The sequence below is a fragment of the Plantactinospora sonchi genome, assembly GCF_036422035.1.
Taxonomy (GTDB): domain Bacteria; phylum Actinomycetota; class Actinomycetes; order Mycobacteriales; family Micromonosporaceae; genus Plantactinospora; species Plantactinospora sonchi.
Window position 1 is genome coordinate 1 of record NZ_JAZGQK010000020.1, and the last position, 57,671, is coordinate 57,671.

The following is a 57,671-nucleotide window of genomic DNA, read 5'->3' on the forward strand; positions in this document are numbered from 1 at the left end:
GGGCCCCGGCCCCCCCCCCCCCGGGCCGGGGGGGGGGGGGGGCGGGGGGCCCCCGGGGGGGGGGGGGGGGCCCCCCCCGGCGCGGTGACGATCAGCCGGCGTGGTACGCCCGGATGATCGTCTGCTCGATACCGCTGCCGCCGTTTCCGTCGGCCTTCACCCGCAGCGAGACGGCCTGCCCGGCGGTGACCTTCGGCAACTCGACCCGGTAGTTGTCACCGTCGCGGACGACCCGGGCGGTACGCCAGCTGGTGCCGTCGTCGGTCGACGTCCAGACCTGGAACGACGTCACCTTCTGGGTCGGTACACCCTTCGTCTGCCGGACGGTGAGGCTGGCCGTCCCGCCGGTCGCCCGGTTGCCGGTGCTCAACGGCAGTACGTAGTCGACCGCGAGCAGCGGCAGCGGCACACTTTCCACCCCGGTCGGCCCGGCGGACCGGAACGTCCAGTCGGTGCTGACCCGGGTCGAGACCGGCAGGATCAGACTCGTGTCGACGTCCAGGGTCAGCCGGTAGTCGGCGGCCGGCTGCGGCACGGTGAAATCAGCGCTGGAAGCGTCCCGCTCGTCGACCAGTTTCCCGTTCCGGCGCAGCGACAGGGTGCGCTTGACGCCGATCGTCCCGGGCTGCAGGCAGTCGGCCCGCTGGTGCCGGTCGGTGAGCATGACCAGGTCCACGTGCAGGTTGCCCCGGGTGCGGGACGGCGCGGTGGCGCAGGGAACTCCCGCGTTCTCGACGATGTCGTCGACCCAGTCGGAGTGCAGTGGCTGCCGGGCCCAGACCTCGGTCTGCCGGCTGCCGGGCCGGTAGCCGTGCGCCTGTTCCTGGGCGACCAGGCCGCCGTAGATCCCCTCGTGCACGTAGAGGTAGCCGGGCGAGACGAAGTCGGTCCGGGTCGCCGGCAGGTCGTACGTGCGGCCCAGGCCGACGAAGAGCCCGTCCTCGGCGTACGCGGTGCGGCGCAGCGAGGTGACCATCTCCGGCGAGTCCATCTGGTGGAAGCGTTCGTCGATCCGGGCGAGCCCGGCCCGCTCGGCGGCGGTCACCCGGTACGTCGGGTCGGCCGGCGCCCCGTGGGCGTACTCGTGGACCAGGTCGTAGCGGTACGGGGCGGCCGCCCCGGCCGGCGAGTCCAGCCCGAAATACCCGTACGTCCGCACCGAACCGATTCCCGGCTCCGGCAGGGCCGACACCGAGATCGTCGCCGACTCGCCGTAGCTGGAGATCTGGTCCCACCAGGAAAGGCCGTTGCGGCTGGTCTGCACATAGGTGAAGAAGGCGTCGGTCTGCTTCGTGGCGACCCCGTCGACCGTCGCGGTGACCGGTTTCGCCTTCGCCGGGTCGAGGGTCATGGTCCGGGCGCCGGTGACCGTCACGTCGGTCTCGCCGACGAGCGCCGCCTTCTGCCGATCGGCCTCGACGTCGTAGGCGGTGAACGCGCCGGTGACCGCGTACCGGCCGGCCGGCACCCGCAGGGTGACGGTGCCGGCGGCGGTCTGGAACGCGCCGCCCGCGTACAGCATCGGGTCGTCGAGGTTGGTGACCAGGACGTTGATCCAGGTCTCCACACCCTCGGCCGCGTCCGGCACCGGCTTCGTCCGGACCGTCAGGTCGTAGCTGCGCGGTTCGACGCGGAAGCTGACCGGAGTGGTCGAGACGAGGCGGTGCCCGGCGCCCCGGGCGGTGACGGTGGCGGTGTAGAAGCCGGGCTTCGCGGCCATCGCCGCGCGGTTCAGCCGCAGCGTCGTACCGGCCGGCGCACCTCGCTTGAGGGTCAGCCGGTTCGTGCTGAGCGACGCCGTGCCGGGTGGGGCCGGGGTGCCGTCGTACTTGGCGACCGTGACGTCGAGGTCCAGGTTGACCGTGGCCGGGGTGTTCTCGCCGGTCCAGCTCAGCTTCGTCTCGCTGGTGCCGGACTGCGGGTACCGGAACGTCCCGAGGTTGACCACGGACTGGTCGCTGACCGGGCCGGACAGCGCCCGGGCCGCGTTGAGTCGTCCCGCGCCGACCGTGTACGGGTCGGTGCCGGGCAGTGGGTCGCTGGCACCGACGAGCGCGGCCTTGAGCTGCTCCGGCGTCCACTCCGGGTGCCGTTGGACGAGCAGGGCGGCGGCACCGGCGGCGTGCGGGCTGGCCATCGAGGTGCCGGTGGAAGCCTCGTAGTACTCGTCGATCGGGTCCTGCAGGTCCGTGCCGGCGGCCCGTCCGGCGACGATGTCCACGCCGGGCGCGACCAGTTCCGGCTTGGCCGCGTAGCTGTCGACCAGCGGTCCGCGGCTGGAGAAGTAGGCCAGCCTGTCGTCGCGGTCGACCGCCCCGACGGTGAGTGCGGTGGCGGCCGAGCCGGGCGACGAGATGGGTCCACCGCTGTTGCCGGCGGCGACGACAAAGAGCGTGCCCTGCTGCCTGCTCAGGTTGTCGAGGGCGAGCGAGAGCGGGTCGCTGCCGTCGTCCGGCTCCTCGCCGCCGAGGCTCATGTTGATGACGTCGGCCCGCTCGGCGGCCCACTCCATGCCGGTGATGATCTGCGAGTCGCTGCCGTAGCCGTGGTCGTCCAGCACCTTGCCGATCACCAGCTGGGCGTCCGGCGCGACACCGCGCCGCTGACCGTGGGCGGCGGCGCCGGTTCCGGCGATGGTCGTCGCCACGTGCGTACCGTGTCCGTTGTGGTCGACGGCGTCACCGCCCTCGACGGTGAAGTCGGCGCGGTCGACGATCCGGCCGACCAGGTCCGGGTGGGTGAAGTCGGCACCGCTGTCGAGCACCGCGACCCGCGCGCCCTTGCCGGTGTAGCCGGCGTTCCAGGCCTGCGGCGCGCTGATCTGGTCCAGGTTGCGGTCCAGATCGCTCCCACCGTGCTGACCGCTGCCGTGCCGGTCCTCGGTCAGGGTCCTGCTCTGGACCGGGTTGCCGGTCCGGACCAGGTCGCTGGCCAGGCCGGTGGCCCGCACCCTGCGGTCGAGCCAGACCTTCGCGGCCCCGGCGAGCAGCGAGTCCGTCGCCAGCTTCGCCGTGGCCGGGCTCTTCTTGGGTACGTGGCCGGCCACCGAACCGATGCTCGGCAGCTGTCGTACGCCGGTCAGGGTGGTGACCCGGGCCGCCGTGTTGGCGGGCTGCACGATCACCGGCAGTTCGGTGGTGCTGGCGTCGTCGTAGCCGTCCGCGATCAGCGCGGTGACGTCGAAGAGGTCCGGGTCGAGGACCGGGCCGACCTGTGCCGCGATCCGGGCCGGCACGACGTGCAGGTGCCCGTCCGGGCCACAGTTCTGCCGGATCACCGCGTTGGTCTCGACCGGCTGCACCATCGCCTGTGGACATCCCGCCCCGGTGCTGCGTACGGTCACCACGTCCCCGGTGAGCAGGGTGACGGTGTACGTCCGCCCGCTGTCGTGGGCTTCCGACCCACTCCCGGTCGGGGCGTTCACGGGCCCGGCCGTGGCCGGGCCACCCGGCACGGCGGTCAGCGTCGTGGCCGTGACGGCGACGGCCAGCAGCCATCGCGTTCTTCTGAGCATCGTGCTCCCTACCTCAGCTGTATGCCGCGCTGCTGTGCGACACGAAGCAAGATCATATTTGTCCTGAGCTGGAGATATGTCTCGCCTGTACAACTGTTTGCAAGGTTCGGGAGCGGTACTGTTCGTTGAGTTGTGGCTCAGACGACGGTCAGTGTCGGAATGTGTCGTGGTCGGATCGGCCCGAAGTCCGGCCGGTTACGGCGTCGGCCGCCGCGCCGGTCGACCCTGCCCCGGTCGCTGTCGACGAGCGCCCTCCGGCAGCCGGAGGGGTACGCGCCGGGCGGCATGCCGGTCGACATCGGGCGGCCCGGCCCGCCGGCGTGGGGATAGCGTGCCGGGGCAACCGGCCGGCGGGCGGTGGGGCAGGGCCGGGTGCCGCCGGGTACGACGGACGGGAGTGGGGACGCGGTGGGTGGCTGCGAGGTGTGCGGGGATGCGCCGGTCACCTGCACGGTCGGCACCGACGACGGTGAACTGGAACTCTGCGCGGGTTGCGCCGACCTGCTCGGGGAGAGCGAGGGATGGCGGCTCACCGCGCCCCCGGACAACTCGACCCCGCAGTCCCCGCCACCGTCGGCGCCTGACTGAGCCGCACCGGCGGTACCGACAGGTCAGAGGTCGCCGGCCACGACGTGCCGCTCCGCCACCGACCCGCTGGACGACTGGTCCGGGACCAGCGCGCCGAAGCCGTCGTCCGGAACCTGGCGGGGGCCTCGGCAGGCGAGCACCGCGCCGATCAGCAGGGCGATCGCGGCGAGGTAGATCAGGGTGTTCAACCCGCCGATCGCCGTCGTGACGATCACAAGGTGGGACACCTCGAACGAATCGCGCCCGATGACAGTGGGCAGCAGCAGCCCCCACCCGAGGTGGAACAGAGGTGCGGTGAGTAGCAGCCCGCAACCGACGACAGCGAGGACAACCGCGACTTCGCGGTCAGCGGTGGTGCAGGGCCCGGGCCAGCGCCAACGCGGCCTGCGCGGTGACCGACTGCGCGGCCTGGGTGCCGGCCAGCGAGTCGAGCATCGCCATGTCGTGGATGATCCCCTGGTAACGCACCTGGGTGACCGGGACGCCCGCCTGGCGCAACTTCGACGCGTACGCCTCGCCCTCGTCGCGCAGCACGTCCGCCTCGTTCGTGGTGATCAGCGTGGGCGGCATGTCCCGGAGCTGCTCGGGGCTGGCGTTCAACGGGCTGGCCAGCGGATTCGACCGTTCCACCTGGTTCGGCAGGTACTGGTCCCAGAACCACATCATCGACTCGCGGCTCAGGTGGTAGCCGCTGGCGAACTCGCGGTAGGAGGCGGTGTCGAAGTTGGCGTCGGTCACCGGATAGAGCAGCACCTGCTGGCGGAAACGCGGTCCGTTGCGCTGCCTGGCCAGCATCGTCAACGCCGTCGCCAGGTTGCCGCCCGCCGAGTCGCCGGCGATCGCGATCCGGGTCGGGTCGAGGCCGTACTCGGCGCCCTGCGCGGCGATCCACTGCGCCACCGCGTAACACTCCTCGAGCGCGATCGGGTAGCGCGCCTCGGGTGCGCGGCTGTACTCCGGGAAGACGACGGCCGAGTCCGACTGCACGGCCAGTTCCCGGATCAGTCGGTCGTGGGTGAGGGAGTCGCCGAAGACCCATCCCGCGCCGTGCAGGTAGAGCACCACCGGAATCATCCCGCCGGTCCCCTTCGGCTGGATGATCTCCTGCGCGGCGGCCCGTACCCGGTCGCGCAGCGTTCCGCCGATTCCGCCGCCGGAGATCCCGGCGGCGCCCTTCGGTCGGACGATCCGGACCGGAACCTGCCCGGAGGGCCCGCCCGGGACGGTGATGTCCTCGATGTCGACCTCCGGACGCGCAATGTTGGTCGACTGCAGCTTGGCCAGGTTCTCCCGGCCCTTCTCCGGACCGAGTTGATACGGGAACGGCGGATTCGCGGTCATCCGGGCCACTTCCTGCGCTGCCGGTTCCAGGACCACCGTGCTCACGGACTGGGCCATGACGGCTCCTCCTCCCACAGCGTCCGCTGCGGTAGCGACTCGTTGCGTCGCTCGGGTACCCGGCCCCGGCCCGGATATGACGCGTGCCCGGCCGTACCGCTCCGGCTGGGCGGCCGGCCGACGGCCCGGTCCGAGCCGGTCGGACACACCGATGGCGGCCGTCGCCAGTGCCCGGTTTCCCCAGCAATGACCGACTTTTCATAGCAGATCAATACGGCTTCGGGAGGTTTTCCACAGCCGGGACGGTTATCCACAGCGCCGGATTCCGTGCACCCGGACGGACCGGCCCGGCGGCCAGGGTTGCGGGGTAACCGGAATCCACCGCAGGAGGACCTGATGTCACCCCGTACGCCGGTCCCGGCCGGGCCACGGCTGCCCCTGGTCATGACCTCGGACAACAACCTGCTCGACGATCTGCTCCGGCTCGCCGCCGCCGGCGGGACCGAGGTCGAGGTGGCCCCCGATCCGGCGGCGGCCCGCTCCCGGTGGGCGGCCGCACCGCTGGTGGCGGTCGGCACCGACCAGGCCCAGGCGTGCCTGCGGGCCAGGCTGCCGCGTCGCCCCCGGGTCGTCCTGGTTGGCCGGCACGACCAGGCAGACGCCGGTTGGGACGTCGCCGAACTGATCGGGGCCGAGCATGTCGCCCTGCTGCCGGCCGCCGAGCCGTGGCTGGTCGACCGGTTCGGCGAGGGCCTCGCGGCCGGCCTGAGCGGGGTGGGTGGTCCGGCCAGGATCGTCGCGGTGATCGGCGGCCGGGGCGGCGCCGGGGCCAGCGTGCTGGCCGGTGGACTCGCGGTCACCGCCGCCCGGCTCGGCCTCCGTACGCTGCTCGTCGACGCCGATCCGCTCGGCGGTGGCCTGGACCTGGTGCTCGGCTGGGAGCAGCTCGACGGGCTGCGCTGGCCGGCGCTGACCGAGGCGGACGGCCGGGTCGACGCCCCGGCGCTGGTCCGGGCCCTGCCGAGCCGGGGCGACCTGGTGATGCTCTCCTGGGACCGGGGTGACCCGCTCGCCCTGCCGGCCGAGGCGATGGCGGCCACCATGGACGCCGGCCGGCGTGGCCGGGACGTGGTCGTCGTCGACCTGCCCCGTCAGCTCGACGATCCGGCAGTGATCGCGCTGCAGTCCGCCGACCAGGCGTTCATTGTGGTGCCGGCCGAGTTGCGGGCGACCGCCGCGGCCGCCCGGGTGGCCGCGGTCGCCGGACTGCACTGCGCCAACCTCTCGGCCATCGTCCGTGGTCCGGCACCCGGTCGGCTCAAGCCCAGAGAGGTCGCCCAGGCGCTCGACCTGCCACTGGTCGGCACGCTCCGGCCGGAGCCGGGGCTGTGCCGGAACCTGGAGCGGGGCGAGGCGCCGACGAGCGACGGCCGAGGTCCCCTGGCGTCGCTGTGTCTGCGGATCATCACCGACCTCACCGGCGCCGCCCGGACCGGGACGGGGGCCCGATGACCGCCCGCCCGGGTGCCACCCGCCACCGGGACGACATCCCCGGATCCGGCAACGGCGGTGGGGCTGACGACGTGGGTGGTGCCGCCCGCCGGCCGGGCGTTCGTGGCGGTGCGACCCGCCGGCCCGGCGGTGCCCGGGGCGGGGCGCGGCGATGAGCAACGAACTCGCGGCCCGGGTCCGTCGACGGTTCGCCGCCGACGGTACGACCGTCACCCCCGCCGCCGTTGTCGCCGCGGTCCGCGCCGAGCCGACCGCCGCCGTGCTCGGCGACACCACCGTGCTGCGGATGGCCACCCGGGTGCACCACGATCTGGTCGGTGCCGGTCCACTGACCCCGCTACTGGCCGACACCGAGGTCACCGACGTGTTGGTGAACGGTGCGAAGGTCTGGGTCGACCGGGGAGCAGGGCTCTGCCCGGTACGGGTTCCGCTCGGCGGCCCGGACGACGTACGCCGGCTGGCGCAGCGGCTCGCCGCCGCCTGCGGTCGCCGGTTGGACGAGGCCAGCCCCTACGTCGACGCCCGCCTGCCGGACGGCACCCGACTGCACGCCGTCCTGCCGCCGGTCGCCACCACCGGGCCCTACCTGTCGTTGCGAACCTTCCGGCAGCGACCGTTCACCCTCGACGAGCTGGTCCGGCACGGCACGCTGCACCGCCCGGCCGCCGAGCTGTTGGGCGCGGTGGTCGCCGCCCGGCTGGCCTACCTGGTGACCGGCGGGACCGGCTCCGGTAAGACCACCCTGTTGAACACGCTGCTCGGGCTGGTGCCGCCGTCCGAACGGATCGTGCTGGTCGAGGACGCGGCCGAACTGCGTCCGGTCCACCCGCACGTGGTCGGCCTGCAGGCCCGCACCTCCAACGTGGAGGGCGCGGGTGCGGTCGGCCTGAGCGACCTGGTCCGACAGGCACTGCGGATGCGTCCCGACCGGCTGGTGATCGGAGAGTGTCGGGGGGCCGAGGTCGTCGACCTGCTCTGCGCCCTGAACACCGGACACGAGGGCGGGGCCGGCACCCTGCACGCCAACACCCCGGCGGACGTACCGGCCCGGCTGGAGGCGCTGGGCCTGCTCGGCGGACTGCCCCGGGCGGCTCTGCACGCCCAGGTCACCGCCGCGTTGCAGGTGCTGCTCCAGGTCCGGCGAGGTGTCGGCGGCCGGGTGCTGGAGGCGGTCTGCCTGCTGCTGCCGGCCGGTCCCGACCGGCTCGTCACCGTCGTACCGGCATGGAGCCGGGAGCGTGGACTCGGGCCGGCGGCGCCAGCGCTGGCGACCCTGATCGGCGAACGGGGCGTACCGGTTCCGCCGCTGCTCGCCAGCGCCGCCGACTCGGGGGCGGCAACGGGACGGCGAGGCATCACCCGAGGATCACCATGACCGACCGCTGGCTCGCCGCCGCCTGTGTGGCCGGCGTCGCGTTCCTGGTCGCCTGGTCGGGTGGACGGGTGAGAGCCCGGTACCGGACCCTTGTCGCCGCCGGTCGTCGGTCCGCTGCGGCCGTACCGTCCGGCGCTATCGCCGGGCGAGGTGACATCACCAGCGGTGCGGCAACCGGGCCCACCCGGTGGCGGGCGCTTGACGGCTGGTTCGCCGCGGTGGCGCCCTGGCGACTCATCCTGGTCGGGGTCGTCCTCGGCGGGACGACCGGAGCGCTGGTCGCCGGCCCGGTCGCCGCCGTGCTGCTCGCCGCCTACACCGGGCTGGCGGTACGTGCGGCGGTCCGGCGTCGGTCCAACCGCCGCGCCGAGCGGGCCCGTCGGGACCAGCTTGACGGGTTGTGCGCGCTCGCCGCAGACCTGCGGGCCGGGCTGGCCCCGTTTGTACTGCCGCCGCCGACCACCGCTCAGTCCAGGCTGAACTCCCGCTCGGAGTCGGCCCGGCCGGCGACCGGGCTGGCCGACCCGGCCTGGCCGGCGACGCGGTTGACCGAACTGGCCCGGTCCGCCGTGCGGCTGGCCGAGCAGACCGGTGCACCCCTTGCCGACCTGGTGGAACGGATCGAGGCTGACGCGCGGGCGATGGACCGGGGCCTGGCGGCGGCCCACGCGCAGGCCGCCGGGGCACGGGCGACCGGCTGGCTGCTCGCCGTGCTGCCACTCGGCGGGATCGCCCTGGGGTACGGCATCGGGGTCGACCCGTTGCGCATCCTGTTGCACACCCCGGTCGGTGCCGCCTGCGCGGTGGCCGCCGTCGTCCTGCAACTCGCCGGTCTGCTCTGGACGGACCGGCTCAGCAACTCGACCCGGGCGACACCATGACCACAATCCAGGCGTACGGGCTGCTGGCCCTGGCCGGCGTCGTCCTGCTGACCGCCGTAGTGGCGAAGCCGGCCCGCCGGTCGGCGCGGCATCGTCTCGGCGTACTCGGCCGGCCGACGCCGTCCACGGATCCGACGTCGTCCCGCCACGGTCGGCCCCGCCCGGTGGATCTGATCCGGCTCGTCAGCGGGCTGGCTGGACTGGCGGCCGGGGTGCTGCTGGGCGGATGGCCCGGCGTACCGGCCGGCGTGGTGACCGCCGTGCTGCTCGACCGGTCACTGCGCCGGCTCGAAACGGCGGCGACACGGCGACACCGGTTGCGGGAGGCTGCCGATCTTCCGCTCGCCGCAGACCTGCTGGCTGCGGCACTGCGGGCCGGCGCACCGGTCGACCGGGCGGTCTCGGCGGTCGCGGAGGCCCTCGACGGCCCACTGGGCGGGCGACTCACCCAGGTCGGGCGGACCCTGCGGCTCGGCGGCGACCCTGCGGAGGCCTGGTCGGAGCTTGTCGCCGTGCCCGGTGGTGAGCGGTTGACCAGGGCGGCCGTCCGTTCCGCCGCCAGCGGTGCGGCGCTGGCCGGGGCACTGACCCGGCTCGCCGACGACCTCCGGGCAGACCGGGCGACCGCGGCCGAGGCGGCGGCACGCCGAGCCGGCGTGCTGATCGTGCTGCCGCTCGGCCTCTGCTTCCTGCCCGCCTTCATTCTCGCCGGCCTGGTGCCGGTGATCGTCGCCGTGCTCGGTGACGTGCTGTGACCATCGTGGACAGAGAGGAAAGGCACCACATGCTGCGCAAGTTGAGAACCCGCCTGCGGGGAGACGCCGGGATGAACACCGCCGAGTACGCCGTGGGGACCCTGGCGGCGGTCGCCTTCGCCGGGCTGCTGCTCAAGGTCCTGACCTCGGGCAACGTCCAGGCAGCGTTGACCGCCGTGATCGACCGGGCGTTGAAGTGACCGGGCGCCGGCTGGTCGACCGCGACCGGGGCTCGTTCACCGCCGAGTTGGCGGCCGGCCTGCCGGCGCTGCTGTTGCTGCTGCTCGCCGGCCTCACCGCGGTCAACGCGGTGCTGACGAAGGGCCAGTGCGTGGACGCGGCCCGGGAGGCGGCGCTGGCCGCCTCCCGGGGCGCGCCCGGCACGCCCGCCGGGCTCGCCGCCGCACCGCCCGGTTCCGTCGTGTCGATCGCCGTCCAGGGCGACCGGGTGGTCGCGACCGTACGGGCTCCGGTCCGCACCCTCGGTGCCCGACTGCCCCGACTGACCGTCAGCGCCACAGCGGTGGCGGCGGTCGAACCCGGCGCACCGGAGCCGGTGTCATGACCGGTGTCGGTGCCACTCCGGGACACGGATCGGACAGACCGGCCGGCCGGAACCGGTCGAAGGACCCGGCCCGGTCGCGACGACCGCCCCGGGCCTCCGTCCGCCGGTCCGTTCCGTCCGGTGATCGTCGTGCCGGTCGGGGTTTCGACTGGAGCCGGCGTGCGAAGGTCGAGCGGGGTAGCGCCAGTCTGTGGTTGTTGGCGATCGGGTTGGTGCTGGTACTGGTCAGCCTCGGTGCGTCGGCGGTCGGCGCTGCCCGGGTGGCCCGGCACCAGGCCCGGGTCGCCGCCGACCTGGGCGCACTCGCCGGGGCCGCCCATGCGTTGGACGGGCAAGCCGCGGCCTGTGCCCGGGCCGCCACGATCGCCGCCGCGAACAGTGCCCGGATCGCCACATGTTCGCTCGACGGACTCGACCTGCGACTCGGTGTCGAAGTGCCGGTCGAACCGCTGCCCGGACTGCGACGGGTTGCCACCGCGACCGCACGCGCCGGCCCGGTCCAAGGCGCGGCGCCGTAACCCCGGCGGCAGCACCACAGACCCTGGGGGCACGGGCAGACTCGGGGGCACACGGCAGACCCGGATCACCCCGTGGGTGGCACCGGCGGCGATGCCGGGCAGCAGCCGGGGCCACCAGCGGATCAGCACCTCCCGCCACGGCTCCTCGGCCAGTTCCCGGACGAAGTAGTCCAGCCAGTCACCGGTACGCGTCGGATCGCCGAGCGGGTCACGCCACTGGTCGGAGGCGATCGGTGCGATGCCGCGCGGTCGCGTTTCCAACCAGTCCGCGTAGGAGTCGAGCCACCGGGGTACGTCGTCGGCGTGGCCGTGCCGGACCAACGCCTCCACCGCCATCGGCGCATGGTTGGACAGCCAGCCGTCCCGCTCCGGGCCGGTGTCCCGTAGTCGTTCGTAGGTCTCGTCGAGAATCGAATCCGCCATGCTCACGAGCTAACGACGTGAAGTTCACTTCAAGTCAAGCCGCGGCCGGAGCACGCGACCCTACTCCGGTCCAGCGCCTCGGCCACCGCCGGCCACGAATCGGGATCGGGGCAGTAGCCGGTCGACTGGTTGCCGACCTCGCTCACCGGACCGTGGACGGCAGCCTGACCCGTCCCCGACGGTCACCGGCCGGGCGGTGGTGCGGTGACGGTGGGCGGTGTCGGCGGAACCGTCGGCGGTAGGAGCGACACCGACGGACTGGAGCTGGAGTTCCAGGAGGCGTCGTACGCGACGACCCGGACCGTCTGGTGCCCGCCGCGCGGCACGATGATCGCGGAGTTGGTGGCGACCTTGGCCACCACCCGGACCTCGTCGAGATTGAACGTGTGCAGAACGTGGTATTCGCGCACGCCCTCGTCGTCTGTCGCCGGTTCCCAGCTGAGGACCAGGCCGCCGTCCGGCGCGGAGCCGGTCACCCTCGGTGTTCCTGGTGGACTGGGCGCAACGGTGTTGTCGCCGCTGCGGGGGAAGCTCGGCGGCTGGGGGACGAAGACCCGGACGGAGACCTGCGAGGTGTTGCCGGCCGCGTCGCGGGCGGCGACGGAGAAGTGGGTACGGGCCGCTGTCGGGTCGAGGCCCAGGGTGATCGGTGTGTTGTCCGGGACGGTCCGGGCCAGGTACTGCGAGTAGAACTGGTCGCCCTGGTAGACGTGGTACTGGGTCACTGCGACATTGTCGGTCGAGGCCGGCCAGGTGATGGTGGCCGTGCCCGGCGCCACGGCGAGCACCTGGGGTTGACCGGGGACGCTGGGCGGCTGGGTGTCCGGTGCCGGCGGCGCGGGCGGTTCGACGAGTACGTCGTCGAACGCCCCGGCCGCGTGACCGGTGACCAGCCCGATCCGTCCACGGGTGAACCGGGTGTCGGTGGCGGTGACCGATGTCGTACCGAGGCGTCCGACAAGATCGTCTCCGTGTACCGCCAGCCGTAGCGGGTGCCAGGTGTCGATGGTGGCGCTCGCCGCGACCGAGCCGAGGACGGTGGGTCGTCCGTTCACCACCTTGCCCAGTTCGAGTCGCCCCTCGGCGCGCAGCAGCAGGTAGTAGTGGTCGCTGTTCGACTGCATCCGGGCGAGGACTCCGACCGAGGCGCGGCCGGACCAGGAACCCGTCGGCCTGACCCGGACGCTGACCGTGTAGTCGGTCCAGCCCGGGTCCCCGGCCCGGGCTCGGGCACCGGCACCGTTGCCGCGCTGCCGGTACACACGCGACGTGTCGGTGCCGATCGACCACTGTCCGCCCGAGGTGGTCCAGCCCAGGGCGTCACCGTCCTCGAAGTCGTCCGCGAAGAGCGGCGCGAGCGCGATGGTGGGATCGGACCGGGTGGACGTGGCGGTGCCCTGGCCGACAGGACCGGGGGACTCCGCGACGGCCACCGTCGGGACCAGCCCGACGGTGGCGGCGGCGAGGACGACAGCGGTGACGAACCGGCCGTACGACACGGCGGGTCGGCGCCGGTCGTCGATCACGGGTACGGGTGTGGGCACGGCGACGACCTGCCTTCGGGAAGGCCATGGCGGCGGATGACCATGGCGGCGGCGCGGGAGCGGGCGGGGCCGAGGGGATCTCACCCTAGAAATCGACGTTCGGGCACGTCAATGGGATGTCGGCAGTCGCCGCTTCGGTCGAATCCGATCGGACTACATCTATTGACTTAGTTTGGCTACCAAACTAAATTACGAAGCGGAGTTTTCCCGCGCGCGCACTCGAATCAACCGAAGTCGGCGTCCCGGCCGTCCCGCCGTGGTCCGACGAAGGAGGTCATCGTGCCGCGTACCGTCCGCATGCCGTTCGGCGCCCTTGTGCTCGCGATCGTGCTGGTCCTCACCGCCGCCCCCGCCCCGGCCCAGGCCGCGGTCTGGAGTTCCAGCGACCGCTGGGGCACCTGGTCCAGCGGTGGATACACGCTCTACAACAACATCTGGGGATCCGGTTACGGGTCGCAGACCATCTGGGCCAACTCGCCGAGCAACTGGGGGGTCTGGGCCGACCATCCCAACACCGGGGGCATCAAGTCGTACCCCAACGCGACCCGGCACATCGGCCGACGGGTCAGTCAACTGGGGAACGTCACCACCAGGTTCAACGTCACCGTGCCGACCAGTGGCGTCGCCTTCACCACCTCGTACGACATCTGGTCGGCCGACCACGCCCACGAGATCATGCTCTGGGTGAACCGGTATGGCCCGGTCGGTCCGCTCGGCACCCTGCAGGTGACGGCGAGTGTCGGCGGCCACACCTGGAACGTCTACCGTGGCTCGAACGGGTCCAACCAGGTGTACTCGTTCATCCGTACCAGCAACACCAACGCCGGCACGATCGACATCCGGGCGGTCGTCACCTGGATCCGTGACCGTGGCTGGTTCGGCGACGTCACCATCGGCGACGTCCAACTCGGTTACGAGATCACCTCGTCGGCCGGTGGCCGGGAGTTCGTCACCAACAGCTTCTCGGTTTCCGGCTGACCTCCTGTCGCGCCGGGCCGGTCGTACCGCCGGTCCGGCGCGGCGTCACGCCATCGGCTCGGCACGGCGTCCCGCCGCTGGTCCGGCGCGGTCTCCAACTGCCGGCCCGGCACGGTTTCCGACCGCCCGGGGATCCGTCGCGCCGACTCAGCACTTGCCGCCCTCGGTCGCCCGTCTGACCACCCAGGTGTTCAGCACCTGGTGGATGCTGTGCAGCATCTGGTGGATCTGGTCCAGGCGTTCGGCCTGGGCCAGCGCCGCGTACGCCTGAGAGAGCGCGATCTGCTGATCGACCGTGAGACGGGTCTGGTCGATGGTGTACAGAATCTCGACGGTCTCGGCGATGGTGTCGGCCACGACGTCCTCCTCAGGCGGATCCGTGGAAGCGCTCCCAGCGTAACTTAACCAGATCCTCAGAGATTCATGCGTGCGAATACCGACTATCCGCGATCAGTGTTCGCCGGGGTCCCCGGCAGGCGTCGGGTCGGCCGTGTCCGCCGGTCCGACGGGCGTCGGTTCGGCGCCGTCCCCCGGGGCCCGGACCGCCGCGCCAGCGGCGGCGGCCAGGTTCCCCAACACCACGTCGAGCACCCGTACCGCGTCCGGCTTGGACAGTGGGTTGTTGCCGTTACCGCACTTCGGGGACTGTACGCAGGACGGGCAGCCGGTCTCGCAACCGCACTCGGCGATGGCGTCCCGGGTCGCGCCCAACCACTCCGACGCCACCCCGTACGCCCGCTCGGCGAAGCCCGCCCCACCCGGATGACCGTCGTAGACGAAGACCGTCGGCGCCTCGGTGTCCGGGTGGTTCGCGGTCGACAGGCCACCGATGTCCCACCGGTCGCAGGTGGCGATCAGCGGCAGCAGCCCGATGGCGGCGTGTTCGGCGGCGTGCAGTCCACCCGGTACGTCGGGGCCGTCCACCCCGGCCCCGGCCAGTGCCTCCGGCGAGACGGTGAACCAGACCGCGACGGTACGCAGCTCCCGGGTCGGCAGGTCCAGCGGCCGGGTGTCCAGCACCTCGCCGGAGGCGATCCGCCGCCGCTGGTACGACACCACCTGGCTGGTCACGTCGACCTCACCGAGGAACATCCCCACCGGCCCCGCGTCGACGTAGGAGCGGACCGAGACCACCGAGAGCGAGGTGACGTCCCGGGGATGGGTGGACCAGTCCGGCTCCTCGGCGTGCACCAGCGCGCAGCCGTCGGCCAGGTCCAACTCGTCCACCAGGTACGACACCCCCTGGTGCAGGTAGACCGCACCGGGGTGGACCAGGAAGTGCGACGATCCGGGGTCCACCGTGCCGAGCAGCCGGCCGGTCGCCGTCTCCACCACGTCGACCGGGCTGCCGCCGGTGCCCCGCAGGTCCACCTCGGGGCGTCCGGTGTGCCGCCAGTACCACCCGGTGGGGCGCTGCCGCAGCGCACCGGACGCCACCAGCGCCTCCACCGCCTCCTTCGACCCGGGACCGAACAGCGCCAGGTCCGCCGGGGTCAGCGGGGACTCGGCCGCCGCGCAGCACAGTTGCGGCCCCAGCACGTACGGGTTGGCGGGGTCCAGCACGGTCGCCTCGACGGGCCGGCCGAACAGCGCCTCGGGATGGTGCACCAGGTACGTGTCCAGCGGATCGTCCCGGGCCACCAGTACGGCCAGTGCCTCCCGACCGGAACGGCCGGCCCGGCCGGCCTGCTGCCACAGCGAGGCCCGGGTACCGGGGTAGCCGCAGATCAGCACCGCGTCCAGGCCGACCAGGTCGACGCCGAGTTCCAGGGCACTGGTCGAGGCGAGTCCGAGCAGGTCTCCGCTGAGCAACGCCTGCTCCAGGGCCCGCCGCTCCTCCCGCAGGTAGCCCGCCCGGTAGGCGGCGACCCGGGCGCCCAGGCCCGGCACCGCCTCGTCCAGGGCGCGCCGAGCGGTGGTGGCGATCACCTCCGCACCCCGTCGGGAGCGGACGAAGGCGAGGGTCCGTACGCCGGCCGCGACGGCGTCACTGAGCAGGTCGGCGGTTTCCCGCAGCGCCGAGCGGCGTACCGGTGCGGCGTCTCCGCCCCGGGCACCCCGGTCCACCGGGTCCTCCCGCCCCGGGAGATCTCCCGGCCCGGCGGTGGTGTCATCCGGCCCGCCGGTGGCGTCGACCGGCCCGCCGGTCCCGTCACCCGGTCCGGCGACGTCGACCTGTCCGTCGACCTCGACCGGGCCGCTGGCCGGGCCGCTGGCCGGGTCGTCCGGATCGGCGACGGTGCCGACCGGGCCGACCGGGGCCGGCATCAGGGGTGGCTCCCAGAGCGCGAAGGTCAGGCCGCCGCGCGGCGAGGCGTCCTCGGTGACGGCGATGACGGGCACGCCGGTCAGTCGCTCGGCCACCGTCGCCGGATCCCCCGAGGTCGCCGAGGCGAGGACGAACACCGGGCCACCGGCGCCCGGGTCCGGCAGGGCGGCGCGCTGGCCGGGCAGGCGCCGCGGGCCGGCCCCCGGAGACGACGACGTCGTACCGGGATAGCGGGCGACCTGGCGGCGCAGGCGGCGCAGTACGTGTGCCACGTGGGAGCCGAAGACCCCCCGGTAGGTGTGGCACTCGTCCACCACCACGAACGACAGTCGGCGCAGGAACGGACCCCATCTGGCGTGCCCCGGCAGGATGCCGTGGTGCAGCATGTCCGGATTCGTCAGGACGAACCGGGAGTGCTGCCGGATCCAGTCCCGTTCGGCACGGGGGGTGTCGCCGTCGTAACAGGCGGGGCGTACCCCGTCGAGGTCGAGGCTGGCGACGGCGCGCAGCTGGTCGGCGGCGAGCGCCTTGGTCGGTGCCAGGTAGAGCACCGTGGCCCGGGGGTCCGCGAGCAGGGTGGCGAGCGCGGGCAACTGGTACGCGAGCGACTTGCCGGAGGCGGTGCCGGTGGCGATCACCACATGCCGGCCCTGGTACGCGTGCTCGGCCGCCTCGGCCTGGTGACGCCAGGGCGCGCCGACTCCCTGCCGGGCGAGCGCGTCCCGCAGCGGCTCGGGCACCCAGGTCGGCCAGGGGGCCACCTCGCCGGCGCGGGCGGGGACCCGCTCGACGTGGGTGACCGGGTCGCCGTCGGCACCACCCGTGGTCCGGGCACGCAGCCGGCGCAACAGTTGGCCGGGGTCCCCGCTCCCGGCCGGGTGCGGGCGGGCGCCACCCGGACCTGCCGATACTGTTGCGGGGAACGTCACGCCCTGCACTCTCGCAAATGTGGGTGGGAACCGGAAAGCCGGGTGACGCTCGGCACGGCGGCCCGGAGAGCGGGGTGACGCGCGGCACGGTCGCGGCAGGTGGCCCGGCCCCGGCAAGCCAGGCCCGCGACGCGGGGAGTGTCGGTGGTCGATGGTGTGGCGTCACCGACGGCAGTGTCGGGTCTGGGACAGGTCGGGGATGGGTACCACGCGGGCGGGTCCGCCGCCGGTGCGCGACCCGCCTGTCGATGGTTAGATGCCCAGGAGCGTTCCTGGTGGTCAGAGGAGGACTGATGGAACTGTCGCTGACGACCCGCACCATCGGTGAGTACACGGTGTTGGATGTCGGCGGCGAGGTGGACGTCTACACCGCCCCCCGGCTGCGGGAACGTCTCGTCGAGCTGATCGACGGCGGGGCCCGCAGGGTCGTGGTGGATCTGGGGCGGGTGGATTTCCTTGACTCGACCGGCCTCGGCGTGCTGGTCGGCGCGTTGAAGCGGCTGCGGACCGTCAGCGGCAGCTTCGGGCTGGTCTGCGACAAGGAACCCCTCCTCAAGATCTTCCGGATCACCGCTCTCGACCAGGTGTTTCCGATACACCCCACGGTTGACGCCGCGCTGGCCGCGGACACGGGTTCCGGTGCGTGATGGCGACGGTCGCCGCGTGATGTCGAGAGTCAAGCTGTCGTTCACCCCGGCGCCGGTGCACGTCCGCACCGCCCGGCTGGTGGGGGTCGCGGTGGCCCGCCGGGCCGGGGTCGCGGAGGAACTTCTCGACGAGGTACGCCTGGCCATCGGTGAGGCGTGTGCCCGGGCGGTCGCCCTGCACCGCCAGTACGGGCTGGACGACCTGGTGCTGGTGGAGATGTCCGACGCTCCGGCGTACACGGTCCGGGTGATCGACCGTGCCCCGATCGAGGCCGGACTCGGGCTCGCCGCGTTGCCGCCGGACGAACTGGCCGACGAGTCGCTGACCGACGAGGCGCTGACCGTCGGCGTGGGCTTCGCCCTGCTCGCCGGCTTTGTCGAGGACCTGCAGGTCCGGCCGGTGGACGAGGGGATCGGCACCGAGGTCCGGATGGCCTGGCCCGTCGGTCGCTGACCGGGACCCCGGTCGCCGGGTGAACCGTGCCCGACTGATCCCCCGAGACCCGCCGGTCGCCGGCGGCCCCCACTGATCCCCGAGGCCCCCCGACGAAACCGTGCCCGGTTGATCCCTGAGCCGCCCGGTCGCCCGACGAGCCGCGCCCGTCGCCCGGTGAGCCGTGCCCCGTCTCCGGGTGAGCCCTGCCCCGTCTCCGGGTGAGCCGTGCCCCGTTTCCGGCTGAGCCGTGCCCCGTCCCCGGGGTGATGGCCGCCGGTCGCCGGACGAACCGTGCCGGTCGCGATCCGAACTTTGTCGACCACAGTCGATCGAGGGTGCCCTGCGCCCCTAGCAGACTTCTCCGGCTAACACAGCGATGAAGATCATCATAACCGGGTGGGTCCTCTGTGTGACCTCCAACACGGCAGGCGACTAGAGTACCCGGGGTTATCAGCATGTGCGCTGGTCCCGCCCGTGGGGGACAGGCCATCACCCGGCTCCGACCGTCCAGGGCCGACGGCGTATGTGCGAAGTCGCTCCACGCGTGGAGACGTCGGGCCGGTTCGTCCGCCGGCCCGGCGCGAGTGTTCGGTACAGGAGGACATAGATGTCCGTACTCTGGGCCGCCGACAACGGCGGGCTGTCCCTTGAAGGCGAAAACCTGTCGTACGTCGTCGTCGCCGCCGTGATCGCGTTGGTGGCGCTCGGCTTCGCCGGTGCCCTGACCAAGGCCGTGCTGTCGACCGACAGGGGCACCGCCAAAATGCAGCAGATCGCCGGTGCCGTCCAGGAGGGCGCCTCGGCATATCTGCTCCGCCAGTTCAGAACCCTCGGCATATTCGTGATCGTCGCCGTGGTGCTGCTCTTCCTGCTGCCGGTGCACGAGACCGACGGCAACGAGACGCTGGTGAAGATCGGCCGTTCCGCCTTCTTCGTGGTCGGTGCCGCGTTCAGCGCGTTCATCGGCGGCGCCGGCATGGCGCTGGCCACCCGGGCGAACCTGCGGGTCGCGGCGGCTGCCCGCGAGCATCAGGGAGGCCGGGAGACGGCGATGCAGATCGCCTTCCGTACCGGTGGCGTCGTCGGCTTCCTCACCGTGGGCCTCGGCCTGATCGGCGCGGCGGCGGTCGTACTCATCTACCGGGGCGACGCGCCGACCGTGCTGGAGGGCTTCGGCTTCGGTGCCGCGCTGCTCGCGATGTTCATGCGGGTCGGCGGCGGCATCTTCACCAAGGCCGCGGACGTCGGGGCCGACCTGGTCGGCAAGGTCGAGCAGGGCATCCCCGAGGACGACCCACGCAACGCGGCGACCATCGCCGACAACGTGGGCGACAACGTCGGTGACTGCGCCGGCATGGCGGCCGACCTCTTCGAGTCGTACGCCGTGACCCTGGTCGCCGCGCTGATCCTCGGTCGGGCCGCCTTCGGCGAGCAGGGCCTGGTCTTCCCGTTGATCGTCTCGACGATCGGCGTGCTGATCGCCATTTTGGGCGTCTTCATCACCCGGCTGCGGGCCAGCGACCGTTCGGGGATGAGCGCGATCAACCGTGCCTTCTACGCCTCGGCCGTGGTCTCGGCGATCCTGGTCGCGGTGATGTCCTTCCTCTACCTGCCGGCGACCTGGGCCGACCTGCTCGGCGCCGACTGGCGGGAACGGCTGGGCCTGGCGCCCGGTGCGGCCGAGCCGCTGAACCCGCAGGTCGTGGCGATCGGCGCGGTGGTGATCGGCATCGTGCTGGCCGCCGCCATCCAGGCGCTGACCGGCTACTTCACCGAGACCAACCGGCGACCGGTGCAGGACATCGGCAAGTCGTCGCTGACCGGCCCGGCCACCGTGGTCCTCGCCGGGATCAGCGTCGGCCTGGAGTCGGCGGTCTACTCCGCGCTGCTGATCGGTGCCGGCGTGTTCGGCGCGTTCCTGCTCGGCGGCAGTTCCCTGACGCTCGCGCTGTTCGCCGTCGCGCTCGCCGGTACGGGCCTGCTCACCACGGTCGGCGTGATCGTCGCGATGGACACCTTCGGCCCGATCTCCGACAACGCGCAGGGCATCGCCGAGATGTCCGGCGACATCGACGAGCAGGGCGCGCGGACCCTCACCGAACTGGACGCGGTCGGTAACACCACCAAGGCGATCACCAAGGGCATCGCGATCGCGACGGCGGTGCTCGCCGCGACCGCGCTGTTCGGGTCGTACACCGACACGCTCGGCACGGCGCTGCGGGACGCGGGTTCCACGCTCTCCATCGACGGGCTGCTCAACGTCGCCAACCCGCGCAACCTGGTCGGTCTGATCATCGGCGCGGCGGTGGTGTTCCTCTTCTCCGGTCTGGCCATCAACGCGGTCTCCCGCTCGGCCGGCGCCGTGGTGATGGAGGTACGCCGACAGTTCCGCGAACTGCCCGGGATCATGGACGGCACCCAGCGGCCGGAGTACGGCAAGGTCGTGGACATCTGCACCCGGGACGCACAGCGGGAGCTGATCACCCCCGGTCTGCTCGCCATCATGGCGCCGATCGCGGTCGGGTTCGGGCTCGGCCCGGGCGCGCTGGCCGCGTACCTGGCGGGTGCGATCGGCGCCGGCACCCTGATGGCGGTCTTCCTGGCCAACTCCGGTGGTGCCTGGGACAACGCCAAGAAGCTGGTCGAGGACGGCGCGTTCGGCGGCAAGGGCTCCGACGCGCACGCGGCCACGGTGATCGGTGACACCGTCGGTGACCCGTTCAAGGACACCGCCGGCCCGGCGATCAACCCGCTGCTCAAGGTGATGAACCTGGTTTCGCTGCTCATCGCGCCGGCCGTGGTCGCGTGGAGTGTGGGCGACAGCCAGAACGACCCGCTGCGGATCGCGGTCGCGGTGGGCGCGGCCCTGGTCATCGTCGTCGCGGTGGTGATCAGCAAGCGCAAGCCGGTGTCCGTTTCGGAGTCCGGATCGGACTCGGACGGGACCGCGGGTGGCAGCGCCGCGAAGGAACCGCAGACGGTCGAGGCCTGACCGACGGGCTCCGCCCGGCAACTCCGGACCTGGTCCGACACTCGCCGAGGGTGTCGGACCAGGTCCGTTCCGTGTCCGGGCGGCGGACCCGGCCCCGGCGGATGGCGCAGTGGACCCGGCCCGCCCCGTGTCGGGCAGTGGGCTCGGCCCGGGCGGTAGACCCGGCCCTGCGGGCGGTGGCAGACGGCAGCGGTCGGGTCCGTGCTGATTTGGCCGGCTTCGGGGGTACTCCGGAGCGCGGCCGGCGGACCGGGAGTACGGCGGCCGGCGGGGCCGGCGAACTGCCTCCGCACGAAGTCGGATGGAAGCCGTACGCTGCAACGCATGCGTACGCCCCGCGCGGCAGCCGCCGGACGCTTCACGGTGGTCCTGTGCACGATCGCCCTTCTTGTCGGGGCCTGCGGCGGCGGGCCGACCCCACAGGTCTGGGCGGCGGCGGTCTGCAAGGCACTGGCGCCGTGGCGGTCCGAGATCGGCTCCCTGACCCGGAGCACCCAGCAGCAGATGACCGCGAAGACCAGCCCGGCGCAGGCGAAGGAGAACCTCGTCCGGCTGCTGCGCGGCGCGGAGAAGGCGAGCGAGACCGCGCGGAAGAAGGTGGCGGAGGCCGGCGTACCGGACACGGACAAGGGTGAGGCGGTCTCCCGAGGGTTCCTCACGTCGCTGACCGCGGTCCGGGACGCCTACGGCAAGGCCAGTGTCTCCATCGCCGAGCTCGACACCGGGCAGCCCGCCGAGTTCTACCAGGGTGTCCGGGCCGCGGTCGACACGCTCAACAAGGAGTACGACGCCAGTTCGCTGGACACCACCGAACTGGACTCGGTGGAGTTGCAACAGGCCTTCGACGAGGTCCCGGAGTGTCGCTGACGCCGCCTGACGATCCGGACCAGCGGCCGGCTGGTGAACCGGACCCGCGTCCGGCTGACGGGCGTGCGGCTGACGGGGAGCTGGCCGGTGGGCATCCGGCTGACGGGCATCCGGTCGACGGGCATCTGGTCAACGGGCGTCCGGCCGGCGAGCCGCCGGATCAGCGACCCGCCCGACAGCTCTCCCTGTTCGGCGTCGAGGCGGCCGAGCCCTCGCCTGGTGACCTCGCCGGTCTGCTGGCCGGCCCGGGTGAGGTGGTCCGGATGGGCGGTACCGCGCGGGTGTCGATCGTGGTGGATGCGGCCTGGCGGGTGCACGTGCTGGTCGCGGAGCTGGCCCGGCGTGGCCTGGACGCCAGCTGGATCGGTCGGGTGGAGGAGCAGCACGGGGTGCGGACCTCCTACACCACCCGGCTCGCCCCGCTGGCCGCGAGCTGGTTGCGCGGCACGGTGAAGCGTCCACCGCCGGGCTTCTTCCTGACCGGTCCACGACTGCGGCTCTGGGCGGCGGCGGCCGGCCATCCTGACCAGGTCGGGTTCCGGCTCCGGCTCGGTGCCGCCGACGAGGTCTGTTGGGAGCCGGTCGGTGCCGCACTGGCGGCGGTCGGGCTGCCGGCGGTGCTGCTCGATCCGGGGGCGGGCGGCCCGGCGTACCGGATCACCGGGCGGCGCCGGCTGGCCCGGCTGGCGGAGCTGGTCGGTGACCGCCCGCCGGCCGCACCGCCGGACCGGTGGCCGGGCGTGGCCGGTTGACGCGTCCGGCGGGCCGTCCGGTGACCGGGTGGGTCCGGCCGGCGATACCGGTCGACCGGTCGGCGGAGTCGACGTAGGGTGGATCGACGGCTGTCGTATCCCGGACAAGGGATGTCGGATTTGTTCGCTTCCGCCTGCCGTGAGCGTGGTGTCTCGGGCTGGATCCATCCGGTTGGCCACGCGGGGATCAACCGTGGGTGTACGGTGTCGCCGTCCGGCATGACCGGGCACCCGGCGTTGTCGCACCCGACGTCACCGCAGCGTAGCGGGGCAGTTCGGCGCCCGCGCAACCCTGGAGTCGGGGAGCGCGTTACGTTGGACGTCTGGCCACCGGCGGGTGGATCCGGCGCCGGAGGCGAAGCGCGGACAGGGCGGTCTGCGGCGCGGAGATCGTGAGTGAGGGCAGGGGACGAAGTGCCGAGCAACGCCAGGAGTACCCGTCTGGTCATCGTCGAGTCACCGGCGAAGGCCAAGACGATCTCGGGCTATCTCGGCCCGGGGTACGTCGTCGAGGCGAGCCTGGGTCACGTCCGTGACCTGCCGCGCAACGCCGACGACGTGCCGGCGAAGTACAAGGGCGAGTCCTGGGCGCGACTGGGTGTCGACGTCGACAACGGCTTCGCCGCGCTCTACGTCGTCTCGCCCGACCGCAAGCAGCAGATCACCAAGCTGACCAAACTGGCCAAGGAGGTCGACGAGGTCTTCCTCGCGACCGACGAGGACCGCGAGGGCGAGGCGATCGCCTGGCACCTGGTCGAGACGCTCAAGCCCCGGGTGCCGGTCAAGCGGATGGTCTTCCACGAGATCACCCGGCAGGCCATCCAGGCGGCGGTGGCGAACCCCCGGGAGATCGACCGCGACCTGGTCGACGCCCAGGAGGCCCGGCGGATCCTGGACCGGCTCTACGGCTACGAGGTTTCCCCGGTGCTGTGGCGCAAGGTCCGTTCCGGCCTCTCCGCCGGCCGGGTCCAGTCGGTGGCGACCCGGATCGTCGTCGAACGCGAGCGGCAGCGGATGGCGTTCCGCACCGCCGAGTACTGGGACATCCTCGCCACGCTGGCGGTACGCGACGCCGGCGACGGGCCGCGTACCTTCGGCGCCACCCTGATCGCGTTGAACGGGGACCGGATCGCCGCCGGTCGCGACTTCGAGCCGACCACCGGCCGGGTACGACCCGAAGCCGGGGTCATGCACCTCGACGCGGACGGCGCGCGGGGACTGGCCGCCCGGCTCGACGGGCGGCCGTTCACCGTCACCCGGGTCGACGAGAAGCCGTACCGGCGCCGGCCGTACGCGCCGTTCATCACCTCCACGCTCCAGCAGGAGGCGGCCCGCAAGCTCCGCTTCTCGTCGCAGCAGACGATGCGTACCGCGCAGCGCCTGTACGAGAACGGCTACATCACCTATATGCGTACCGACTCGGTGAACCTCTCCGAGACGGCGATCGCCGCCGCCCGTCGCCAGATCGCCGAACTGTACGGCGAGCGCAACGTGCCGCCGGAGCCCCGCCGCTACACCGGCAAGGTCAAGAACGCCCAGGAGGCGCACGAGGCGATCCGGCCGGCCGGCGACAACTTCCGCACCCCGGGCGAGGTGGCGAACGAGCTCTCCGCCGAGGAGTTCAAGCTCTACGAGCTGATCTGGCGGCGGACCATCGCCTCCCAGATGACCGACGCGGTCGGTTCCAGCGTCTCGGTCCGGATCCGGGCGGTCTCCAGCGCCGGGGAGGAGGCCGACTTCGGCGCCACCGGCAAGACCATCACCGAGCCGGGCTTCCTGCGGGCGTACGTGGAGTCCTCCGACGACGAGAACGCCGAGGCCGAGGACGCCGAGCGGCGGCTGCCGAACCTGGTCAAGGACCAGCCGCTGACCGCCGACGAACTCGCCGCCCAGGAGCACCACACCCAGCCGCCGTCCCGCTACACGGAGGCGTCGCTGGTCAAGGCGCTGGAGGAACTCGGCATCGGCCGGCCGTCGACGTACGCGTCGATCATGCAGACCATCCAGGACCGGGGGTACGTCTCCAAGCGCGGACAGGCGCTGGTCCCGTCCTTCCTCGCCTTCGCCGTGGTCGGGCTGCTGGAACGGCACTATCCGAGGCTGGTCGACTACAACTTCACCGCGGCGATGGAGAACGAGCTGGACGAGATCGCCGGCGGTGACCACGCCGCGATCGACTTCCTCACCGCGTTCTACTTCGGCAGCGGCGACGGCGCCGGTGACCAGTCGATCGCCCGGGCCGGCGGTCTGAAGAAGATGGTCACCGAGAACCTCAGCGAGATCGACGCGCGCAGCGTCAACTCGATCCCGCTCTTCACCGACGAGGAGGGGCGCGAGGTCGTGGCCCGGGTCGGCCGGTACGGGCCGTACCTGGAGCGGCATCTGCCCGGCGCCGAGCCGGCCCAGCAGGCCGAGGGTGAGGACGGCGGCGCGCACGGCGAACGGGCCACCATCCCGGACGGGGTCGCCCCGGACGAACTGACCCCGGAGAAGGTGCACGAGCTCTTCCTCGGCGGCGGTGGGGAACGCAAACTCGGCGAGCACCCGGAGACCGGCGAGCCGATCGTGCTCAAGTCCGGCCGCTACGGCCCGTACGTCTCCAGTGGCGAGCGGACCTCGTCGCTGCTCCGGACCCAGTCGCCGGAGTCGCTGACCATGGCGGAGGCGTTGAAGCTGCTCTCCCTGCCCCGGGTGGTCGGTGCCGACCCGGAGGGCGCCGAGATCATCGCCAACAACGGCCGCTACGGCCCGTACGTCAAGCGTGGCGACGACTTCCGGTCGTTGGAGTCCGAGGACCAACTCTTCACGGTCACCCTCGACCAGGCGCTGGCCCTGCTGGCGGCACCGAAGACCCGGCAGCGCCGGGCCGCCGCCCCGCCGCTGCGGGAGATGGGCGCGGACCCGCTGACCGAGAAACCGCTGGTGATCAAGGACGGCCGGTTCGGCCCGTACGTCACCGACGGCGAGACCAACGCGTCACTGCGGCGCGGCCAGACTCCGGAGGCGCTGACCCTGGAGGAGGCGTCGGAGATGCTGGCCGAGAAGCGGGCCAAGGGGCCGGCGCCGCGCAAGAAGGCGACCAAGAAGGCGGCCGCGAAGAAGGCCGGCGCCGAGGCGGGCACGGCCGCCAAGAAGACGGCCGCCAAGAAGACGACGGCCGCGAAGAAGACCGCGGCGAAGAAGACGACGACCGCGGCGAAGAAGACGGCCGCGAAGGCTCCGGCGAAGAAGGCGGCGCCGAGGAAGGCGGCCGCGGGGACGGGGTCGGCGGACGGTTCAGCCTGACGCTTGCGGCTCGGGTGCGTCCGTTCGGGCTTTGGGGCCGTGCGGGGGCTTGGGCCGTGCGGGGTGGCGGGGGGGGGGGGGGGCGCCCCCCCCCCGGGGGGGGGCGGGGGCCCCCCCCCCGGGGGGGGGCCCCGGGTGGGGGGGGGGCCCGGGGGGGGGGGGCCCCCCCCCGACCGCTGACCTGGGCGCGGTGGGGTGCGGCAGGTTCCGGCGCCGTGGCTGAATCCAGATGCTGACCCTGGACGCGGCGGGGTCAGTTGTGGGCCGTGGGCCGGGGGCGGCGGAAGCCGTACGTCTGGTAGCGCTTCTGGAAGCCGATCGAGGCGTACAGGCGGTGCGCCGGCAGATTGTCTGCGTTGTAGTGGACGCTGACCGTGGTCATGCCGGCCGTCCGCATCCGGCGCATCGCCGCCAGCATCGCCGCCCGGGCCAGTCCCCGTCGCTGGAAGTCGGGGTGGGTGCCGACCGGCTCGAAGTGGCCGCGCCGGTTGCGTTCGTCGAGCCAGTAGACGGTGAAGGCGGCGATCCGGCCGTCCGGCGCCTCGACCACGATCTCCCGTGCCGGGTCGTAGCCGGGCTTGGTCATCACCGCCGACCGGTACAGCTCACCGGTCCAGTCGGTGTCGAAGGCGCGGTTGCGGGCCTCGGCGAGCTGGTCGGCGTCGGTGAGCCGGGCTGAGCGGAGCACGAACCCGTCCGGCGTCGTCGGCTCGGGGAGCGGGTCGCCGAGGTCGCGTTCGGTGACGTCGTCCCAGGTGCGGAACTGGGTGAAGCCGAGTTCGGTGAGGAGTCGGATCCGGGTGACGTCCCGGTCGAAGACGTCGGTGAGGACGTACTCCTCGGCGTCGGCGAGGTGTCGGGCGGTCGTCTCGTAGGCGACCCGGAGCATCTCGTGTTCGGTGGGGCCGCCGCGCAGGGCGGGCGCGGTGAACACGTCGAAGGCCGCGCCGAACCGCAGGTTGATCGCGAGGCCGACGGTCGTGTCGGCCAGTTCCCAGACGTGCACGAGGTCACCGACCGGGTGGTGGCCGCGCAGGTTCTCGTAGATGCGGTGCGGCAGTTCGCCGATGTGGTCGTATCCGCAGGACCCCGCCTCGGCGATCCAGGTCGCGACGGTGGCCTGGAGGTGGGGGAGGTCGGCGTCGGTGTAGGGGCGCATCCGCAGGGAACCAGGGGGCACGGTTCGGCAGCGTATGTCCGGCGCGCCCGACGCGCGATCGGTTAACCGGTCCGTTGTGGCCGGCGTGGGCCCGGGGTCAGCGGCCGAGGACCCGCTCGGTGTAGGAGTTGGCGAAGACCCGGTCCGGGTCGAGCCGGTCCCGGACCGCCAGGAAGTCGGCGAACCGGGGGTACGCCGGAGCGAGCGACTCCGCGTCCCGGTAGTGCAGTTTGCCCCAGTGCGGTCGACCGCCCAGTGCCGTCGCCACCTGCTCGAAGGCCCGGAAGTACGGCTCGGCGGGCACTCCGACGTACTGATGGACGGCGATGTACGCCGACTCGCGTCCGTAGCCGTGGGAGAGCCAGATGTCGTCCGGGGCGGTGAACCGGACCTCGACCGGGAAGAGCACCCGGGTCGGGAGGTTGTCGACGACGCGGCGCAGTCCGGCCAGCGCCTCGGGGAGGGCGGCCCGGGGCAGGGCGTACTCCATCTCCTCGAAGCGGACCCGGCGGGGGGTGCAGAAGACCCGGTCGGAGCGGGCGGTGTAGGTGCGGGCGGTGAGTGCCCGGGCGGAGACCGCGTGGATGGTCGGGACCAGGGCGGGTGCGGCCCGGCCGAGCCGGCAGGCGCCGGCGAAGACCGAGTTGGCGAGGAACTCGTCGTCCAGCCAGCCCCGGAAGCGGGGCAACGGCCGGTCGTCGGTCGGCACCCGATTGTTGATCTTCACCTGGACCCGGTCGGTGTACGGAAACCAGTAGAACTCGAAGTGGTCGTTCCCGGCGATCAGGGCGGGCAGGTCGGCGAGGGTCGCGGCGAGCGGGGCCGGACGTTCCTCGGCCCGGAGCACGAAGGCGTCGACGCAGCGGAGGGTGACCTCGACGATGACCCCGAGGGCGCCGAGTCCGACCCGCGCGGCGGCGAAGATTTCGGGTTCCACCTCCTCGGAGCAGGTCAGCAGCTCGCCGGTGCCGGTGACCAGGGTCAGCCCGGTGACGAAGGTACTCAGGCAGCCGTAGCCGGCGCCGGTCCCGTGGGTGCCGGTGGAGATCGCCCCCGCCACCGTCTGGACGTCGATGTCGCCGAGGTTGGCCAGTGCGAGCCCGTGTTCGGCGAGCAGGTCGTTGAGGGTGTGCAGGGCCATCCCGGCGGGGACCGTGACGAGTCGCCGCTCGGTGTCGACGTGGATCCGGCCGGTCAGGGCGGCGAGGTCGAGCCACTGGTCGTCGGCGCGGGCGATGTCGGTGAAGGAGTGTCCGCTGCCGACCGGTTTGAGTCGGCGGGCGGCCGTCCGGGCGGCCCGGACCGTGTCGACGACCTCGTCCACGGTCGACGGTCGCCGCGCCTCGCCGCTGGTGCGCTGGTTGCCCGCCCAGTTGGCCCAGACGGCCGGAGTAGTGCCGGAGGGGGTGGTACGCCCGCGCATCTGACCTCCCCGGTCATGGCAGCCGATGCCATGGACGAATATGAATTACTCTCGCATCATGCCGTGAGTGAGAGTGAGTAAATCAGGATCGTCACGGCGAGTAAATACCACATTTCGCCTGGCTCGTTAGTCCCGGTAGCGTTTCGAAAACCGCGACGCCTAGCAACCTTCATCCCGTCGAAAGGGAGTGGCGACGAGTGTCAACGTCAACCGCCACATCCGGTCCACTGCGCCGCGTACCGGTGCAGGGCCGTAGCGTCGCTCGGGTCCAGCGCATGCTCGACGCCTGCGCCGAGATAGTCGACGAGGTCGGCTACGAAGGGCTGACCACCACCCTGCTCGCCGAGCGGGCCGGAGTGGCCATCGGGTCGGTCTACCAGTTCTTCCCGGACAAGCGAGCGATCGTGCAGGCGCTGACCCTGCGTAACATGGAGGCGTACCTGGAGCGGTTGGCCGACCGGTTCTCCCGGGGCGACCTGACCCACTGGTGGGACGGTGTCGACGCCGCGATCGACGAATACATCACCATGCACCGCGAGGTGCCCGGGTTCCGTACCCTGCACTTCGGCGACGTGGTCGACGTCCATCTGCTGGACGAGGACCGCGACAACAACGGCGTCATCGCGGAACAGTTGGCCCGGGTGCTGGTCGAGCAGTTCGGTACCACCGACGCGCCCCGGCTGCGCTTCGCGCTGGAGATCGCGGTGGAGGCCGCCGACGCGCTGATCAAGCTGGCGTTCCGCCGTGCCTCGGACGGCGACGAGCGGGTACTGGCCGAGGCGACCGCCCTGATCCGGGAGTACCTGCACCGGCACGTCGACGCGGCGCCGTCGGCCGGCTGACCTCGGCCGGCGAGAGTCAGAGGAAGGTCCGGCTCTCGCCGCGGTACGTCGGCGCGCTGCCCACCACCTGGTCCCCCTCGACCAGGTGGAGTTCCCCGACCCGCTCGGCCAACTCGCCGGCCTTGGCGTGCCGGAACCAGACCCGGTCACCGACCCGCAGCCCATCCGCGCTGGTCCCGGTCACCGGGGTCTGCACCTCGCCGGCACCCTCGGTGCCGGTCAACCGCAACCCGGACGGCAGCCACGGCACGGGCAGCCGGCTGCGGTCGGCGGCTCCGGAGGCGATCCAACCGCCGCCGAGCAGGGTCGCCACCTTGTGGCCGGGGCGGCGGACCACGGAGAGCGCGAAGAAGGCGGCCGGGGTGGGTCGCCAGGCGCGGTAGGCGTCGAACAGTGTCGGCCCGTACAGGCCCGATCCGGCGGTGAGTTCGGTCACCGCCGGATCGGCCGTGGTCAACGCGATGCTGCCGGTGCCGCCGGCGTTCACGAACTCGAGATCGGCGTGCTGACGTACGGCGGCCACCGCTGCCGCCCGTCGGTTCAGCAGTTCCCGGTACGACCGACGCTGGAGCAGCCGGATCGTCGCCCCGCGTAACGCCTGCCCGGGTGGGGCGTCGCCGAGCCCGGCGATGTGCGCCTCGTACGACATCACGCCGACCAGGCGGAAGCCTGGCCGGTCGGCGATGGCGGCGGCGAGCGTGCCGGCGTCGGCGGCCGAGTGCACCGGTGACCGGCGGGTGCCGACGTGCACCCGGGCGCCGAGGTCGCCGGGGAGCGGGCGCCAGGAGGCGTCCAGTTCGAGGCAGATCCGTAGTTCGGCCCGCCGGCCCGGCGTGGCGACCGCGTCGATCAGGTCGAGCTGCTCGGTGCTGTCCACCATGAGGCAGATCGCGGCGGCGAGTTCCGCGTCGTCGGCGAGTTGGGCGAGGGCCGCCCGGTCGGCGGTGGGGTATCCGACCAGCGCGTCGGCGGTCACGCCGCTGCGGACCAGCCAGATCGCCTCGCCGAGCGTGTACGCCATCACGCCCTGCCAGCCGGGTCGGCCGAGTGCCCGGTCGAGCAGCGGACGGCAGCGCAGCGACTTGCTGGCGATCCGGATCGGCTTCCCGGCGGCCCGACCGGTGAGGGCGGCGGCGTTGGCGTCGAAGGCGGTGAGATCGACCACGGCGAAGGGCGGTTCGAGGTGCGCGGTCGCCCGGTCCAGGCGCTGGCGCAGCGTGTCGCGTTCGGTGGCCATTCGAGCACGCTAGCCCCCTTGACCGAAATGCGAAACTGTCTCGCGTATTTCGGGACTTCGGGAGGTCCCTGAGTCCGCCCGGGGCGACGGCTCCGGGGAATGTCGGGGTCAGCGCCGCCGCGCGCCGGGATTAGAGTGTGCTGCGGGGGAGCCCAGCGATGGGCCGGCACGCGAGGGGGACGGCCATCGACACCAATCACAGCGGCGCCGAGCGCGGAGCGGCCGAGTCGTCGGCCGGTACGCCCGCCACGGCCACCCCGTCGGGCAAGTCCGGAGGCAGCAACCCGGTCGACCGGACCGGTTACCAGGCGCTCCGCTCCGTTCTGCGGATCCGCCCGTTCCGCCGGCTCTGGCTGGTGCTCGGTGCGGCGTCGTTCGGCGACTGGCTCGGTCTGCTGGCCACCTCGCTCTTCGCCGCCTCCCAGGTCACCGGCGACACCGCCAAGGGGCTGGCCTTCGGTGGGGTGATCGCGGTCCGGCTTCTGCCGGCCCTGGTGCTCGGCCCGATCGCCGGAGTGCTGGCCGACCGGTTCGACCGGCGCTACACGATGGTCATCTGCGACCTGCTGCGCTTCGTGCTCTTCGCCTCGATCCCGCTGGCCGCGCTCCTGAACGTCGGCGGCGGCCTGGTGGTCGGCTGGGCGGCGGTCGCCACCTTCCTGATCGAGGCGATCACCCTGATCTGGATCCCGGCCAAGGAGGCCGCGGTCCCGAACCTGATCCCGCGCAGCAAGCTGGAGACCGCCAACCAGCTCACGCTGATCACCACCTACGGGGTCACCCCGATCCTGGCCGCGGTGGTCGCCGCCGGGCTCGACCGGAGCATCCGGGCGGCTGCCGGCGGGCCGCCGCCCGGCTGGGCCGAGCCGGCCCAGCTCGCCCTCTACTTCAACTCGCTCACCCGGCTCGCCACCGCGCTGGTGGTGCTCTTCGGAATCCGGGAGATCAGCGGCCGGAGCGGCGTCCGGGACCGGGCCGGGCAGGCCGAGCAGAGCGCGCTGCGCCAGTTCGTCGACGGCTGGAAGTTCATCGGCAAGACCCCGCTGGTCCGGGGCCTGGTGCTGGGCATCTTCGGCGCGTTCGCCGGCGGCGGCGTGGTGATCGGCACCGCGAACTTCTTCACCAAGTCGCTGGCCGCCGGTGAGGCGGCGTTCTCGCTGCTCTTCGGCTCGATCTTCCTCGGCCTGTCGCTCGGCATCGGGCTCGGTCCGATGGTCGTCCGGGAGATGTCCCGCCGCCGCTGGTTCGGGCTGAGCATCGTGTTGGCCAGCGCCTCGGTGCTGGTGCTGGCCGGCTCCATCCACCTGTCGATGGCGATCCTCGGCGCGCTGCTGGTCGGCGCCGGCGCCGGGATGGCCTTCCTCGCCGGCACCACCCTGCTCGGCGGCGAGATCGCCGACGAGGTACGTGGCCGGGTCTTCGCCGTGGTGCAGACCGGTACCCGGCTGGTGCTGATCCTGGCCATCTCGGTCAGCAGCCTGCTGGTCGGTCTCGGCGGCTCGTGGCAGCTGCGGATCGCCGACCTCGGTATCTCGGTCTCGTCGACCCGGGTGCTGCTGCTGGTCGCCGGACTCGCCGGGATCTTCACCGGAATCAAGGCGTTCCGCCAGATGGACGACAAGCCGGGCGTACCGGTACTGGCCGACCTCTGGGGTTCGATCCGGGGCCGGCCGCTCTTCCCGGCGGAGCCGTTCGCCGCGAGCGGGATGTTCGTGGTCTTCGAGGGCGGTGAGGGAGCCGGCAAGTCGACCCAGCTCAGCCGGCTCGCCGAGGCGCTCCGGGAGCAGCACCGCGAGGTGGTGGTGACCCGGGAGCCCGGCGCGACCGCGGCCGGCGAGCGGATCCGCCGGCTGGTGCTGGAACGGACCGAGGGCCAGGAGCCGCTGGCACCCCGGGCGGAGGCGTTGCTCTACGCCGCCGACCGGGCGCACCACGTGGCCACCGTGGTCCGGCCGGCGCTGGCCCGGGGCGCGGTGGTGATCAGCGACCGGTACGTCGACTCCTCTCTCGCCTACCAGGGCGCCGGCCGGACCCTGCCGGTCGAGGAAATCTCCTGGCTCTCCTCCTGGGCCACCGGCGGCCTCAAGCCCGACCTGGTCGTGCTGCTCGACGTGGAACCCCGGACCGGTCTGGCCCGGGTGGCGTCCCGAGGAGGTGAGGCGGATCTGCTGGAGAGTGAGTCCCTCAACTTCCACGACCGGGTCCGGTACGCCTTCCTCGATCTCGCCTCCGACGACCCCAAGCGCTACCTGGTGCTGGACGCCGCCCGACCAGCGGACGAGCTGGCTGTGCAGATCGCCGAGCGGGTCCTCGGCATGCTCAGTGACCCGGAGGCGACGGCCGAACCCCGGTCGGTGGAGTCGGTGGATCCGCCGGAGTTGTCCAACCCGGGTTCCCACCCGGACGCCGACGTCCGCCCAGGCGGCGGGTCCGCGGACGGGCGCCAGCACGCTGAGCCCGCGGACAGGCAGCAGCACGCTGAGTCCGTGGACGGCGGCGCGGACGACCGTTCGGGCGCTGGGTCCGGGGACGGCGGCCAGGGTGAGCACGGGCGTCCGGACGCCGGGGCGGCGGAGAGTCGCTCCGCCGGTGTCACGGGCGGATTCGAGCTCGAACGGCGGGCCTGATGCCGGACGTCTTCGCCGACCTGGTCGGCCAGCCGGAGGCGGTCGACACGCTGCGCCGGGCCGCCCTCGCCGCCGCGGAGACGGTCCGGGCCGCCGCCGCGCTCCGGGACGGTGGTACGGCGGAGGCGACGCCGGCTGGCGGTGATCCGTCCGCTGGCGGTGATCCTGCGGGTGGCGGTGATCCTGCCCTGGGGGCCGGCAGCGCGATGACCCACGCCTGGATCTTCACCGGCCCGCCCGGATCGGGCCGGTCGGTCGCGGCCCGGGCGTTCGCGGCGGCGTTGCAGTGCCTGCGGGGCACCGGCTGCGGCGAATGCGCCGGCTGTCACACCACGCTCACCGGCACCAACGCCGACGTACGGTTCGTGGTGCCCGAAGGGCTCTCGATCGGGGTCTCCGAGATGCGGGCCCTGGTGCTGCGGGCAGCGAGTACGCCGACCGGCGGCCGATGGCAGGTACTGGTGATCGAGGACGCCGACCGGCTCACCGAGGCGGCCGGCAACGCACTGTTGAAGGCGATCGAGGAGCCGCCACCGCGTACCGTCTTCCTGCTCTGCACCCCGTCGACCCACCCGGACGACATCTCGGTGACGATCCGGTCCCGATGCCGGCTCGTGGCGTTGGTGCAGCCGCCGGCGGAGGCGGTGGCGGCCGTACTCCGGGACCGGGACGGCATCGCGCCGGACGTGGCGGCCTGGGCGGCGGCGGCGTCGCAGGGGCATGTCGGGCGGGCCCGTCGGCTGGCCCGGGACCCGGACGCGCGTAAGCGGCGTGAGGCGGTGCTGGCCGTACCGCGCCGGCTGACCAGCGTCGGTGCCTGCTTCGACGCCGCGTCCACCCTGATCGAGGCGGCCGAGGCGGAGGCAGCGGCGGCGGTCGCGGAGGCGGACACGACCGAGCGGTCCGCGTTGGAGACCGCGCTGGGCGCCGGAGGTACCGGGCGAGGGGCGGCCGGGGCGATCCGGGGTGCCGCCGGACAGCTCAAGGATCTCGAACGACGGCAGAAGTCCCGGGCCACCCGGGCGCAGCGGGACGCGCTCGACCGGGCGCTGGTGGACCTGGCCGGTTTCTATCGGGACGTGCTGACCGTGGCGATGCGCGCCCCGGTCACCCCGGTGCACACCGACGTGGCGACGATGACCGCCTCCGCCGCCGGGAAGTGGACGGCCGAGAGCACCCTGCGCCGGTTGGAGGCGGTGCTCAGCTGCCGTACGGCGATCGAGACCAACGTCAAACCCCGGATCGCCGTCGAGGCGATGATGCTCGCCCTCTGGCGCGGCTGACCGTCCTCTGTCCTGTGCGGCGCCTGATCGTCGCTGTGCCCGGACGTTGCCGTCCGGCAACGCTCGGTGGGTCTTCCGTTCGGGCGGGCCGACCAGTACGGTCCAGTCCCGTAACGTATCGAAGACGACATATTCGATCGTCAGCCTCCGTCCGCTCGGCGAACGTGGTGGCCAGCGGACATCCGGGCGACGGGAGAGGACCGGCCGATGGGGCGGGAGATTGACGAGGCCTGGGTCGAGGAGGCGATCGAGCGTTACCGTCGCATCGAGGCGCTCCAGGCCGAGTTCGACCAGGCCGTGCGGCGGGTCGAGGTCAGCGTCCAGTCTCCGGACGGCCTGGTCGAACTGATCGTGACCGCGGACGGGGCGATCAGCGACGTACGTTTTCTGGGCCCGTTGCACACCCGCAGCGGCGTGGAGGTGGCCCGGTCCGTCCGGTCCGCGATCGCCGCCGCGCAGGACGCCGCCGAGTGGGCCCGGGAGAAACTGCACTCCGAGACGTACGGCGAGTACCGACGGCTCGCGGAGGCATGAGTGGACAGTCTTCGTGACCTGGCCGGTCGGCTCGACGACGCGACCGAGACGCTGGCCGAGTGTGCCCGCCGGCTGCCGTACGTCGGGGCGGCGGGGGACGCGCTCCACGTCGACGGCCCCGGACGGCCGGGCGAGATCGGCCGGGCGTTGCGGCGTCAGTGGGGGATGCTCCTCGACGACCGGATCCGTGAGTTGACCGGCACCGTCGAGCGGTTGACCGACACCGCCGCCGCGCTGCGGACCGCCGCCCAGCGGTACGCCGACACCGATGATGCCGCCGAACAGCGCTTCCGCCCGGTCATCGCCGGCATCGCGCACCTCACTGGCGACGATGTCGGCGCGGCCCGGACCGGTGACCATGGCGGTGCGGGTTGGGCCGGTGCGGGTGGCGGGCGTGGGGCGGGCGGGGAGGGCTGATGGACGCGCTCGACCACCTCGCCGTCCCCGGCGCCGATCTGCTGGCTCGGGTCGACACGCTGCTCGGCACCGCCGGCGCCCCTGCCGGGCATCCGGTCTGGCCGTTGCTCCGTCGGCTCCGGGTGCTGCCCGGGGACGCGCTGGACGCGGTGCTCGCGTGTCGTCCGGCCCCGCTGGTCGCCGCCGGTGCCGCGACCCGTACGGCCGGTCGGGCGTACGACGACGTGCGTGTGGCGTTGGCCGAGCCGGTTGGCTGGCGGGGGCCGGCGGCCGAGGCGTACGCGGCGCAGCGGCGGGCACTGGTGACGTACCTGGGGGACGGGCCGGGGAGCCTGGCCGGACGGATGGCGGCCACCGCCGGGTACGCGGAGGCGGTCGCCGACTGGATCGGGCGTACCCGTGCCGCGCTGGCCCGTACGCTCGCCGAGGTGCTCGGGTCGGCGGAGGCGGTGACCGTGGTCACCACACCCGCCGCCGGTCAGGTCCCCGGTACGGTGGCGGCCGCGGAGATCGGGGTCCGGGTGCTGGCCACGGTCGCCGAGGCGTACGACGAGGTGGAGGCGTTGTCGGGACGGTGGGCGGCGGAACTCGCCGGGCCTGGTCAGCGGCCGGCCGTCGGGTCGGTGTCGGGTGCGGACCGCGACAGTGGCAGTGACGGTGACGGTGACGGCCCGGTCGGTGCCGGACCGGTCCGGGTCTGACCCTTGCGACGCCGACCGGGTGACGGGTGGGGACGGTGACCGTTCGGCGAGTTGTCGGATCCGTCGTAGGGTGTGCGCATGGGCATGCTGTGCGCGGTCAGTTTCAACCGTTACGGCCGCCTCTACTACCTCGACCCGGGCGAGCTGCGCCCGGTCGTGGGGGACCGGGTCCTGGTCCCCACCGACGAGGGCACCGAGGTTGCCGAGTGCGTCTGGGCCGCGCAGTGGGTCTCCGACGACACCAGCGGTTTTCCCCGGCTGGCCGGGATCGCGACCGAGGCGGACCTGCGCCGTGACGAGGCGCAGCGTCGGCGTAAGGCCGAGGCGAAGGTGGCGGCGAAGCGGCTGATCCGCGAGCATGGGCTGCCGATGAAGGTGGTCGCCGTGGACCACGTGATCGATGCGGGCTCGGTCGGGTCGAGCGGTGCGCGGACCACGATCTACTTCACCGCGCCGCACCGGGTCGACTTCCGGTCCCTGGTCCGTGACCTGGGCGCCACCCTGCACTGCCGGGTCGAGCTGCGCCAGCTCTCAGCCCGGGACTCGGCCCGCGTCCAGGGCGGCATCGGCTCCTGCGGGCGGGACCTCTGCTGCGCGACCTTCCTGAACGACTTCGAGCCGGTGACCATCCGGATGGCGAAGGACCAGGACCTGCCGCTCAACCCGCTGCGGATCTCCGGCGCGTGTGGGCGGTTGATGTGCTGCCTGAAGTACGAGCATCCGCTCTATGCCGGCAGCGCCAACTATCCGACGCCTGGTCAGCGGGTCGAGACACCAGAGGGGCCGGGTCGGGTCGTGTCCCGGCACCCGCCGAGCGAGACGGTCGCCGTCCGCCAGGCGTCCGACGGTTCGGTCAGCCGGTGCGCGCTGTCCGACGTCTGCGGACCACGCCGGGCCTACGACGAGCGCTGACCTGGCGACTCGCCGGGCGGGAATGCGCGGGCGGCTTCGGCGTAGGCCCGGAGCAGCAGTGCCCGGCGGATCATCCGGTTGACCGGTACCCAGGCCATGAAGCGGGCGTGCAGTTCGACCGGGTCGGGTCCGGGGTTCGGGTGCAGTTCGTGGAGATCCTCGGTCGCCTCGTGGAGACACAGGCCGAGATATATGAACAGGGCCAGGGGATCGAGCCGGTATTCCACCCGCAGTGTCGCCTTGGCGGTTCCGCAGGGCCAGTCGGCTTCGCACAGTCGGCATTTCCAGGACGGCCGTCGAGGGATGTGTTCGCCGGGATTGGTGAATGCCGTGCCGTTCCGCATCACCACGGTGCCCATCAGACGGGTTTGTCGCTGGTACGGGAGCGCTGGGCCGGGGTGAGTCCGCCCGCCCGGCCGACCCGGTGACCGAAGCCGGTCGGCCCGTTCCAGGCTGGTCGCTGGTTCCGCCGGTCGGGTCCGGTCGGGCCGTGCCATGCCGGGCTCTGATTCCGGGTACGGGGCCAGGCGGTCGGGTCGGGGTTGAACGGCATGGGTACCAGTGGTGTCGCGTCCGGGCACTTCCAGCGGAATCCGCACCAGCAGTAGCGCCAGAGCCGTCGCCAGTTCCTCCGATGTTCTCGCACGATTCCACCTCGCAGAAATGGGTTCAGGGATGTGAGGTGCGGGGACCGCCCGCGCCCGTACAGGCGCTGCCGGCGGGCGGTCCCCGTCGACGGAGTGCGGCCCACGGGGGCGCGTGAGGGGAACGCGACCACCCGACGCGTTGGACCGAATCAGCTCCGCCGACATCCACCCTGGACTATTCGCATAGGGTGCTGGAAGATGGGGCCGCGACTGTATGTCTGTCTACAGTGAGCCGATCCGTATTCGGGAGTACTACGTGAACAAACTCCGGGAAATTCTCAGAATGCAACGTTCCAGAATGGGATTGACACAGGATCAGGCCGGGGCGGCGATCAGGGTGAGTGGATCACTGATTGCCGCGATCGAGAATGGTCGACTGGTTCCTCAGCCGGATACCGCTGCTCAGTTGGACGAGCTTTTCGGCACCGGGGACGAGGTGCAGCGGGCCGCCGAGGAGGCTCGGGAGGACGCCCGCCCGCCGTGGCTGCGGCCGTGGACCGAGCATGAGCAGCGGGCGGTGCTGTTGCGCACCTTCGAGCCGATGCTGATTCCCGGCCTGCTCCAGACCGAGGCGTACGCCCGCGCCGTCCTGGCCGGTGGTCGGCTGTCGCCGGCGGAGGTCGACCGAACGGTGCAGGTCCGCCGGGAGCGCCAGGCCGCGACCGTCGACCGGGACGACCCGCCGATGCTGTCCGCCGTGATCGGTGAGTTCGCGCTGGCCTCCGGACCGCCGGAGGTGATGCGTGACCAGCTCAAGCATCTGCTGGACATGTCCCAGCGGCCGAAGGTCCAGGTCCTGGTGGTGCCGCGCAGCGCCGGCCTGCACGCCGGCCTGGCGGGCGCGTTCGTGCTGGCGACCCTTCCGGGCCGAGGCCGGGCCGGCTATGTGGACGACCAGCTACGGGGTCGGCTGGTGACGGACGGAGGAGACCTGGACCGCCTGGAAGTATCGTGGGAGATTGTCACCGGGTTGGCACTGCCGGTGAACCTGTCGAGGGACCTGATAGCGAAGGCGATCAACGATCATGACTGACGTGGCGCCGATCTGGCGCAAGAGCACCCGTAGTAGCTCCAACCAGGGGAACTGCGTCGAGGTGGCCGACAACCTGCCTGGGCGGGTGCTGGTCCGGGACAGCAAGGACCAGGCTGGCCCGGTGCTGTCCTTCGGGCCGGCGGCCTGGCGCAGCTTTGTCGGCTCGGCCAAACGCGGCTGATCCGCCTCCCCGAAGGCCCGGTGTCGCGCCGTGAAGGCGTCGCACGCCCGTACGGGTCCGGCTTCCAGACCCGCGCTCTACTGCCAGGTCGCGGTGTCGGGGTCGATGCCGTGGGAACGCGCACTGGCGTCGACGATTCGACGGAACCACGTGGCCAGGCCGGCGCGGATGCCGTCGTAGTGGGCGGCGAAGCCCGGATCGGCCGCGAACATCCGGCCCAGACAGACCTGCATCTGCCTGGTCAGGGGAAAGTACGAAGCGAAAACCTCGCGGTGCCACTCGACGAGTTGATTCGCTTCCGGGCTACCAGGTGTGACGCCGGCATCCATCGCATCGCCGAGCGCGCGGTCGAGGTCGGCGACAGCGTCGGCGATGGCCTGCCACTCCTCCGGATCACGAAAGGCTGAGCGCTCGGCGTACTGCTGCCACTGTGTCGTGTCTCCGTAGCGCTGCCGGGCTTCGGCAGGCCAGGCCGGATTCCACTGCGGGCCGAAGATCGCGGCCTGCTGCTCGACGGTCAGCAGCAGGCCGCGCTCGTGGGCGTCGATCATCCGGTCCAGCCCGGCACTGAGCCGCTGGAGGCGGTCGATCCGTTCAGCGACCTGGGCGCGCTGCGCGCGCAACGCACCGGGTACGTCCGCGCTCGAGTCGTCCAGGATGACCCGGATCCTGTCCAGGCCGAGACCGATCTCGCGGTAGACGACGATGCGGTGGAGGCGTTCCAGATCAGCAGCGGTGTAGAGCCGGTATCCGGCAGCCGTGCGCAGCGACGGCCGGGCCAGACCGATCTCGTCCCAGTGGTGCAGCGCGCGCACTGTCACGCCCAGCCGCGTCGAGACCTGACCGACGGTCAGGCCGTCGGCGTCAGTGGCATCAGACATGCTCCGCATTGTCGTCGCGACCGACACCTGGTGGGCTGATCCCGATGGCGGCAAGGTTCCGCGCCTCCTGACTGGCCGGATCAAAGGGCTTCGCCGCGGTGAAAATGATCCGTACGTTCTCGGGGGTGATCACCTCCACGTCGCGGGTGTTCCAGGGCGTGTCCCGTGGGCCGTCGACCGAGTTCGGGCGCACCGCACGACATGCCTCGACAAGGGCGTCGACCTGACTGAGCACGCACGAGAAACTGAGGCTCATCGCCGGTGCCCGTTCCGGAACGCTCGCCGCCGGGACGAGGAGCACGTCCTGGAACGCCCACCGGCGCAGGTGCACAAGCCTGCCGGGGATGCTGAACAGTTCGAAGAACCCGAACCCCCGAACCCAGAAGTCCACCGACTCCGCCAGGTCGCTCGTGGGGATCGTCGCGAACGCGGGCATTCCGTAGATGCCACGGAACAGCTCCGGCGGCACCGCGTCCGGGCCGGGAGCGGGCACGGGGCTGATCTCGAACGCGTTGTAGTAGTCACTCATGCGCCCCACCCTCCAGCCTCACGCGACGTGAGGGTCAAGCCGGTTCCGTGAACCTCGCCCTACCCGACGGCAGTCGGGGCGGAGTCGCCGGTCAGCGGATCGTGGCGAGGAGGCGTTGCAGTGCGGCGTGGGCGGGCGGGCCCCAGGTGGGTTTGCCGCCGGGGCGGCCGTGGACGCCGGCATCGCCGATGAGAATGCCAGCGAGGGCGCGTCCCAACGCCCAGCCGCGAGCACGTCGCAGCGTCCCGGTGTCCGGGGTCGGCTGGTAGGCCGCGTGGAAGCGGTCGGTGGCGCCATCCGGTAGCAGGATCCAGGCGGCGGCAAGGTCACATGCCGGGTCACCGGCGCAGAGATCACCGAAGTCGATCACGCCGCAGAGGGAGCCGTCGGCGGTGAGGACGTTGGCCGGGTGCAGATCAGCATGGATCCACAGCGCTGGACCAGTCCATGGAGGCGCGGTGACCGCGTCGTGCCAGACGGCGTGGACGGCGTCCAGGTCATGGATCAGCCCTCGCTGGACAGCGGAGTCGAGAAGCTTGGCGAACCCCTCGGTGCGGTCGGCCAGCGGGCCGCCACGGTCCCGGCCGGCGGGCGCGCCGTCGGGGGCGGGTTGGTGCAGCGCCGTCAGGAAAGTGGCCAAGGACCCGGCCGCGTCCGCTGCGCGGATGACAGGGGCACGGTCGGCGGGTGTGCCCGGAACCCAGGTGGTGATGAGCCAGGGCCGGGGAAACCGTTCGGAGGGTTCGCCGAATCGTCGCGGGACGGGAACCGGCAGCGGAAGATGCGGTGCCAGCCGGGGTACCCAGGTGTGCTCCTTGCGCAGCAGGGCGTCCGCGTCCGGGGTCGCCCAGGGCAGCCGGACGGCGAGGTCGTCGCCGATCCGCCACAGTTGGTTGTCCCAGCCGCGCGCGCCCAGCCGGACCGGGTGATCGGCGAGGTCGGGATGCTGGTCACGCACCAGGTCTCGGACCAGTTCCGCAGTGATCTCGATCTCGGCGTGGGGCATGCGGACGAACCTTAGTTACCTGGGCAGTCGCGGCTTCGCGGCCTTGAAGATGGCGATGGCGAAGTCCTTGTAGTCGATGTCCAGCGCCCTGGCCTCGACCCGCACCGTGAACACGCCGTCCGGCAACTCCACGTCGAGGACCCCAAAGTCGCTGTGCTCGAACCACCATGCGGTGACGCCGAGGCCGGATACCGGCGGCGGGAACTGGAACTCCGGCTTGCCGTCCGGCTTCCAGGTCGTGATCACCCGGGTCGCGTCGTAGTCCACGGTGTACGTACAGCGGTTCTGGTTCCCGGCCATGTTCTGCACCGGCTTGTCCACGTGGGCCAGGTCGTTCACGATCTCGGTCAGCTCGTCACCCTTGACGAACCGGCAGCCCGCCGGCTTCGACGGCGCGGCCGACGTCGCCGGGGCGGACGGCAGGGCCGGGGCCGACGGGGTCGGGCTGGGCGCGGCCGACGGAGACCTGCTCGCCAGGATCGCCGGCAGCTTCGACAGCTCGAAGCTGGCCGAGCACGAGTACGGGGCACGGTTGTCGGCGACCTGTACACCGTCCACCGTGATCGTGCAGGTCAGCCGGTACGAGAGGTCCGAGCTGTTCGCCTGCCCGGTGAGAGACAGGAAGGTGAGGCCGGGCTTCGTGGTGACCTCGGTGCCCCAGCTCGGTACGGAGCCCGGTGACGTCGTCTCGACGTTGCTGCCGTCCGGGCCGACGTACGTGATGTTCAGGCTCTCGTTGGCCGTGCCGGAGGCGCTGATCGAGTACGAAACCTTGTGTGAAGGCTCCTCCTGCGGTCCGGGTATCTCGGGGTCTCCGCACCCGCTGAGCACCGTGAGAAGCCCGACCAGCACCAGCGCACACCTTGATCGCACGCGGGCACTCTAGCGGAGCGCACAGCAACGCGTCAGGGGCCCGCTCGGAAGCCCGGTGGTCGGCCTCCGGGGTTACGACGGTTGCGACACATCCGCCCGCAGGCCCACGCAGTCCAGCGCCCAGAAGACGTCGGAGTACACGAAGGTGCCGGTCATCCATTCCTCATAGGAGGACAGTTTGGCAACCTGGAAGGCGCCGGGCGGGTAGCGCAGGGTGGGCGGACGAAAGCCCGACTCGGTGGCGTCGGCGAAACCACGCTTACCGTAGTAGTGCGGTGAGCCTTCCAGGAACACCAGAGGTACGCCCCGACTGTCGGCATCCGCGAGGGCGCGTGCCACAAGGCGACTACCGATTCCCTGACGCTGGAACTCCGGCAGCACCCCCAGCGGCGACAGCGACAGCACGTCCACGAGACGGGGCAGGGCGTCCAACCGGCAGGCACTGAGCATCACATGGCCGACCACCCGCTCGCCGACGGTCGCGACCAGCGACAACGGCGCAAGCGCCGGCTGGGCGGCGCGCAGCGCCTCGACGAGCGCGGGAACCCGCTCGCCGTCCCCGAACGCCAAGGTGTGAACCTCCCGCACGGCCTCGTGATCGTCGACCCGCTCGTGCCGGACCACCAGCTCGACAGGGCCGCGTCGAAGGTCGTCACTTGAGTTCACGGCGCCAGGCTAGCCCTGTGACCGTCGGCGCGCGACGCCATTAACGCAGCACGTGCCCCCTGACGACGCCCGGCCGCCGCGGCCTGGCCAGATCCGGGTCCGCCACCCTGGCGGACGGCTCAGCGGAGGGTGAACGGGGGCTCGGCGAGGCGTACCCGGAGGGGTTGTTCGGGGCTGATCCAGGCGGCGTCCGGCGGTGCGTCGGGTTCGGCCCGCCAACGGCGACAGATCCGGTCCACCGCGATCGGGTAGCCGGTCAGCGTGCCGTCGGCGGCGAAGTGCAGCCGTAGGAAGATCTTGGCGTCCTCGATGCCCTGTGCGGCGTACAACTCGTTGAGGTTGACCCCGAACGCGCCGGCGACCAGCAGGTACAGCGCGGTCAGCTGGCTTGCGACCAGGCCGGCGACCGGCCCGTAGACGACCACGGCGGCGACCGCCGGCAGTGGCCACGGCGCGTCCCAGAACGGCAGTTGCAACCAGACCCAGGCGCCGACGGCGGCCAGCCCGATGTGCGCGAAGCCGTGGCCGAGCCCGAGCAGCCAGTGCCGGACGTGCCGTTTGCCGCTCGCGCTCGGCGGTTTGGCGAAGAACGCGGCGCCGAGCAGCGTCACCGTCAGCATGATCACCAGCGGGATGCTGAACAGGCGCTGGGCGTTCGCCTCCGCCCTCGGCAGCGCCACCCCGGCCATGGTGAGCATCAGCATCGTCTGCAGGATGCCGAGCAGGGTGGCGAAGCCGGGGTTGCGCAGCGGCAGGCGGGCGAAGATGCCCCAGCCGTAGCGCCGGGACACCGCCGGTTCCGGATAGCGGCCGACCAGGTCGTACGGCTCGCTGTGGCTGGTCCGCCGCATCAGGGTGTCCCGGGGCGGCACCTCGATCCGCTCCGGCAGTTTGTGCGTGGGGTAGAGGTAGGCGCCGCCGCCGCCACACGTGATCAACTCGCGGTCCGGGTGGGAGTAGCGGGCGTAGTGGTGCAGGTCACCGGAGAGCATCAGCCGGACCTGGGCACCGCGCGGCGCGACCACGGTACGGAGGAAGTACTCGACGGTGTCGTACTCGCCGGGCCGGTCCACGGCCTTGACCCAGGACGGCTCCGGCACCGAGATGATCACCTTTGACTCCGGGGTTAGCCGGGTGGCCGCCTCCTCGAAGTAGCGCAACTGCGGATCGTCGAGGTACGCCCCGGACTGCCCGTCGAGCCCGTAGAGCCACCAGCCGCCGGGCAGTTCGACCGCGAAGTAGGAGCGGGCCTGCGGGGTCTGCCAGCCGCCGATGTTGGCGTCCCGGGAGGCGGCGAAGACCCGCAGGAAGGCGGTCAGGCCGTCGTACCAGTCGTGGTTGCCGGGGACGGCGTAGAGCGTCGGCGCGGGACCGTCGGCCGGCGGCTGCGGCAGGGCCGCCTCGTAGGGCCCCTTGGAGCGGTTCTCGTACGCCTCGCCGCTGGCGGTCGGATAGACCTGGTCGCCGCCCATCAGCAGCATCTGACCCCGGGGCAGCCGCTGCCCGTCGACCTCCAGTTCCGGCCGGGACAGCAACCAGGCGACCGAGTAGGTGGCGTGGAAGCCGTCGCCGAGGTCGGCGACGAAGTCGAGCCAGAGGTCCCCGTCCGGGCCGACCTGCCGGTGCACCCGGTTCGGCAGCGCGTTCTGCAGCTCCCGTTTGTCCAGGTACGCCCCGAAGAGCAGGGCCAGCAGCGTACGCAGCCCGGTGCTGATCAGGAGCAGCGGCGCCAGCCAGGGCACCGGCCGCTGCGGGGTGAAGCCGAGTTCCTTGGGATCGAGGCTGTGTGGCCGGGACGATCCGAGGGGCTCGGTTGACGGATCGGGCTGCTCGGTCGGCCGGGGCGGGTGCTCGGTCATCGATGAAAGCCTAGTCGGATCGGACACCGGGGTACTGTCCGGACGTTGACGGTCTGCCACTCTTCCGTCGTCTCCGGCCCGGCCGTCGGCGAAACCCCTGCGGCGGGTCGGCGGGCGGTGTCGTACACTTGCCGACGTTGCCGCCTTAGCTCAGTCGGTCAGAGCGACGCACTCGTAATGCGTAGGTCGACGGTTCGATTCCGTCAGGCGGCTCGGCGCAGAAGCCCAGGTCAACGGCCTGGGCTTCGCCATTTCTCAAGGTCGACAACCCCGCCGCCGGCGGTGCCGGTCCGCAGAAGGTCCGCATCCCCGCGCGGCGACTGCTTCGTCCAGTCGGTTGGCGACCGCGTCCAGGTCGTCACCGAACAGCCCCGCGTACACGTCCAGCGTCATCGACGCCGAGGCGTGCCCGAGCATCCGCTGTACCGCCTTGACGTTGACGCCCGCCGCCACGGCCAGACTCGCCGCCGTGTAGCCGGCTCGGAGAAGATGCCCGCAGACTGATCGTTCGTGGAGCCCAGGATCTCCGGAACTAGGCATGGCAGCACTGCCCAATCGACCTCTTGAGGATCAAGTCCCTCTCAAAGGCGTAGGGTTGTCGACTCTTGTCAACGCTGTGCAGGCTTTGTGCAGCGACGGTTATCCGAAATCCCCAATAAATGCGGGTTCCGAATAAGCGCGCCACATCCGCTGTACCTTGACATGACAGCGGGGGCGATTATCGCGTGTACTCCGCCTGTGCGCTGAATATACGCAGGCGGTCGTAGCATCGGTGGAACAACCGCCGAGGTCCTGGCGTCGCTCCGAGGCTGGACTTCGGATACGGTCCGGATCAAGGCGACTCCGAGTCGTCGTGACGAGTGATGCAGACTGATGATGACAATTACTGTGAGCGGGCGCGGTGGGTTGCGTGCCGCTCTGCTCGCACTCGTGTGGCTTTTGCTGTTCACAATGGGTGAACCAGCATTCGCCCACTGCGTGGGCAGATCGACGAACACTCGATCGCTCCCCGGTCGCCGCCGGGGACGGGTACCACGTGACCGTGACAGTCCAAGGCACGAACGGCATCTCCTGGGTGGTCCGGAGGGCCGACGAATCCGCCCGGGTAACGGGATGACTCTGCGGTTCACGGTGCTTGGTCCGGTCGCCGCAACCGCGGACGGTGAGCCGGTCGGTGTGGCCCGGCCCCGCCGCCGGGCAGTGCTCGCCTACCTCCTGCTGAACGCCAATCGTGTGGTGTCGGTCGACCAGCTGACCACGGCGATCTGGGAAAGCACGCCGCCGGCCACGGCGCGGGCGCAGGTGCAGTCCGAGATCTCGGCGCTGCGCTGGACGTTCCAGCGAACCGGCGACGCGACGCTCCCGCTGCTCACCAAGCCCGGCGGCTACGTGCTGGACCTCGCCTCGCACGAACTCGACCTGGCGGCCTACACCGAGCTTGTCGAGTTGGCGCGGGCCGAGCGTGACCGCGGCCGACTTCCGGACGCCCGCAAACTCATGCGCGACGCGCTGGCGCTCTGGGGCGGCCCGGCACTGGCAGGCGCCGTCGCCGGGTTCGTCGCCCCGGCCCGTCATCGGCTGGAGGAGACCCGGCTCGCCGACCTGGAATGGCTGATCGATATTGAGCTCCAGCTCGGTCTGCACCGCGGCCTCATTCCGGCGTTGAAGCAGTACGTCGCCGAACATCCGTTTCGGGAACGACTACGCGGCCAGCTCATGGTGGCGCTCTATCGAAGTGACCGGCAACCGGAGGCGCTCGAGGTGGCCCGGCACGGCCGGCAGATGCTGGTGGACGAGCACGGGCTCGACCCGGGCCCGCTCCTGCGCGAGTTGGAGTACGCCGTGCTCCGGCAGGATCCGGGCCTCGACGTCGTCGGCGCACCCGATTCCGACCAACCCACCGTCGGCGACCCGCCGGCCTATCGCGTCGCCGACCAGCCACGGCCAGCCCAACTACCGCCCGCGCCGCCGTTCTTCGCGGGGCGCCAGACCGAGCTGGCGGATCTGGTCAGGCGCCTGGGCAGCGACCCGAACCGACCCGGGGACGCCGGGCCGCGGGTCGCGCTACTGCACGGCATGCCCGGGGTCGGCAAGTCCGCCCTGGCGCTCCAGGTCGCCCATGCCGTCGCCGCCGCCTATCCCGACGGCCAGTTGTACGTCGACCTCGCCGGCAGCGGTCAGCCGCGAGACCCGGAGCAGGTGCTCGACGGATTCCTCCGCGCGTTGGGCGTCACCGATGCGGCAATCCCGGTTGAGCTGGCCGAACGGGCCGCGCTCTTGCGCAGCCTCTTCGCGGAGCGGCGCTGCCTGCTGCTGCTCGACGATGCCGGCGGGGCCGACCAGGTGCTGCCGCTGCTGCCGGCCGGGGCTGGCTGCACAGTGCTGGTCACCACCCGCTGGCAGCCCGACCTCCCGGGGGCGTACCGGCACCAGGTGGCGCCGGTGTCGCACGCGCAGGGACTCGACATCCTCGCCGGTCATCTCGGCCCTGATCGGCTCGCGGCGGAACCAGCCGCCGTCCGGGCGCTCTGCAACCTCTGCGACGGCCTGCCGCTGGCCCTGTGGTTCGCCGCCCGCCGGATGTACCGGGGCCGGTGGGCCGCCGACCTGGTGGCGCTGCTGCGTGACCCGCAGCACCGGCTTGACGAACTGGGCAGCGACGACGGTTCGATGCGCGACATCCTCGCACCGTCGTTCCGCAGGCTCAGCGCGACGGCGGGCCTGGCACTGCGCCGGGTCGCCGTACTCCCGACCGCCACCATCCCGGACTGGGCGCCCACGGTCTGCGCCGGCCTGGCACCCCGCGAGGCGATGCAGGCCCTGGACGAACTGGTCGGCGCCCACCTGCTGACGCCGGTGCCGCGCCAGAGCTTCGGCCCGCACCGCTACGTGCTCTCCGAGCTGGTCCGGGCCTATGCGCTCAGCACCGCCGCGAACGAACCGCCGCACAGCGTCGTATCCGCCGACCAGGCACTGGCACGCGCGGTCGACGGCTGGAGCGTCCTGGCACGGGAGGCTGCGTACCGGCTGGCGCCAGCGCGCGCGCGGCGGATGCTTCCCCGGCAGTCGTCGTCGCGTAGCTGGTCCCGGCCGCTGTTCCCACCGGCGGAGCTGGACCGGCTGCTCGCCGCGCCGCGTGACTGGCTCCACGAGGAGCAGGCAAACCTGGCGACGGTGGTGGCGGTGGCGAACGGGCAGGGTTGGACCCGGCCGGCGTCGGCGATCGCCGGTGCCGTGATCCGGGCCGCCCGACACACTCATCCCGGCGACGAGCCGAGCACCGCCCGGTACGCCCGGACACTGTCCGAGGTGGCCCGGGACAGCAGCTCCGGTTGACGCCGGTGGGTGCCGCGCAGCGCGGTGACCACGGCCGCCAGCCAGGTCCTGACCTCGGCTGTGGTCATCCGGACCCGGTAGCCGTCGCCGCACTTCGGCGGTTCGAGGCAGACCCCTCCGACACCGACCGCCTCCGGCAGCCCGCCGACCCGGGTGGCCACCACCGGCACGCCGTGGATCACGGCTTCGCGGGCGACCATCCCGAAACTCTCCTGCCACAGGCTCGGTACGAGCAGCAGGTCGGCCTCGGCGTAGAGCGCGCAGATGTCGGCGCGGTATCCCACTATCTCCACCCCGGGCAGGTTCGCCGGGTCGATGCCGAGCCGGGCGAGGTGGGCCGCGGTCCACCGCCCCTCCACGAACCGGAACGTGAACGGCAGCTTCGCCCCGGCGGCGGCCGCCACGAGGTGCAGCACGATCCCAAGGCCCTTGGCCGGCTCCGGGTTGATGAACGTCAACCGGTACGGCCCGGTACGCGGCAGGTCACGGGGCGGCTCCGCGGCGCAGTCGCAGCCACGCAGGCACGGTGCGATGGCCCGAGCCGGGCGGCCGGTCTGCGACACGAACAGCCGCCGGGCGAACTCGGACGGGACCACCACCTCGTCGATCAGCCGCAGTGTCTCCGGCACGGGCTGGAGGTCGGCGGCCGGATGCTCCAGCACGGTCGGCACGTCGGCCGCCGCCAGCCGCCGCGCCAGCTCGGTCTCCTCGCCCCGATGCCCCCAGAGCAGGGCGGCATCGGGCCGGTCCCGGGCCAGCAGGGTGCCCAGTCGCTCGGCGAGCGACCGCAATCCGACCTCGTGGCCGGTGTCGGCCCCACCCGGCTCCACCGGACCATCGAGCACGGTCACCCGCTCGCCGGCGGCCCGCAGGGCCTCGGTGAGCTGGCGCAGGTGGACAGCCTCCCCGGACCGGCCGGCGTGGATTCGGTGGACGCTGGTGACCAGAACGTGGCTCATCGGTCACCCCGTACCGCGCCGGACCGGTAGGCCGGGACGGCGAACCCGTCGCGGAGCCGGACGACGGCGGCCACCCGACGCCGCAGCAGCGCGACGCTGTCCGGGTCGTCCTTGCGGTAGACGAGAGGCGCCAGCCAGACCAACGCCCGGGAGTCGAGCGGGCGCAGGGTCCAGGGGACGTCCGCCAGCATCGGGTCCGCCCGCACGGCACGGGCGAACGCGGCGACAACCGACGGGGCGAACGGCAGCGCCGCGGTGTGCCATTCCAGCCCCTGCGACAGTTGGCCGACCGCCTCCGGATGGTCCCGGTTACCGCCGAGGATGCCCAGGTCGTCGTAGTTTCCGCCGAGTCGGGCGGCCAGTCGCTGCCCGTGCTCGCGGGCCAGCCGCTGCACGTCGGCGGTCTTGGCCCGCAGCATCGCGGGCGAACCGGCGGTGACATACAGGTCGAGGACGAGCCCGTCGTGGCTGCCGGTGATGCCCTGGGCGCGGCGGCGGGCCGGCGAGGCGAGAACGGTGGAGGTCACCAGCTCGTCCAGGAGCATGTCCCGCCAACAACGCAGCAGATCCTCGGTCAGCTCGGCACCGGCGAGCAGCACCGGGGCGGCCGTCAGTACGGTCGCCACCGGCAGCACGTGCGTCAGCTCCACCACCACCGGCCCGTGTCCGGCGGTCTGGAACAGTGACCCCTGGAGATGCGGGCCGGGTGGATAGGGCAGCGCCCGGCGAACCCGGTCGTCGGCGGCGTCCTCCCAGCCCAGGCGCGTGAGTTCGCCGTCGCGGCTCAGGACGAGAAAGTCTCGACAGTGGCGTTCCCGCTCACCCAGGCCGGCGAGCAGGCCACGCTCCAGGGCGTTGCCCAGCACCGAGGTGTGCGGGCCGGAGCCCGGCTCGGGCAGCTGGAAACGAGCCTCGGCCTGCCGCAACGCCGCGTTGAGCTGCGCGAAGGTAACCCCGGGTTGCACCGTGGCGAGGCCGAGCTCGACATCGAGGTCCAACCGGTCCATCCGAGCCAGCCGGACGATCAGCCCGGGGACGCGGACGCGGGTGTCGTCGTACCCCCAGTTGCGACCGCGGGCGTCCACCCGCCAGGCCACGCCGTCCTCGTGCAGGATCCTGACCAGCGCGGTGAGCTGCGCCAACGACTCCGGCTCCAGCACCCAGGCCGGAACATGCCCGCCAAGTACGGTCGATCCGGCAGGGCGGGCCAGCCCGGCACCGGTGTTCGCCAGCCGATCGAGCAACTCGGTCGAGATCATGTCCGCTCCAGCAGTGCGCGCACCCGGTCCGGGGCGACCCCGTACTCGTCCCGGAGCGTGTGGGTGACCGACACGTACGCGGCGAACAGGTGCTCGGCCGGGGCTCCTCGCTTGAGGTTCCACAGGTGGCCGAAGCGCGGTGGGTCGGTGAGCCAGCGCAGCGTCCGTGCGCACCACAGCGCGTTGAACAGGTTCACCACCGGCTGCCCGGCGACCGTGGTCAGATGGGTGGCGAGCACCTGCTCGGCGACTGTCATGTGCAGGTGAAGGTCGCGGCCGGGGGTGGTCGGATTGCCGGCCAGAAAGCTGAGCCCGGCGTGGCTGATCCGGCGTGCCAGGTGCGGGCTGGCCGCCCGGAACAGCGAGGTGTTACCGATCGTCGACGGCGAGTCCGGCAGCTCCACCCCGGCGGGATTGCGTAGCTCCCGCAGCCGGGAGTAGAAGTCGGCGTCACCGCGCTCCAAATGCGCGAAGATCGATCCGTTGGCGGGCAGACGTAGCTGGGTGCGCAGGTAGGCATCGGTGTCCACCAGGACCGCGTCCGGGTACCGCTCCAGCGCGAGCAGCTTCGGCAACGCGAAGCATGCGACCCGGTCGTAGCGCTGGTCGAGATCCCGGTCGTCCAGCGTCTCGGTCTGGTCGTAGCGGTCGAGCCAGCCGAGCCGGTCGAGCCACTCCATGGTCGGCGGGTCGGCGTAGAGCGTGATCGGGCCGGCGTACCGCTGCCACGAGAGGACGCTCAGCAGCCAGGTCACCCGGGACAGCTGCTGGTATGCCCGGGGCAGCCGGCGGGGTAGCTGCCAGTAGGCGTGCACACCACGTACTCCCTCAGCCACCGACGACCGCCACGCCCGCCGTCGGCTCGAGCCGGGACACGCCGGTAGCGTCACGCACGATCCGGACGTGCCGGCTGTCGAGGTGCTCACCGACCGGGCGATGGCTGATCACGATCAGCGTCTCCACCCGCCGCTTCGCCTCGACGAGCAGCCGCAGTTCCAGCTCCCGGTCCAGCGAGTTGGTCGCCTCGTCGAGGATCAACAGCGACGGTCGACGCAGCAGCGCCCGGGCCAACGCGAACCGCTGCACCTCTCCCGCGCTGAAGGTCGAGGCGTTTATCCGCATCTTGGTACGCAGCCCGAGTCGCAACGGGCGCATCACCTCGGTCAGCTCCATCTCGGCGAGCAGGTCGTTGATCTCCTGGTCGGTCACGTCGGCTGCCCCGCTGGACAGGCTGTCCCGGATCGTCGTGTGCAGGAAGTCGGACCGGGGCGGGACGTAACACACCAGCGGGCGGAGCCGATCCGGGTCCCAGTCCGCCATCGGCACCCCGTAGACGGTCACCTGCCCGGCCGGCACCGGGTCCAGGCCGCTGATGATCTGAGCCATGGTGGACTTGCCGACCCCGCTGACACCGCTGACGGTCACCGTCTCGCCCCGCTCCACCCGCAGGTCCAGCCGCAGGTCGAAGTGCTCTCTCGGGCGATGCACGCGAACCCCCTCCAGCAGCACCGCCGACGCCTCGGGCACCGGCTCGGTGCGGGCGCCCCGTTCCATCACCGGCAACGCGAAGAGACTCGTCACGTAACGCAGTTGCCGCTCCAGCGAGGCGGCGTTGGTGAGGCTCTGCGCGATCGCGGTGATCGAGAACAGTACGGTGCCCCCCAGGGTGAGGAACCCGAACAGCTCGCCGGTGCTGACCAGACCTGCCGACAGCAGCACCGAGCCGACCACGAGGATCACGTACAGGCCGGCGAACCGCAGGGCGCTGCTCGGCCCGTACACCCAGGCCAGCTTGTATTCGAGCCCGCGGACCGACTGATGCAGCCGGTCCAGCCGCCGGGAATGCTCGGCCTCCAGGTGGGAGACCGCCCCGAGCCCCCGATAGGTGGTCAACCCCTCGGAGATGCTGATCAGGAGATCCTGGAGCTCCCCGTCGAGTCGCAGTTGCTCCTCGAAACGGCGGTTGATCGGCATCCGCCCGAGGAACGTGAGGACGATGTGGAGTACGGCGACACCGGCCACCACGCCGGTCAGTGGCAGCGACATCGTCGCCATGAACGTCAGCAGGATCACCACGGCGACCGCGTCGGTGAACAGCGACAGCGCCAGGCCGGTGCCGGCCTCCCGGACGGCGCGGGCGCTCTGCACCCGGTTCAGCACATCGCCCGAGGTCATCTCGGTCCGCGCCGACGTACGGGTCAACCGGTCGACCAGCTCGCGCAGCATGGCCCGGTCGAACGACAGTCCAAGGGAGGTCAGCTGTCGATGTCGGATCCAGAACAGTGCGCTGACCGCGACGCTGAACGCCACCAACGCGGTGACCAGGGTGGGCGTGGCGACCGTGCCGCCGACAGCGACCTCGTTCAGGTACGGCAGCAGGATCATGTTGAGCAGGGTCAGGCCGGTGTAGAGCAGCAGGCTCATCGCGAGGACGGGCACAACCTGCCGAAACCTGACCTGGCCGGAGCGCAGCATCGGCCAAAGCCACTCGGCCCGAGCCGCCGCCCTCGGGCGGCGAGGCGCCCCGGCCGCCGGCTCCGGCGTGGCCGGCGACAGTACCCAGCCGCTGGCCTGCTCCTGGTAGGCGGGCTCGGTCAGCCACCCGTACCCGACCGAAGGGTCGAAGATCCGCACCCGCCGGCCGCGCCGCCGCTCGACGGTGATGAAGTGGTCGGCGCGAAGGTGGACGATCGTGCCCGGGGTGAGTTCGGCGAACGGGAAGTCCCGCCGGCCGCGGTATCGCACGCCGACCACCGCGGCGCAGGTGTCCCGCAGGTCCTGTAGCGACAACGCCCCCCGCGTCGCCAGCGCGTCCCGCAACGCCGACTCGGAGAACTGAAACCCCTGCACGCGCAGGCTGGCGATCAGTGCCCACACACCGCAGTCGTTGTCCTCGGTCTGTAATGTCACCGTCATTGACTGCTCCCCATCGTCGCGGCGGCGGACCCGTCACCCAGGCTCACGCAGACTCCCCACCACGGCCGCGACGTGGCCTCGGTCTCCGCCAGCGCCAGTGCCACCCCGAGCGTCCCCTCGATCAGCGACATCTTGAGCGGCGTGTCGAAGACGGCGGTGACGGTTCGGTCGTCGGTCCGGTCGAGGTGACGGGCGAGCCGGGCCGCCAACCGGGCCCGGCGGCCCGGGCCGACCAGGTCCCGCCACCCGGGGGCGAGCCTGGTCGCCAGGCTCAGCCCGGCCAGGCCGTGGCAGACCGTGACGTCGGAGCCGGGGTCGGCCAGCAGTTCGTCGAGCCGTTGGACGGCGGGGCCGGTGATCGGGGCGTCGATGAGCCCCGCCAGCACTCCCTGGTCGACCCCCGGCCCCAGCGCGGTCAGCATCCCGGGCTGGCCGTAGCACATGGTGACGCCGCCGACGCCCAGCCAGCCGCGGTCGAGCACGTCGGGGGTCAACCGCTCCAGATCGCGGATCAGCGCGTCGACCGCCGTGGTCATCGGCCGGTCCTGGCCGTAGCGGCGGCCCAGCATCCGTAGCAGCAGGATTCCGCCGCTGCGGCCGTGGTAGAGACCGGGCGACCCCTGCTCCATGATGGACATCGCGATCTCGGCCACGGACGGTGCCGTCCTGGCGCGGGCCGGCTCGTCAGCGAGGTCCCACAGAATCATCGCCACCCCTCCGGCGCCGTTGATCAGATCGTGGTCACCGTTCTCCAGGTAGTGCCGATAGAAGGCGTCGGCCACTTCCACCGCCTCCGCCCTGCCCCGGACCAGCCTCTCGGCCTGGCCGGGGCCCGGCGGAAGGCACTCACCCACCAGCCGGTGGCGCAGCCAGCTGACCCGAAAGTCGGGCACCTGTCCGCCCCGGAAGGCCAGCTCGGTCAGGGACGCCGCCAGCCCCTGCTGACCCAGCCGGGACGCGAGCAGGGCGAGGGCGGTCAACGCCTCCGGACTCGCGTGCCCCCGCTGCCGTAGCTCGGCGACGAGCCGACGCAGCAGCCGCCGGGCCGCATCGGACTCAGCCATCGGCTGCTCTGCCGTGGGCTGCCCGCGCCTGCCGACCCTTCAACAATCGCGCCGCCGCCAGTACGAGTTCCGGCTCGCGACTCACCGCCCGTCCCAGCGGCAGCCCACGGTTGACGCTCATGTGGATGAGGGCGCTCAGCGCCGTGGCGTAGGCGTCCCGGTCCAGGTCGTCCAGGTAGTCCAAGGCGGGCTCCGGCTCGGCGAGTGCGACGTCGAGGGCCTGCTCCAGGTCCGGCCGAGCAGCCCGGAAGGTCGCCATCCACTCCCGCTGGGCCCGCGAGCTGGGCAGCCGGGGGTCCAGGCCGCGCAGGTCGCAGAGCAGGGTCAGGGCACGCTCCTCGCCCACCAGCTGCTGACACCAGGCGGCGATCCGGGAAACCGCCAGGCTGTACCGGCCCGCCTGGTCCGGACCGGCCGCGAGTCGTTGCGCCCACCAGGCTGAGTCGGCGCAGAACAGCGTCACGGCGTCGTGCCTGGCCGCTGCGCCGCCGTACCGGTGGTCCTCCGGTGTCCAGGCCCGGAGGTCGACCTCGCAGGGCTGCTGCGGCACCATCGTGGACAGGTGGGCGCGCAGGCCGGCCAGGAGCGGCTCGGTATCGACGGCGCGGTGCACCCGTACCCGCAGATGTGGCCGCTCGTCGTGGTAGCGGATGTAGAACAGGTGTGACCGGCGCATCAACGTCACGATCTCGGGACGGCCCAGCCAGAGCTCCACCACCCGCTCCGGTGCGTAGACGTACCAGCTCGTCCACTCCGGGTCGGCGACCGGTTGCCGGTCCACCAGCCGGGTCCGCGCCATCGGCCGGACCGGTTCCGGATCAGGCCCCCGCCACGGCACCCACACGTCGTGGAGGTGCCCGCCCAGCTCCGAGTCGACAAGCGTCGCCACCGGCAGGGCCTCGTGCAGCATCAGCCGGCTCTCGCGACGGAGGCGTCGGACGAACCACCACCGCTGGGTGGCGTCGGTGAGATCCAGACGCATGGTCACATCCGGTCCCTCGCTCGCGTCCAGCTGCGGCCCGAGCCCCACCTCCGTGAGCACGTCGCACAACCGCGCCGGGTCCTCGGCCAGCGCCAGGAGATCGGCGCGGTGCTGCGCGTCCAGGACCACGCTGCGCCGGGCCACCAGGCAACGGCCGGCGGTGATCCGAGGAGCCATCCCACCCGGCGGCGCCCACAGGCTCGGGTCGGCGGTCAGCGCCGGGCCGTTGGCCTCGTCCAGCAGCAACCCAAGGAGCTGCACCAACCACGGGTTGAACCGGTTACTCAACGTCAACGGGCTGTCCCACCGCAACTGCACATATCGCCCGTCAGACCGGTGAACCAACTGAAGCCGCCCCGCATGTACGGTCACGGCCAGATCCGCCAGTCGCAGGTCATCGCCACGGGGTGGCAGGTTGACGTTGAGCCGGGGCAACCCACTCTCCGGCCGCCGCACCAGCGGCGCCCGCCGGTCCGGCGAGACCCATCCGATCTCCACCGGAAGCCAGCCGGGGCCCGCCGCACCGAGGTCGAGCTTCGGAATCCCCAGCTGTTCACCGAGCCGGGCGCCGGGCCCGCCCCAGAAACCCGGCAGGACCATCTTGATCCAGGCGTCCGTTCCCGCCACCGGTTCGGCCAGCAGCGCGCCGTTGACCATCCCGAATTGCGGCCGGGTGAACCCGGCGCCGTCCCCCGCGCGCGACCGCTCACGGGCCCGCCACTGGTCCAGCGTGAGCGCTTCCTGCCACCACTGCACCGCGCCGCTGTCGCGGCGGGCCCGCGGCACGAACAGCCGTCGCGCTGGGTCCGGACGGTCGCCCTCGACATCGGTTTCCTGCCGCCGCCAGCTTCCCAGCGGATGGTCCACCGGAGCGGTCAGCAGCCACACCAGCGGCACCGCCCCGCCGCTGTAGCCGCCGGCCACATGGTCCCGCACCCGGTCGAGCCGCCGGGGTCGCCACTGCGCCCCCAGGAGCTGGGTGGCCCCGTCGAGCAGCGCCGCCGCGCCCGCCCTGGGCAGTCGCGCCCGGACCTCGCTGAACGCGTCCACGAACTGGTCGTCCCGGAACGGCCGATCGGTGGCCAGCGCCGCCTTGACCGCCTCGGTGGGCGCGGCCGGCTCGGCCAGGTCGACCAGCATCGGTGGCGTGTGCTCCGGCAGCAGCAACTGCCGTTCCACACACAGGTCGAACTGGGTCTCGCCGCCGAGCACGGCCGCCCACTCCTCCGCCGACCGGGGTGCGGCGGCGAGCTGTGCGGCGAGCCGCTCGGCGAGCTGGCGCACGCTCGGTGCGTCTGATATCGAGGTGACTCCGCCCTTGTCCGGGTGCAGGTACGACCACCGGCCGTGCTCGGCGGCCAGGGAGGGATTGACGAACCACTCGCCGGTCCGCCGGGGCAGGTCGAGGCGGCGCAGCCGCACGTCGGTTCCGAGTTCCAGCCGGGTGGCCGGTGCGCCGGCACCCTCGTCGCCGAGGTCGGCGAGCAGGCTGAAGCTGAACACGCCGAACGGGGTCGGGCGGTATGTCGCCCGGCTGCCGTAGACCGCCTGGCGCGTCGCCGGATCCTGCCAGTCCCGGTCCTCCTCCGCCGCGCGCTGGAACACGGTCGCGTAGTCGATGGCCAACTCCAGTAGCTGCCGCGCCAAGCCCTCCGGAGCAGCGGCATCCGGCACCGCAGGCAGCACCGGAACTCGAAGCAGGCACCAACCCGGCGTCGACAGCGGTGGCGGTGAGGTCATCGGGACATCCATTCCGGGGCCGGTGAACCCGGCTGGCCGCTGACCAACCTGGACGGTCGCATCGCGCCGTGCGGCCGCATGATCGCGATGTCGACGCGTGCCTGCTCCAGCTGCTGCCGGACCTCCGGGTCCGTCGAGTCGCAGCGCTCCGCCAGCGCGAGCGCGGCATCCAGACCAACGTGGTAACTGGCGCTCAGCATCAGCAGAAACTCCTGCCGCAACGCCGGCGAGAACAGCGCGAGCTGCCCGGCTCGGGCCAACGCGTCGAAGCTGTGCAGCATCCCGGTCAGGCCGCGTCGGGCGAGGATGCTCCGGGCGACCGCGTCGGCGTAGGTGGCCTGCCACGCACCGGGCACCGGGCTTGGGCCGAGCAGCGCCAGTAGCCGTTCGGCGAGCCCGATCGCCACCCCGGGCATGTTCGCCAGAAAGAGGTCCGG

At 72.1% G+C, this 57,671-nt stretch carries 48 protein-coding genes, 1 tRNA gene and 3 pseudogenes (1 of these 52 running past the window's edge); 26 read left to right on the top strand and 26 right to left on the bottom strand.

The features are described from left to right. Positions 1-91: 91 nt before the first annotated feature. On the bottom strand, positions 92-3,514 hold the full coding sequence (locus V1633_RS22540; protein WP_331216381.1) for a S8 family serine peptidase: 3,423 nt from the start codon (positions 3,512-3,514) through the stop codon (positions 92-94). Between the two features lie 423 nt (positions 3,515-3,937). On the opposite strand from V1633_RS22540, the gene V1633_RS22545 reads away from it, so the two are divergent. After that, positions 3,938-4,102 carry a hypothetical protein gene (locus tag V1633_RS22545; RefSeq protein ID WP_331216382.1) on the top strand — a complete coding sequence of 55 codons (165 nt, stop codon included), beginning with the start codon at positions 3,938-3,940 and terminating at the stop codon, positions 4,100-4,102. A gap of 23 nt (positions 4,103-4,125) precedes the next feature. Here V1633_RS22545 and V1633_RS22550 read toward each other — a convergent pair whose 3' ends face one another. After that, entirely contained in the window at positions 4,126-4,317 is a 192-nt protein-coding gene (locus tag V1633_RS22550) for a hypothetical protein (RefSeq protein WP_331216383.1), read from the bottom strand. Between the two features lie 130 nt (positions 4,318-4,447). Further along, entirely contained in the window at positions 4,448-5,500 is a 1,053-nt protein-coding gene (locus V1633_RS22555; RefSeq protein ID WP_331216384.1) for an alpha/beta hydrolase, read from the bottom strand. 384 nt (positions 5,501-5,884) lie between these two features. On the opposite strand from V1633_RS22555, the gene ssd reads away from it, so the two are divergent. The 7 genes and pseudogenes from ssd (at position 5,885) to V1633_RS22590 (ending at position 11,046) form a co-directional block, all read left to right on the top strand. Next, the gene (gene ssd, locus V1633_RS22560; RefSeq protein ID WP_331216528.1) at positions 5,885-6,952 is read left to right on the top strand and encodes a septum site-determining protein Ssd; all 1,068 of its coding nucleotides are present in this window, start codon (positions 5,885-5,887) and stop codon (positions 6,950-6,952) included. Between the two features lie 151 nt (positions 6,953-7,103). Then, entirely contained in the window at positions 7,104-8,327 is a 1,224-nt protein-coding gene (locus V1633_RS22565) for a TadA family conjugal transfer-associated ATPase (protein WP_331216385.1), read from the top strand. 329 nt (positions 8,328-8,656) lie between these two features. Then, a pseudogene (locus V1633_RS37045) lies at positions 8,657-9,208 on the top strand (type II secretion system F family protein); the annotation flags it as partial. Then, on the top strand, positions 9,205-9,963 hold the full coding sequence (locus tag V1633_RS22575; RefSeq protein WP_331216387.1) for a type II secretion system F family protein: 759 nt from the start codon (positions 9,205-9,207) through the stop codon (positions 9,961-9,963). The pseudogene V1633_RS37045 and the gene V1633_RS22575, both read left to right, overlap by 4 nt. 29 nt (positions 9,964-9,992) lie before the next feature. Next, positions 9,993-10,163, top strand: coding sequence for a DUF4244 domain-containing protein (locus tag V1633_RS22580; RefSeq protein WP_331216388.1), 171 nt, complete (start codon positions 9,993-9,995; stop codon positions 10,161-10,163). Continuing rightward, the gene (locus tag V1633_RS22585; RefSeq protein ID WP_331216389.1) at positions 10,160-10,528 is read left to right on the top strand and encodes a TadE family type IV pilus minor pilin; all 369 of its coding nucleotides are present in this window, start codon (positions 10,160-10,162) and stop codon (positions 10,526-10,528) included. The genes V1633_RS22580 and V1633_RS22585 overlap by 4 nt, the downstream gene beginning before the upstream one ends. Next, positions 10,525-11,046 (top strand): Rv3654c family TadE-like protein, encoded by a 522-nt coding sequence (locus V1633_RS22590; RefSeq protein ID WP_331216390.1) that lies wholly within the window; start codon positions 10,525-10,527, stop codon positions 11,044-11,046. The genes V1633_RS22585 and V1633_RS22590 overlap by 4 nt, the downstream gene beginning before the upstream one ends. Positions 11,047-11,103: 57 nt before the next feature. Here the strand turns inward: V1633_RS22590 and V1633_RS22595 are convergent. Together V1633_RS22595 and V1633_RS22600 are read right to left on the bottom strand one after the other, a co-directional pair. Continuing rightward, a pseudogene (locus tag V1633_RS22595) lies at positions 11,104-11,469 on the bottom strand (questin oxidase family protein); the annotation flags it as partial. 182 nt (positions 11,470-11,651) lie between these two features. After that, positions 11,652-13,013: a hypothetical protein gene (locus V1633_RS22600; protein WP_331216391.1), complete on the bottom strand. Its 1,362-nt coding sequence runs from the start codon at positions 13,011-13,013 to the stop codon at positions 11,652-11,654. A gap of 279 nt (positions 13,014-13,292) precedes the next feature. Here V1633_RS22600 and V1633_RS22605 point away from each other — a divergent pair, with 279 nt between their 5' ends. Further along, positions 13,293-13,991: a GH12 family glycosyl hydrolase domain-containing protein gene (locus tag V1633_RS22605; protein WP_331216392.1), complete on the top strand. Its 699-nt coding sequence runs from the start codon at positions 13,293-13,295 to the stop codon at positions 13,989-13,991. Positions 13,992-14,138: 147 nt separating this feature from the next. On the opposite strand, the gene V1633_RS22610 is transcribed toward V1633_RS22605, so the two are convergent. Then, positions 14,139-14,348: a hypothetical protein gene (locus V1633_RS22610; protein ID WP_331216393.1), complete on the bottom strand. Its 210-nt coding sequence runs from the start codon at positions 14,346-14,348 to the stop codon at positions 14,139-14,141. A 93-nt stretch (positions 14,349-14,441) separates the two neighbouring features. Continuing rightward, a pseudogene (locus V1633_RS22615) lies at positions 14,442-17,120 on the bottom strand (DEAD/DEAH box helicase); the annotation flags it as partial. Between the two features lie 362 nt (positions 17,121-17,482). Between V1633_RS22615 and V1633_RS22620 the strand changes: the two are divergent. The 6 genes from V1633_RS22620 (at position 17,483) to topA (ending at position 26,168) form a co-directional block, all read left to right on the top strand. After that, positions 17,483-17,836, top strand: coding sequence for an STAS domain-containing protein (locus V1633_RS22620; protein WP_331216395.1), 354 nt, complete (start codon positions 17,483-17,485; stop codon positions 17,834-17,836). Between the two features lie 16 nt (positions 17,837-17,852). Then, positions 17,853-18,290 (top strand): ATP-binding protein, encoded by a 438-nt coding sequence (locus V1633_RS22625; RefSeq protein ID WP_331216396.1) that lies wholly within the window; start codon positions 17,853-17,855, stop codon positions 18,288-18,290. Positions 18,291-18,879: 589 nt separating this feature from the next. Beyond that, a complete protein-coding gene (locus tag V1633_RS22630) occupies positions 18,880-21,264 on the top strand; it encodes a sodium-translocating pyrophosphatase (protein ID WP_331216397.1) in 2,385 nt (794 codons plus the stop codon). 324 nt (positions 21,265-21,588) lie between these two features. Continuing rightward, a complete protein-coding gene (locus V1633_RS22635; RefSeq protein ID WP_331216398.1) occupies positions 21,589-22,131 on the top strand; it encodes a hypothetical protein in 543 nt (180 codons plus the stop codon). Then, positions 22,122-22,883, top strand: a complete 762-nt coding sequence (locus tag V1633_RS22640; protein ID WP_331216399.1) for a hypothetical protein — start codon at positions 22,122-22,124, stop codon at positions 22,881-22,883. Before V1633_RS22635 ends, V1633_RS22640 begins: the two co-directional genes overlap by 10 nt. Before the next feature lie 414 nt (positions 22,884-23,297). Further along, a complete protein-coding gene (gene topA / locus V1633_RS22645) occupies positions 23,298-26,168 on the top strand; it encodes a type I DNA topoisomerase (RefSeq protein ID WP_331216529.1) in 2,871 nt (956 codons plus the stop codon). A 253-nt stretch (positions 26,169-26,421) separates the two neighbouring features. Here topA and V1633_RS22650 read toward each other — a convergent pair whose 3' ends face one another. Then, positions 26,422-27,348: a GNAT family N-acetyltransferase gene (locus tag V1633_RS22650; protein WP_331216400.1), complete on the bottom strand. Its 927-nt coding sequence runs from the start codon at positions 27,346-27,348 to the stop codon at positions 26,422-26,424. 76 nt (positions 27,349-27,424) lie between these two features. Beyond that, positions 27,425-28,750: a D-arabinono-1,4-lactone oxidase gene (locus V1633_RS22655; RefSeq protein ID WP_331216401.1), complete on the bottom strand. Its 1,326-nt coding sequence runs from the start codon at positions 28,748-28,750 to the stop codon at positions 27,425-27,427. Between the two features lie 197 nt (positions 28,751-28,947). Between V1633_RS22655 and V1633_RS22660 the strand changes: the two genes are divergently transcribed. Next, positions 28,948-29,592: a TetR/AcrR family transcriptional regulator gene (locus tag V1633_RS22660; protein ID WP_331216402.1), complete on the top strand. Its 645-nt coding sequence runs from the start codon at positions 28,948-28,950 to the stop codon at positions 29,590-29,592. A gap of 16 nt (positions 29,593-29,608) precedes the next feature. On the opposite strand, the gene V1633_RS22665 is transcribed toward V1633_RS22660, so the two are convergent. Continuing rightward, positions 29,609-30,829, bottom strand: a complete 1,221-nt coding sequence (locus V1633_RS22665) for an amino acid deaminase/aldolase (protein ID WP_331216403.1) — start codon at positions 30,827-30,829, stop codon at positions 29,609-29,611. Positions 30,830-31,185: 356 nt separating this feature from the next. Between V1633_RS22665 and tmk the strand changes: the two genes are divergently transcribed. The 6 genes from tmk to V1633_RS22695 all read left to right on the top strand — a co-directional run bounded on the left by tmk (position 31,186) and on the right by V1633_RS22695 (position 37,303). Beyond that, positions 31,186-33,456 carry a dTMP kinase gene (gene tmk / locus V1633_RS22670; protein WP_331216530.1) on the top strand — a complete coding sequence of 757 codons (2,271 nt, stop codon included), beginning with the start codon at positions 31,186-31,188 and terminating at the stop codon, positions 33,454-33,456. Then, positions 33,456-34,739 (top strand): DNA polymerase III subunit delta', encoded by a 1,284-nt coding sequence (locus V1633_RS22675; protein ID WP_331216404.1) that lies wholly within the window; start codon positions 33,456-33,458, stop codon positions 34,737-34,739. Before tmk ends, V1633_RS22675 begins: the two co-directional genes overlap by 1 nt. 207 nt (positions 34,740-34,946) lie before the next feature. Beyond that, positions 34,947-35,273, top strand: coding sequence for a YbaB/EbfC family DNA-binding protein (locus tag V1633_RS22680; protein WP_331216405.1), 327 nt, complete (start codon positions 34,947-34,949; stop codon positions 35,271-35,273). Then, positions 35,274-35,690, top strand: a complete 417-nt coding sequence (locus tag V1633_RS22685) for a type VII secretion target (RefSeq protein WP_331216406.1) — start codon at positions 35,274-35,276, stop codon at positions 35,688-35,690. Then, positions 35,690-36,391, top strand: coding sequence for a hypothetical protein (locus V1633_RS22690; RefSeq protein WP_331216407.1), 702 nt, complete (start codon positions 35,690-35,692; stop codon positions 36,389-36,391). The genes V1633_RS22685 and V1633_RS22690 overlap by 1 nt, the downstream gene beginning before the upstream one ends. Before the next feature lie 78 nt (positions 36,392-36,469). Beyond that, positions 36,470-37,303: a PSP1 domain-containing protein gene (locus tag V1633_RS22695; protein WP_331216408.1), complete on the top strand. Its 834-nt coding sequence runs from the start codon at positions 36,470-36,472 to the stop codon at positions 37,301-37,303. Here V1633_RS22695 and V1633_RS22700 read toward each other — a convergent pair. After that, positions 37,288-37,662, bottom strand: a complete 375-nt coding sequence (locus V1633_RS22700; RefSeq protein ID WP_331216409.1) for a hypothetical protein — start codon at positions 37,660-37,662, stop codon at positions 37,288-37,290. The genes V1633_RS22695 and V1633_RS22700 overlap by 16 nt on opposite strands. Further along, the gene (locus tag V1633_RS22705; RefSeq protein WP_331216410.1) at positions 37,662-37,949 is read right to left on the bottom strand and encodes a hypothetical protein; all 288 of its coding nucleotides are present in this window, start codon (positions 37,947-37,949) and stop codon (positions 37,662-37,664) included. Before V1633_RS22705 ends, V1633_RS22700 begins: the two co-directional genes overlap by 1 nt. Before the next feature lie 284 nt (positions 37,950-38,233). Here V1633_RS22705 and V1633_RS22710 point away from each other — a divergent pair, with 284 nt between their 5' ends. Then, positions 38,234-38,983: a helix-turn-helix domain-containing protein gene (locus V1633_RS22710; RefSeq protein WP_331216411.1), complete on the top strand. Its 750-nt coding sequence runs from the start codon at positions 38,234-38,236 to the stop codon at positions 38,981-38,983. Then, positions 38,976-39,164 carry a DUF397 domain-containing protein gene (locus tag V1633_RS22715; protein WP_331216412.1) on the top strand — a complete coding sequence of 63 codons (189 nt, stop codon included), beginning with the start codon at positions 38,976-38,978 and terminating at the stop codon, positions 39,162-39,164. Before V1633_RS22710 ends, V1633_RS22715 begins: the two co-directional genes overlap by 8 nt. 77 nt (positions 39,165-39,241) lie before the next feature. On the opposite strand, the gene V1633_RS22720 is transcribed toward V1633_RS22715, so the two are convergent. The 6 genes from V1633_RS22720 to V1633_RS22745 form a co-directional block, all read right to left on the bottom strand. Beyond that, positions 39,242-40,045, bottom strand: a complete 804-nt coding sequence (locus V1633_RS22720; RefSeq protein WP_331216413.1) for a MerR family transcriptional regulator — start codon at positions 40,043-40,045, stop codon at positions 39,242-39,244. Then, positions 40,038-40,574: a VOC family protein gene (locus V1633_RS22725; RefSeq protein WP_331216414.1), complete on the bottom strand. Its 537-nt coding sequence runs from the start codon at positions 40,572-40,574 to the stop codon at positions 40,038-40,040. Before V1633_RS22725 ends, V1633_RS22720 begins: the two co-directional genes overlap by 8 nt. Positions 40,575-40,665: 91 nt before the next feature. Then, positions 40,666-41,580, bottom strand: coding sequence for an aminoglycoside phosphotransferase family protein (locus V1633_RS22730; RefSeq protein WP_331216415.1), 915 nt, complete (start codon positions 41,578-41,580; stop codon positions 40,666-40,668). A gap of 15 nt (positions 41,581-41,595) precedes the next feature. Next, positions 41,596-42,453, bottom strand: a complete 858-nt coding sequence (locus V1633_RS22735) for a hypothetical protein (RefSeq protein WP_331216416.1) — start codon at positions 42,451-42,453, stop codon at positions 41,596-41,598. Positions 42,454-42,525: 72 nt separating this feature from the next. Then, complete coding sequence (locus V1633_RS22740) at positions 42,526-43,119, bottom strand: GNAT family N-acetyltransferase (RefSeq protein WP_331216417.1); 594 nt, start codon at positions 43,117-43,119, stop codon at positions 42,526-42,528. Positions 43,120-43,238: 119 nt separating this feature from the next. Then, positions 43,239-44,978: a metallophosphoesterase family protein gene (locus V1633_RS22745; RefSeq protein WP_331216418.1), complete on the bottom strand. Its 1,740-nt coding sequence runs from the start codon at positions 44,976-44,978 to the stop codon at positions 43,239-43,241. Positions 44,979-45,117: 139 nt separating this feature from the next. Between V1633_RS22745 and V1633_RS22750 the strand changes: the two genes are divergently transcribed. Further along, a tRNA-Thr gene (locus V1633_RS22750) sits at positions 45,118-45,191 on the top strand. A gap of 42 nt (positions 45,192-45,233) precedes the next feature. Here V1633_RS22750 and V1633_RS22755 read toward each other — a convergent pair. Then, on the bottom strand, positions 45,234-45,431 hold the full coding sequence (locus tag V1633_RS22755) for a hypothetical protein (RefSeq protein ID WP_331216419.1): 198 nt from the start codon (positions 45,429-45,431) through the stop codon (positions 45,234-45,236). A gap of 660 nt (positions 45,432-46,091) precedes the next feature. Between V1633_RS22755 and V1633_RS22760 the strand changes: the two genes are divergently transcribed. Then, the gene (locus V1633_RS22760; RefSeq protein ID WP_331216420.1) at positions 46,092-48,314 is read left to right on the top strand and encodes an AfsR/SARP family transcriptional regulator; all 2,223 of its coding nucleotides are present in this window, start codon (positions 46,092-46,094) and stop codon (positions 48,312-48,314) included. On the opposite strand, the gene V1633_RS22765 is transcribed toward V1633_RS22760, so the two are convergent. The 7 genes in view from V1633_RS22765 to V1633_RS22795 are tightly spaced (each overlapping or abutting the next) and all read right to left on the bottom strand, a layout consistent with a single transcriptional unit that may run on beyond the window. Then, positions 48,236-49,273, bottom strand: coding sequence for a glycosyltransferase (locus tag V1633_RS22765; protein ID WP_331216421.1), 1,038 nt, complete (start codon positions 49,271-49,273; stop codon positions 48,236-48,238). The two genes, V1633_RS22760 and V1633_RS22765, sit on opposite strands and share 79 nt — an antisense overlap. Continuing rightward, the gene (locus tag V1633_RS22770) at positions 49,270-50,532 is read right to left on the bottom strand and encodes an FAD-binding oxidoreductase (protein WP_331216422.1); all 1,263 of its coding nucleotides are present in this window, start codon (positions 50,530-50,532) and stop codon (positions 49,270-49,272) included. The genes V1633_RS22765 and V1633_RS22770 overlap by 4 nt, the downstream gene beginning before the upstream one ends. Further along, positions 50,529-51,368 (bottom strand): hypothetical protein, encoded by an 840-nt coding sequence (locus V1633_RS22775; protein WP_331216423.1) that lies wholly within the window; start codon positions 51,366-51,368, stop codon positions 50,529-50,531. The genes V1633_RS22770 and V1633_RS22775 overlap by 4 nt, the downstream gene beginning before the upstream one ends. Further along, positions 51,361-53,448 (bottom strand): ATP-binding cassette domain-containing protein, encoded by a 2,088-nt coding sequence (locus V1633_RS22780; RefSeq protein ID WP_331216424.1) that lies wholly within the window; start codon positions 53,446-53,448, stop codon positions 51,361-51,363. The genes V1633_RS22775 and V1633_RS22780 overlap by 8 nt, the downstream gene beginning before the upstream one ends. Beyond that, the gene (locus tag V1633_RS22785) at positions 53,445-54,512 is read right to left on the bottom strand and encodes a glycoside hydrolase family protein (RefSeq protein ID WP_331216425.1); all 1,068 of its coding nucleotides are present in this window, start codon (positions 54,510-54,512) and stop codon (positions 53,445-53,447) included. The genes V1633_RS22780 and V1633_RS22785 overlap by 4 nt, the downstream gene beginning before the upstream one ends. Continuing rightward, the gene (locus tag V1633_RS22790; RefSeq protein WP_331216426.1) at positions 54,505-57,234 is read right to left on the bottom strand and encodes a thiopeptide-type bacteriocin biosynthesis protein; all 2,730 of its coding nucleotides are present in this window, start codon (positions 57,232-57,234) and stop codon (positions 54,505-54,507) included. Before V1633_RS22790 ends, V1633_RS22785 begins: the two co-directional genes overlap by 8 nt. Beyond that, on the bottom strand, positions 57,231-57,671 hold the end of the coding sequence (locus V1633_RS22795) for an acyl-CoA dehydrogenase family protein (protein ID WP_331216427.1). The gene runs 528 nt beyond the window's last position; the window shows 441 of its 969 coding nt (coding positions 529-969); its start codon lies beyond the right edge, outside the window — the gene reads right to left on this strand; its stop codon occupies positions 57,231-57,233. Before V1633_RS22795 ends, V1633_RS22790 begins: the two co-directional genes overlap by 4 nt.

Bases quoted from the DNA above. Each gene is read 5' to 3' on its own strand.
- V1633_RS22710 (WP_331216411.1), top strand. From the start codon at position 38,234: ATGCAACGTTCCAGAATGGGATTGACACAGGATCAGGCCGGGGCGGCG.
- V1633_RS22730 (WP_331216415.1), bottom strand. From the start codon at position 41,580: ATGCCCCACGCCGAGATCGAGATCACTGCGGAACTGGTCCGAGACCTG.
- V1633_RS22665 (WP_331216403.1), bottom strand. From the start codon at position 30,829: ATGGCCACCGAACGCGACACGCTGCGCCAGCGCCTGGACCGGGCGACC.
- V1633_RS22765 (WP_331216421.1), bottom strand. From the start codon at position 49,273: ATGAGCCACGTTCTGGTCACCAGCGTCCACCGAATCCACGCCGGCCGG.
- ssd (WP_331216528.1), top strand. From the start codon at position 5,885: ATGACCTCGGACAACAACCTGCTCGACGATCTGCTCCGGCTCGCCGCC.
- V1633_RS22680 (WP_331216405.1), top strand. From the start codon at position 34,947: ATGGGGCGGGAGATTGACGAGGCCTGGGTCGAGGAGGCGATCGAGCGT.
- V1633_RS22790 (WP_331216426.1), bottom strand. From the start codon at position 57,234: ATGACCTCACCGCCACCGCTGTCGACGCCGGGTTGGTGCCTGCTTCGA.
- V1633_RS22700 (WP_331216409.1), bottom strand. From the start codon at position 37,662: ATGGGCACCGTGGTGATGCGGAACGGCACGGCATTCACCAATCCCGGC.
- V1633_RS22555 (WP_331216384.1), bottom strand. From the start codon at position 5,500: ATGGCCCAGTCCGTGAGCACGGTGGTCCTGGAACCGGCAGCGCAGGAA.
- V1633_RS22785 (WP_331216425.1), bottom strand. From the start codon at position 54,512: ATGGCTGAGTCCGATGCGGCCCGGCGGCTGCTGCGTCGGCTCGTCGCC.
- V1633_RS22580 (WP_331216388.1), top strand. From the start codon at position 9,993: ATGCTGCGCAAGTTGAGAACCCGCCTGCGGGGAGACGCCGGGATGAAC.
- V1633_RS22630 (WP_331216397.1), top strand. From the start codon at position 18,880: ATGTCCGTACTCTGGGCCGCCGACAACGGCGGGCTGTCCCTTGAAGGC.
- V1633_RS22780 (WP_331216424.1), bottom strand. From the start codon at position 53,448: ATGACGGTGACATTACAGACCGAGGACAACGACTGCGGTGTGTGGGCA.
- V1633_RS22590 (WP_331216390.1), top strand. From the start codon at position 10,525: ATGACCGGTGTCGGTGCCACTCCGGGACACGGATCGGACAGACCGGCC.
- V1633_RS22540 (WP_331216381.1), bottom strand. From the start codon at position 3,514: ATGCTCAGAAGAACGCGATGGCTGCTGGCCGTCGCCGTCACGGCCACG.
- V1633_RS22695 (WP_331216408.1), top strand. From the start codon at position 36,470: ATGGGCATGCTGTGCGCGGTCAGTTTCAACCGTTACGGCCGCCTCTAC.
- V1633_RS22770 (WP_331216422.1), bottom strand. From the start codon at position 50,532: ATGATCTCGACCGAGTTGCTCGATCGGCTGGCGAACACCGGTGCCGGG.
- V1633_RS22620 (WP_331216395.1), top strand. From the start codon at position 17,483: ATGGAACTGTCGCTGACGACCCGCACCATCGGTGAGTACACGGTGTTG.
- V1633_RS22715 (WP_331216412.1), top strand. From the start codon at position 38,976: ATGACTGACGTGGCGCCGATCTGGCGCAAGAGCACCCGTAGTAGCTCC.
- V1633_RS22720 (WP_331216413.1), bottom strand. From the start codon at position 40,045: ATGTCTGATGCCACTGACGCCGACGGCCTGACCGTCGGTCAGGTCTCG.
- V1633_RS22760 (WP_331216420.1), top strand. From the start codon at position 46,092: ATGACTCTGCGGTTCACGGTGCTTGGTCCGGTCGCCGCAACCGCGGAC.
- V1633_RS22565 (WP_331216385.1), top strand. From the start codon at position 7,104: ATGAGCAACGAACTCGCGGCCCGGGTCCGTCGACGGTTCGCCGCCGAC.
- V1633_RS22635 (WP_331216398.1), top strand. From the start codon at position 21,589: ATGCGTACGCCCCGCGCGGCAGCCGCCGGACGCTTCACGGTGGTCCTG.
- V1633_RS22675 (WP_331216404.1), top strand. From the start codon at position 33,456: ATGCCGGACGTCTTCGCCGACCTGGTCGGCCAGCCGGAGGCGGTCGAC.
- V1633_RS22690 (WP_331216407.1), top strand. From the start codon at position 35,690: ATGGACGCGCTCGACCACCTCGCCGTCCCCGGCGCCGATCTGCTGGCT.
- V1633_RS22745 (WP_331216418.1), bottom strand. From the start codon at position 44,978: ATGACCGAGCACCCGCCCCGGCCGACCGAGCAGCCCGATCCGTCAACC.
- V1633_RS22575 (WP_331216387.1), top strand. From the start codon at position 9,205: ATGACCACAATCCAGGCGTACGGGCTGCTGGCCCTGGCCGGCGTCGTC.
- V1633_RS22725 (WP_331216414.1), bottom strand. From the start codon at position 40,574: ATGAGTGACTACTACAACGCGTTCGAGATCAGCCCCGTGCCCGCTCCC.
- V1633_RS22655 (WP_331216401.1), bottom strand. From the start codon at position 28,750: ATGCGCGGGCGTACCACCCCCTCCGGCACTACTCCGGCCGTCTGGGCC.